This window comes from Chitinophaga sp. 22308, assembly GCF_052045305.1.
GTDB lineage: Bacteria > Bacteroidota > Bacteroidia > Chitinophagales > Chitinophagaceae > Chitinophaga > Chitinophaga varians_A.
On sequence record NZ_JBQEOP010000003.1, the window covers coordinates 811,873 to 868,598 of the forward strand.

Here is a 56,726-nt window from a genome sequence, read left to right on the forward strand (position 1 = left end):
GGAACCATTGGGGTTTCAGGCGGGTGATATGATTGGCGGCCACGCTGCTGCGGCTTGCGTTGAATACAGCTCTGTAGGGGTTGAACCAGGCGTGGAATTCCATACCCCGTTTATGTGTTTCTTCAATCATGAATTGAAGCGGGTCATAGTAAGGGTTGGGCGCCTGTCCCTGGATGCCGGTCAGGTATTCGGACCAAGGCTCGTACGGGGAGGCATAAAACGCGTCAGTTGCAGGACGTACCTGTGCTACTACTGTATTCATGCCATTGCGCTGCATCTGATTGAGCAGATCGATAAACTCCTGTTTTTGTTGTTCTGTCGGTAAACCGCGTTTGGAAGGCCAGTCAATATTTTCCACTGTAGCGATCCATACCCCGCGCATTTCCCTTTTGGGCGGCAACTGCGCCCATACCTGTTGTGTGAGGCCCGCACAAAGGGCCACACCGGCTAATAACTGCTTCAACATCTGCCTTACTTTAAACCGTAAGATGCGAAAATAGCAAAAAGGAAGCCTGTTTGCTTGCTTAATTATATGATTCTTATGGCTTATTGTCCACTTTTACTTTAAAGGCAGGAGGCTCATAATTTCCCGGCATATAGGAAGGGGGAATGGTAGAGGCGTTCCCGTCGCGGTGCGCATGGTATTGCGGCGACATGATCTCTACGCCGGCTTCATTGAAATGGTCCTGTATCTGCTGGTTTAGCCGGGAATAGATTTCATTCATCCGATGAGACTCCTCGGTATAGGCATTGATTTCATAGGCAACAGAAAAATCGTTGAGCGCGGTCTGTAATACAAAAGGTTCACGGTCTTTTTGAATACCATCTGTGGCCAGGGCTGCGCGGACAAGCAGCGCATGCACCTGCTTCCATGGAACGTCATATCCAATAGTGACAGTTGTGTGCAGGATCAGTCCAAGGTCTTTGCTGGAAGAGGTGAAATTAACAGTATGCCCGTTGAGGATACTGGCATTGGGCACAGTGATCTCTTCGTTTTTGGTGGTGCGTAAACGGGTCACCAGCAGGTTCTTTTCTATCACGTCGCCGGTAATCTCTCCAAGCCGGATACGGTCCCCTATTTTAAAAGGGCGCATGTAGGTGATCACGAAGCCCGCTACTACATTGGAAATGGCGGACGATGACCCCAGCGAGAAAAGGATGCCCAGGAATACTGACACGCCCTGGAACACCTTGGAATCGGACCCGGGCAGATAAGGGAAGATGACAACGAACATAAACGCATAGAGCAGGAATTTGATGCCGCTGGCCGTGGGCAAGGCCCAGTCAGTATAAAAGCCGTTTATTTTCAGGTTGCCGCAGGCTATTTCACTGGCGAGATAGTTGACCAGTTTAATGAGCAGCCGTGTTACCACATATATCACCAGGATGGTAAGCAGTTTGGGCAGATAATGGAAAACGCCCGACAGGATTGCTTTGACGGGCGACAAGGTCCAGTCTGTCAGCTTGTCTGCAATACCCCTGGTCCATGGAAAGATGCCGAAAATCAGCGGCAGGGTAAGGTATAAGACCAACAGGATAAGCACTACGCGTGCAATGCCGAGCGCGCTGTAAATGATGCCGAGCTGTTTCTGCTGATTCAGCAGGGCGTAGTTTTTTACTTTCACGCCTTTGAGGTACCGGTCTTTTTCGCGGACGAGTCTTCTGCGAAGCGCTCTGAACAAGCGGTTGATCCCGAAGATGATAACGCCCAGCACCACCAGTATCAGCACCAGCCAGCCAAGGCGTACCAGGATATACTGAACGCTGTGCTGGGCTTTTTGTTCCCTGATGGCTTTGCGGATGATCGCCGCATATCCGGCGGCCACCTGTGCCTTGTCCTGGTCCAGCCAGAGCGCATCGTCATCTGTGATGGTCTGGATGATCAGGTCGTTGTAGGCTACGTCGATATTGTTTTCGTTGGGCACTACGATGATGGAGTCCGGTGAATAGAACGGGTCTTTCTCTATCAGTTGCAGTTTACGGGAGATATTGGCGGCGCGGTCGCTGGGTTTGAACGGGCCCAGTTTATTATATACACGGAACAGGGTGTCGCCGAAGGGCGCTACGGGTATTCCCTGGGTGATGGCCTTCATCTGGAGTATGCGTTCCCGTTGCCGGGCTTTCTTCAGAGAGTCGGTCTGTTCGATATTGGCGAGTTGTTGTTCCAGTTCTTTTTTCCGTTGGTTGCTGCTGTTGCTCAGCTGGAGGATTTGCTCTTCCAGTGAGGCTTTGGCAGCGGCATCTGCTTTGATCAGGGAGTCGCTTTCCCGAAGCAGCCGGGTGGTGGCAATGAGTTGTGCGTTGGTGGTAGAGTCCTGTGATACTTTGCTGCTGTCTTGGGCCAGGCTCTGAAAGTGTATAGTGAGGATGGTTAATAAAATGGGAAAAAACGGTCTCATTCCGAAGCTTTCTATCAAAGTACGGAAATTTCCCGGCGCAGCATCGCTGCAGAGCATAAAAACGGGGAATTTAAAAGGAGGGACTACACTTTCCGTTTCAGGTACTGGCTATAGTCAGGCAGGATTACTTCATAGTCCTGGTGCATCAGCGGGGATGTCAGCAGGAAGTCGGCCGAAGCGCGGTTACAGGCCACCGGGATGTTCCATACCACGCCAAGCCGCAGCAGGGCTTTGATGTCCGGATCATGAGGCAGGGCTTCCATGGGGTCCCAGAAGAAGATGATCACGTCCAATGCGCCTTCCGCAACGAGGGCGCCAATCTGCTGGTCGCCGCCCAGCGGACCGCTCAGCAACTTTCTCACGGAAACGTCCAGTGCTTCCTCGATCAGTTTGCCGGTGGTGCCGGTAGCGTACAGTTCATGGCGGCTCAGTACCGTTTTGTTGTAGGTCGCCCATTCTATCAGTTCGGCCTTTTTGTGGTCGTGTGCAATCAGGGCGATCCTTTTGCGTGCTTTCAGCGTTTTGATTGTCTGCATATGCTGCAAAAGTACTAAGCCGCCTGAAAAAAATAAATGTAAAATTTAATAATATCAGTACTTGTCGGTTGTGTCCAGCGTCGCCAGATCACGGTCGAAGATGTAAAGACCGCCTTTGTCTTCACCGATGAGCTTCAGCTTATCAAGGATATGCCGGGCCATACGTTCCTCTTCAATCTGTTCAGTTACATACCATTGCATGAAATTGTGCGTGGCATAATCTTTTTCAAACAGGCAGAGGTCCACCAGGTTATTGATTTCTTTGGATACTGCCAGCTCGTGCTTAAATACGAGGTCAAAAACGGCCTGGATGTTTTTGAACTGGTGCTCGGGCTGCTTCAGTGCGGGCACCAGGCCGTGGGCGCCTCTCTCATTGATGTATTTCAGTAGTTTCAGCATGTGCGTCCGTTCTTCGTCGGAATGGCGGTAGAGGAACAGTGCGGTGCCGTTGTAGCCCTGTACTTCGGCCCAGGAGGCCATGGCGAGGTAATACTGGGAGGAGGCTGCCTCCATTTCCACCTGTTGGTTGAGCGCAGCCAGGATTTTGGGAGAAAGTTCTTTCAATAACATGACCTTAAATTTTAATTTGATTTAGGGGACGGCGTTAGGGGAAGGATATTGTTGCCGCTTATAACGTTATTGTAAAATTCGATGAGGTTTCCCTTTCTGCTGGCAAAAATTCTGCCCGGAAAGTGCTACCTTTGTCAGGTAAATTAGGATAAAATGATTAAAACAGGAAATCCGATCATCAGCATATATACGGAAATGACGCCCAACCCGGAAACAATGAAGTTTGTAGCCAACAAACTGTTGTATCCAGGCAAGAGCATCGATTTTCCGGATGAGGCCAGCGCTAAACCATCCCCATTGGCGATAGAACTGTTCAGCTTCCCTTTCATCAGGGGCGTGTTCATTATGGCCAATTTCATTACGCTTACCAAAACCAGTGAAACAGACTGGGACGATATAATCCCCACCGTAAAAGCCTTCCTGAAGGAATACCTGGAGGATAACCGACCTGTTATCAACGAAGACGAAGTGGTAGTGACCAAAGACACCGCCAGCAACGCCGTTAGCGCAGATGACAGCGACGTGGTAAAAAGAATCAAGGAACTGTTGGAAAACTACGTGAAACCTGCGGTAGAAATGGATGGCGGCGCCATTCAGTTCAAAAACTACGAAGCCGGTACGGTTACACTGATGTTACAGGGTTCCTGTTCAGGCTGCCCCTCTTCCATGATTACGCTCAAAGCCGGCATCGAAGGCATGATGAAGCGTATGATACCGGAAGTGAAGGAAGTAGTGGCAGAAGCTGAATAAGCCATAGTTGAGTGAATGATAGTGTTAAATGAAGCACAGTCTTAGTGGCTGTGCTTTTTTATTTTTTAAGACAGATATAGCGACAATGAAAGGATTACTGGTTTTGTTGACCGGCATGGCCATTGCAGCCCAGCCGGTACAGGCACAGAAGAAAAAAAGCACCGACAGCGCCGCCGCCGTTATTACCTACGGGATGCGCAGCAACGGAAAAGAGGTAGGCAACGGCCTGCAATTGTTCATCGACCACAACAGGGCACATATCGTTCCCGGTGGCCCATCAGCCAAAGAACAACAATACCTGGAACTGGGCGAAAAAGCCACCCTCCAGGTACTTGGCACTCCTAACGGGAATATCTATACGCTAAAAAAACCTTTCACGGAATATGTACAGCCGGAGCTGCTGCCTGGTACAGACACCATCCTCGGACTGGTATGCCGGAAAGCCAGGCTCTTTATCCGCTCCAACACCATTGAAGTATGGTATACTAATCAGCTCGCCCTCAAAGGCACGCCTAACCTGACGGTTGCCCCGGGACTCGGACTGGTGCTCAAAGTAGTCCGCAATGGCAACAGTGAAACGATCGCCAAAAAAATCGAATACCGCAAAATTACCCCGGCAGAACTGGCATGGCCGGCCCAACAGGGCCAGCAGGTAGATGATGCGGCCTATATGCGCGAAGTGATAGAAAGCCGTTATACCACCCTGCGGGTGTTTGACCAGGAACAAATCAGCTGGGGCAACAATATCGCAAACCCCGCAGATGACCAGGCTGGCGTGACTTACCGCTACGCCGGCGGTACCGTCATCTTAAAAAAAGTAAAACTCCCTGCTCCCAAAAAAGGGGAAAGCATGTTCGCTGAACTGGTACAGTATTCTAACGGTGACGCCTATGACCGCACCGGTTCCGTGTTTATGGTCCCTACAGATAAAGCCGGTTCTTTCCTGGACGGCCTTCGCAAAGGTGCTGCCGCACTACCGGCATTCACTGGCAAAAACGGCAAACAATACCAGGGCATGGTGGCTACAGACAACTATCTGCCGGCACTGGAAGTACTGCGCTTCTTCACTCCTTTTGGGGTCCACCACTTCAATGACCAGGTGAAGATCAAAGGGTATCACTGGGCGGATTCCGTGATGTACAAACAGGATATCACCGAACTGCAAAACCGCTTGCAGGGCGAAGTGTGGCTGGGCGTTTACATCGGTAACTACGATAAAGGCGGCCATAAGGTAAGCCTGCGCTTCAAATACTATCCCGGCGATGGTGAAGATGAAAACAGCAACAAGCCGGATTGGACCTACCCTGTTTTTAATACGACCAATCTGATGGAAATGGCCGGACAGGAATACCCTACCCTTTTCGATAAAGATTCACTGACAGTGACCGTCAACATTCCTGAAGGAGTGCATAACCTCCAGTTGCGTTATATCACTACCGGCCATGGTGGCTGGGGCGGCGGCGATGAGTTCAACCCTAAACAGAATGAAATATTCGTTGACGGAAAAAGGGTGTATCATTTTATTCCCTGGCGTACGGACTGTGGCACTTACCGCCTGTCTAACCCGGCATCCGGCAACTTCGGCAACGGATTGTCTTCCTCAGACCTGAGCCGCTCCAACTGGTGCCCCGGCACGCTCACTTCACCGGTATTTATTTCCCTGCCAGACCTTGGCCCGGGACAACATACCATTAAAGTGGCTATCCCGCAGGGCGCCCCGGCCGGTACCAGCCAGAGCTTCTGGGATGTATCAGGCACGTTAATGGGTACACGGAAAAAATAATCCATCAACTGCAATACTTACATTTGTTGTATGAATGAATTTATAACGGGACTGCAAAACGGCTTGCATGGAATGACATGGCTCGAAGCTATTGCAGTACTGTTTGCTGTATTGTCGGTCATCTTTCAGAAGAAAAACAATATACTGGTATATCCCACCGGTATTATCAGCACCGGCATCTATACCTACCTTCTTTCGAGGGAACATTTTAAACTTTATGCAGACGCTACGCTCAACGCCTATTATCTGGTAATGAGCGTTTACGGATGGTTATACTGGGCCCGTCAGGGTCCGGCCAAACCGGAAGTGAAGATCAGCCGTAGCAGCCCACGGGAGCTGGCTACGGCGATCTTCATCGCCCTGGCGGGATGGGCCGTTTTTTATGTGCTGCTGGTCAACTTCTCCGATTCCAATGTACCGGTGATGGACGCCTTCATTTCTGCCACGGCCTGTGGCGGCATGTGGCTGTTGGCCAAACGGAAAGTGGAAAACTGGATATTGCTGAACATCTCCAATTTTGTGGCGGTGCCACTGCTCTTCTACAAACACCTGTACCTGACTGCACTGTTGACCATCTTTTTGTTTATCATTGCTATCTTCGGATATTTCAGCTGGCGTAAGGCTGTGCTGCAACAGGAAACTTCCCATTCATGAAAAAAGTAGTCGTCATAGGGCCTGAGTCTACAGGCAAAAGCACGCTCAGCGCCACGCTGGCAGCGCATTTTAATACCACCTGGGCGCCGGAATATGCCCGGCAGTATCTGGAGGAGCTGGGACGGCCTTATGAACAGGAAGATCTGCTGAACATCACCTACGGACAGATGATAATGGAACAGAAAGCAGCGGCCAAAGCCAAAGACCTGTTTATATGTGATACCGATTTGTATGTGATCAAAGTATGGAGCGAACATAAATACCAGGACTGCGATCCACGTATCCTCAGCGCTATCGCAAACCAGCGGTGCGATCATTATCTGCTTACCTATATTGACCTGCCCTGGGAAGAAGATCCCCAGCGCGAATATCCTGACCCTGAGATGCGTCATTATTTCTACCAGGTGTACAGGGACATCGTGATGCAGTCCGGTGTAACCTGGACGGATATACGGGGTGGTTATGAACAGCGGGAAGCGCTGGCTATTGAGGCTGTGAATCGCCTGCTGGCGGAGTAGTATTCTTCTCGGTTTCCGTTTTCTTCACCCCGGAAACGAGTTCCATAATATCCGGATCGGGCGCGAGGTTGCGCATTTGTACCAGGATTTTGCGCTGTCTCCAGGCGGTGATCCTGGCCGGCGGATTCACCGTATATTTTACCGGATTAGGAAGGCAGGCCGCTATCATGGCGGCTTCTTCCCGGTTCAGACTGGCGGCGTTTTTATGATAATATGCCTGTGAGGCTGCTTCAACGCCAAAGATGCCATCGCCGGTCTGGGCCACATTCAGGTATACTTCCAGTATGCGCTGTTTGCCCCAGATTTTTTCGATCATAAAAGTGAAGTATACTTCCAGGCCCTTGCGTACCCAGCTACGGCCCTGCCAGAGGAAGACGTTTTTAGCCACCTGCTGGCTGATAGTACTGGCACCTCTTATTTTTTTGCTGGCTTCATTGTGTTTCATTGCCTTTTCGATCGACTTATAGTCGAAGCCGTCGTGGTCGGGGAACAGCTGGTCTTCGCTGGCGATGACGGCCAGTTTGGCGTGTTGGGATATTTCATCGTAACTGACCCAGGATTTTTGCAGGTGTTTATCGGTGCCCCAGAGGCTGAACCAGCTGGAGATCATAGTGATGGTGATAGGCGGATTGACCCATCGTAACAGGATGATATAAACAAATTGTGCGACAAACAGGACCAGCAATATCCGCTTCAATCTCCTCCACGTTCTGGGGACAATGCCTTTTAACTTCATTCCGCGTAGGTTTGGAAAAATCGGGCTGAAAGATAGGAAGTAATTGTGGAATTATGAATTACGAATTGCATATTAACTTACAGTGAGGATTTAATTTGGTAATTTTACACTAGCAGCACGGTTGTTGTGCATGTTGTCATCATTGTTACTTTCACTTAATTCATGATACTATGCTGTTAAATGTTCACCCGGACAATCCTAATCCCCGCCATATAAAAACGATCGTCGAATGCCTGAAGGATGGAGGGATTATTATCTACCCTACGGATACCGTTTACGGGTTGGGTTGTGATATTACCCAGCACAAGGCGATAGAGCGCATTGCCCGTATTAAACAGATCGATCCCAAAAAGGCGCAGTTTTCATTTATCTGTTATGACCTGAGCCATTTGTCGGACTATGCTAAAAGCGTGGACACGCCGGTATTCAGGATGTTGAAGAAAGCGCTGCCCGGCCCCTACACTTTTATCCTGCCTGCCAGCAAGATGGTGCCGAAGTTGCTGAAGACAAAAAAAGACACTGTTGGTATCAGGGTGCCGGACAATAATATTTGCCGGACGATCGTACATGAGCTGGATAATCCGCTGATGAGCACCACGTTGCCCGTGGACCATTACGTGGAAGAATATACGGACCCGGAGATCATCTATGAGAAGTTCGGTAAGGTAGTGGATATTGTGGTGGATGGCGGCCCTGGCGGGATGGGCTTTTCCACGGTGGTGGATTGTACCGGTCCGGAGCCTGAACTGGTACGTGAAGGCATTGGTAGTTATGATGCGATTAGCTGAACATATTTTATGAAGATGAAGTGGTGGATAATTGGCTGTCTGATGACAGGGCCTGTAAGCCTACAGGCCCAGGTGGTGTCTGAAAAAACACCGCCACTGCATCATCGTCTTTTTTCCGATACGGTAAAAACAGTGGGGTATGTGCCATTCGGCACTTTTGCGAAAGCAGGCCCCGCTCCTGGTCTGCCCCTCACCTCTATTAATTTTAATAACCGGAAGTCGTCCGGTGCCCCATCTTCCCTTCCTGCTTACCCGGTATATATGATGACCAGCCACGCGTATTATGACCAGCATTTTGGTTTCTTCTGTAAAAAAGAATGGAGCTGGCAGAAACAGACCGGCATTCCGGTGAAATTACGGCTGGGAAGTTATCAGTTAACACAGCAGCAGGAAGGGAAGCATTGATCTGTAAATTATTAATCAATATTTTATAAATATATATTTGACATAATCAAATATCTGTATTTGACTTAGTCAAATAAGTTGGGTTGATCTTGAAAGGTGATTTTGGGAGATATTTTGACCGATATAGGGACTGTTTTATAAGGGCGGGACAGGTGACCGTCCGGACATAAAAAGACCGTTTCTCTCAAGAGAAACGGTCTTTTTTATGTTATCGGCGGGTGGTATTTGCCCGGGAAATTAGATTTTTAATTTTTTCGCGATGTCGGCCGGCAATGCTTTTTTATTCACCATGAAGCTGGTGGTTTTATAAGCGAAGTACGGCATAGAGGCGTAGAAATAGCCTTGGCCGAAGTTTTCGGTGCCCCAGGAGTTTTTCACGCGGAAGTATTTATTACCGTTCTGGTCTTTTACGATACCAACGATGTGCATGCCGTGGTCGTCTTGTGTTTCGAAGTTATCGAAGGCGAGCTGGCGTACTTCCGGGGTAATGGTTTTTTCCTTTATTGGTTCGAGGAACATGTTTTTCTTTTCTTCGGCTGACATATCAGTCCAGTCTTTGTCTGGCACGATGGCGAGGCCTTCTTTGAAGTTGAAACCTTTTTCGCTTACGTCAGCGGCCCATGCGAGGGTATAACCGTTGGTAACAGCGGTTTCCGCGATGCGGGTAAAGTCCTCCAGGGTTACGTTGTATACTTTTTCCCAGTTCCAGTTGTCCGGTACTTCCAGTACAAACTGGCTGTTGTACGGATGGTGGGTGAAAGAAGAGATCAGGACATAATCATCTGCGTTGAGGCCCAGTTCTTTAGCGAAGGACTGCGGCGTATATGATTTACCGTTATACTGGAATTTTTCCGGTGCATCACCCATATAGGCGTTCAGTACGCCGTCAAATGCTTTCTGCCAGTTCGGGTTAACGGTACCGTTAGCCTCGCCGATGGTTTTTACCATGCCTTCCAGCAGGCCTTCCATTTCAGCGTGGTTGTACATTTTGCCTTTGTTGCCATCGTAAACGGACTGGGGCACCAGGCCGTATTCGCGCAGGCACAGCAGATCATCAGGGAAGCCGCCGCCTTCGCCGAAATTGGCTTTACCATGCATTCTTACATAGTTGGCAGCTTTCAGCGGGTACATTTTACGGACAACGAACATTTCGCTCAGGTTGAGGCCTTTGGCCTTACCGCCGCGGAGCAGTTCAGATTCAAAAAAGGACAGGCCGGAGAAAGACCAGCAGGTACCGGTGCGGCCCTGGTTTTGTACATCTCCTGCGTCCATATTTTTAATAACGGAAAACTGGTAACGACTACCTTCTACATTAGTGCTCGTTTGCGCAAATACAGCAGTGCTGCACAGCATGGCAGCGCTGATCATCCATTTCTTCATGTTGTTAAGACAGGTTTTAGACAAGGGTCAAAAATAAGGGAATCGGGGTATTCTTCCCTGAAAAAGATGGATGAACGGAGCTGAGCTACGGTTTTTGTACAGTTTTTTGTTGTTCCAGATATTGTTCTCTCGTGATCTCCCATTCCCAGAGATCTTCGTTCTCCCTGTTTTTGACAGCGCCCACGAATCGCATTCCGGATTTTTGTAATATTTTAACGGAGGCGTTATATTCTTCTTCTGTATGGGCGATTACTTTTTGCACGTAGGAGTGCCCGAAAGCGAAGCGTACGAGCGCCTGCGCCATTTCAGAGCCGAGGCCCTGCTCACGGTAATCTGCAGTGATTTCATAGCCCATTTCAACGATCCCCTGGTGATTGGGTTTGCCTTTGAATCCGCCGGCGCCTATCAGGCGTTTGTCTTCCCGGTGAATAACGAGGTAAAAAAACCATCCCAGCATGGAAGGGTCGTTGCGTAATTTATCATATGCTACCAGCACCATTTCGGGATATTCTGTCCATCCTTCCGGGACCGCAATCCCGAGGAGTTCGGCCAGTGTATCATTGCCCTGTAATAGCGACTCAAAATGCTGCAGTGTGCATGGCAACAATTGTAGTCGAGGAGTTTGGATCATGTTTTGAAACTAGTAAACTGTTTTGGGAAATACAACCATTTGGTATTTTTTCATTTTGATATTTAACTATTGGGAATGCCGGGGGTAAAAGGCTTCTTCCGAATGCAATAGTTAAATATCAAAATGAAAAAATGTGCAAATTAAATTAGTGCGCCTGCAGCCAGTTTTCACCGATTCCCATTTCAGCTTCAACGGGAACGTCCAGTGGCAGTGCATTACGCATACAATCCAATATCAGGGGTTTAATAATGTCTAATTCAGAGCGATGGGCGTCAAAAACCAACTCGTCATGCACCTGCAGGATCATTCTGGATTTCAGGTTCCTTTCCTTAAAGGCCTTGTGTATCGCGATCATGGCCAGTTTGATCATATCTGCGGCCGTGCCCTGGATAGGCATATTGATCGCGTTCCTTTCCGCATAACCACGTACTACCGCGTTGGAAGAGTTGATGTCTTTCAGCCATCTTTTACGTCCCAGTTTCGTTTGTACGTATCCGTTAGTCTGCGCAAATTTTACCTGGTCGTCCATGTATTTTTTGATGGACGTATACTGCGCGAAATAGTTATCGATCAGTGTTTTGGCTTCGCTTCTGGCGATGCCCAGGTTTTCAGACAAACCGAAGGCGCTCACGCCGTAGATAATACCGAAGTTCACGCTTTTCGCGTTCCGGCGCATATCTGCGGTCACGGCGTCCAGCGGAACATTGTACACTTTAGCCGCTGTGGCCGCGTGAATGTCTATTTTCTGACGGAAGGCGTCCATCATCTGTTCATCCTGGGCAATGGCCGCGATGATGCGCAGTTCTATCTGTGAATAGTCGGCAGACAGCAGCACAAACTCTTCATTGCGGGGCACAAAAGCCTTTCTCACTTCCCGTCCCCTGTCTGTCCGGATAGGGATATTCTGGAGGTTGGGGTTATTGGAGCTCAAACGGCCGGTTACTGCTACAGCCTGATTATAGGAGGTATGCACGCGGTTGGTCCGTTTGTTGATCATTAACGGCAACGCATCTACGTAAGTTGATTTCAACTTGCTCAGTTCGCGGAAAATCAGGATGTCGTCCACGATCTTGTGTTTGTTGGCCAGCTTCTGCAGCACGTCTTCACCGGTGGCATATTGACCTGTTCTGGTCTTTTTCGCTTTGGGGTCCAGCTGTAGTTTTTCAAACAGCACTTCGCCCAATTGTTTGGGGGAAGCCAGTTTGAACCGTACGCCGGCTTGTTCATATACGCTTTCTTCTGCGCGTTTTATTTCAGTTTCCAGCTCGCGGGAGTAATCGGCCAATGCCATGGTGTCAATACGCACGCCTTCAAACTCCATATCGGTCAGTACTTTCACCAGTGGGTTTTCCACGTCGTAAAATACTTTCTCCACTGCTTTTTCCGGCAGCATGGGCTGGAAGGTATGTTTCAGCTGCAGGGTGATGTCGGCGTCTTCTGCGGCATATTCCTTGATTTTTTCCACTTCCACGTCCCGCATATTGCCTTGCCCTTTTCCTTTTTTGCCGATCAGGGTTTCGATGGCCACCGGTTCGTATTGCAGGTATTGGGCGCTCAGCGCGTCCATGCTCCTGCGGCCTTCCGGCTCAATAAGGTAATGGGCCAGCATGGTGTCGAACAGCGGTGTCGTTACTTCCAGGCCGTACCATTTCAGCACCAGCATGTCGTATTTGATGTTCTGTCCTACCAGCGTGATAGATGGATGTTCAAAGAGGGATTTGAACTCGTGCAGGATGGCACGTGCTGCGTCATAATCGGCTGGCAGGGGAATGTAGTAGGCTTCGGCATTTTTATAGGCGAAGCTCATGCCCACAATATCGGCTTCATTGGCATCGGTACCGGTTGTTTCGGTATCGAAGGCGATCTCTTTTTGTTGCAGAAGGTCCGACAGCAGGGCAGCCCGTTTTTCCGGCGTATCTATCAGCACATAGTTGTGCGGCGTATTGTGAATATTTTTGTCGGGCGCGAGGAAGGCGGCAGCTTCGGCAGGTTCTTCTGCCACGGCCGTTTCCACGGCTTGTCCGAAAAGGTCGGTCTGTACCACTTTGCCTTTAGCAGGTTCGGGTGTGCCGCCAGCCATGGTAAAACTATCTCCCAGCACTCGTTTACCGAGGGTTTTAAATTCCAGTTCGGTAAAGATCTCGGTGAGTTTTTCTTTATGGATGCCTGTCAGGGAAAAATCTTCTTCGTGGAAAGTCACCGGCACGTTGGTGATGATAGTGGCGAGTTCTTTGGACAGCAGGGCGTTTTCGTGGCCTGCTTTGATCTTCTCTCCCATCTTGCCGCCGATGGCGTCTGCATTGGCCAGTACGTTTTCCAGTGTTTCATACTGGGCCAGCAGTTTCATGGCTGTTTTTTCACCTACGCCGGCGATACCGGGGATATTATCTACTGCATCGCCCATCAGGCCGAGGATATCTATTACCTGGTGTACGTCTTTGATCTGCCATTTTTCACATACCTCTTTAGGGCCCAGAATTTCTTCCTTGCTGCCCATGTATGGCGGTTTGTAGATGAATACGTTTTCTTTCACCAGTTGGCCATAGTCTTTATCGGGCGTTACCATGTATACGGTATAACCTGCGTCAGCGGCCTGCCAGGCGAGCGTGCCGATCACGTCGTCGGCTTCATAACCGTCCAGTTCCACTACCGGGATATTAAATCCCTCAATGATCCGTTTAATATCCGGGAGCGCGTCCAGCAGATCTTCCGGAGCGTCTTCACGATTGGCTTTATAGTCGGTGAAAGTGGTATGGCGTTCGGTAGGCGCATGCGTGTCAAACGCAACGGCCAGATGGGTAGGTTTTTCCTTATTGATAAGGTCCAGCAAGGTGGTGGTAAAACCAAATTGGGCATTGGTATTGCGACCGGTGCTGGTAAGCCTGGGATTTCTGATTAACGCGTAGTAAGCCCTGTAAATCAAGGCCATAGCGTCTAATAAAAATAATTTCTTTTGCATCACTAAACCTACAAGAATTAATTTGAATGCACAAAATTAAGATAGTACCACAATATACGTTCAGATTGTATTTTTAAACCGGAAATATAGTAGCATATGAATAAGATATATCATTTGTCGACCTGCAATACCTGCAAAAAAATTCTGGAGGAAATAAAAGCCAAAGAAAGAGGAATTGAATTGCAGGACATCAAAACGGAAAAAATCACGCCCGCGCAGTTGGACGAGATGCATGCCCTGTCTGGCAGCTATGAGGCCCTTTTCAGCCGCAGGTCACAGAAATACAGGCCTATGGGGCTTCATGAGAAAACCCTCACAGAGAAAGATTACCGCGGCCTGATACTGGAAGAGTATTCTTTCCTGAAAAGGCCGGTAGGCATTGCCGGAGACCGGATTTATATCGGGACCGAAGTGAAGAACATGTAACATCCTGGATGTACATGATTATTCCTGGTTCGCCTGATGGGCGAAGATGATGTGCTGAGATGGGAGTTGAACGGGAAAAATGCGGATGTTTCTTTTTTCCCGTTTGGCTTCTTTATGGTTGTTGAAGTTTTTGGACAAACTGTTTGACCACATCTTTGTAAAGCGACATGTCCTGCTCATGCTGGAAAGATTTGAACGGGAAGCGGGAAACCTCTTCCAGCGCTGTTTTCAGGTTGAATTTTTCCTGCGCGACAGAATAGAAATACCCCTTTTCCATGAGATATTCACCGAGATATACCTGTTCGGACTGGCCGGGCGTAGGTACCAGGATCGCTTTTTTGTTGAGTTTGACGAGGTCCATCAGGGTGGTGTAGCCGGAGCGGCTCAGCACCATGTCGGAAGCAAGCATGGCTTCGTTTAACGCTTTGGCGTCCAGATGGTTAACATGTATTACGCCGGGAGCCACTTCTTCGTGGTAGTGGGTGCCCGGTTTGCCGCTGACGATCAGGGCTTTCAGGGAGAGGTCCTTTACCTGGTCCAGCACCAGCTTTTCCAGGTTGGTGCGCTGGGGTTCCGGCCCTGAAATAAGCACCAGGAGATCGTATTTCCTTTGAACGTCCAGTTGCGGTTCAAAACGGCTGAGACAGCCTATGTACGTGGTGTTGGGCGGGAGTTTTGCCGGATGTGCCAGTTCTCCGGAGAGATTATTGTCGCCGGCGAAGTCCGGAATCCAGCAGGCGCTGTATTTACGGATGAAGTTATAGTTGATTTTCTGTAATGTACGCTCTATCCAGCCACCAAAGGGTGTTTTGATCAGGAGCTGATGGGTGATGAATACGCTGGGAATGTCTTTTTGGTACAGTCCGAAGCGGTTATCCGAGATAACGGCGTTGATCTGGTATTCTTTTACGATCTTTTTGAGCCACCGCTGCTCATATTTCACCGCCTTGTATATTTTGGGAATCTGTTGTATGATCTTCATTCCGAAGAACTTACCTTTTTGCGCGTACTGGATGCGGTATCCCGGCAGCGGTAAAATGGTGATTTCCGGGAATTCCTGTTTCAGCAGTGCGGCATGTTTGCCTTCGGCAGCAATAAAAACCTGAGCGCCTGCGTTTAGCATTTCATAGATGAGCGGAATGTCGCGGGTGGCGTGTCCCAGGCCCCAGTCCAGAGGCACTGTTAAAATTTTTACGGGAGGCTGGATTGTGGACAAATAAATTGAATTTTTTTGCGAATTTAGCTTAAATTACAAAGGGTGATTGTTAAGAAAAGGTAAACTAATTTGGGAAGGATTTATATTTAACCGGAAGTATATTAAATAGCATTATGAAAAGGCTTAAATGGATGGTGATCTTTTTTCTTTGTGGAAGTTTAACGATGACAGGTTGCAAAGTGTTTAAGAAGAATGATTGCGGTTGTCCCACTATGAACAAAAAACGAATGCACTAAAAGGCACATCTGGCACAACATTAAAACGATTTTTACCTTATCTTTTTTTGGATTATCCCATGAAAACCTGGCCAAACAATTATTCGGGGAACAGTCAAAATTTTTTTCATGAAACCGGTAGATAGAGATTTATTGATCCTGCTACATGAAGATAGGTACACAGAGCAGCAGATACAGTCTGCTGTAAGGCAAATCAGCGAGATGTTGTCTTTAATTGAAACCATGGATTATCTGTGCGCAGTAATGGAAGTAGTAGATTGCAACAAAAGCAGAATTACCAGCAAAAGATCGGTGCTGGAGAAGGCAATTTCACGTAAAGCTCATAAGCCTTTTGAGTTCATCATTCACCGCAACTAACAGTCGTACATTAGCATTTTCGGTACAGTAGCATAACCCGCTGCTTATCTGCTTCATGGATGTATTTTTTTTAAATTCTTGTTGTACGTTTGCCGTCAAACAAACCCAACTAAGTGATGGCAGATTTTTCGCACCTGCAGGATTTTTTGCAGCCTGTTTCCAAAGCTTTTCTGAACGATGATCAGGAGTATGACGCTTTCCAGATCGGAGGTGTAACAGATGTTTATGAGGAAGAGCATCATCCGGACCTGGATGCTGCTGATATTGTATTGCTGGGAGTGGGCGAAGAAAGGGGCAGCGCCAGCGGAAAAACAGGTACCAGTGGCCCTGATGCCATCCGGCGGGAGTTTTTTAAACTCTACAACTGGCACCGTGATATCAAAGTGGCGGACGTGGGCAACCTGCGTTCCGGCGCTTTTCTCGCCGATGCCTATGCGGCCATGAAAACAGTGGTGGGTGAACTGGTACAGGCTAATAAAACGGTGCTCATCCTGGGCGGCTCCCATGATCTTACCTATCCCCAGTACAAAGCATATGCGGCCCATCAACTGATCATCGAGGCCACTGTGGCCGATGCCCTGATCGACCTGCAGGAAGAGTCCTCCCTCCGCAGCGAAAGGTACCTGATGGACATCCTCACTGAACAGCCCAATTATCTCCGTCACTATAACCATCTTGGCTTCCAGAGTTATTTCGTGCATCCGCGCATGTTAGAGACGCTGGACAAACTGCGTTTTGATTGTTTTCGTTTAGGCCGTATCCGTGAGAATATGGAAGAAGCGGAACCGGTGCTGCGTCACTCTGATTTATTCAGTCTCGATATCAATATCATCCGGCACACAGATGCGCCGGCCAATAACCTCTCCCCTAACGGGTTCAGCGGCGAGGAAGCCTGTTCCCTTGCCCGTTATGCAGGTATGAGCAGCCGTCTGTCATCTTTCGGTATTTATGGCTACCGGCCGGAAAAAGACAAAGAACAGCTGACTGCCCGCCAGATCGCTCAGATGATGTGGTATTTTATGGACGGCCGCTCCGTCAAAAATAAAGAGGCGCTGCTGGACGACCGCGACGCCTTCTGGGAATTTCATATAGCCTTCTCCGATATAGAAACCGTTTTCCTGAAAAGCAAACGTACCGGCCGCTGGTGGATGCAACTCCCCGACCAGGAGTTTGTGCCCTGTGCGTATAACGACTACCTGCTGGCCAGCAATAATGAAATGCCGGAACGCTGGCTGCGTCACCAGGAACGATTGTAATATTTTTTCATTTGAGTATTTGATCATTTAGCAGGTTTCCTAAATGATCAAATACCCAAATAACTAAATATCTAAATCCAGAAGGGCGGTGACACGGTCTTTCACATAAGCGGCTTTGTTGTCTGTAGAGATCATGTCATCGTCCAATCCATCCATGGTGCTTTTATGCATCTTCTCCACCCGCTCGTCTATTTTACGGAAATACGCATCTTTCTTCTCTTCCCAGGCACCTTGTTCTGTCTGAAGGGTATGTAGCCTGTTGGGCTCAATCTGGCTGTAAAGGCGCTGTAATGTGCTGTACAGGAGGCTGTCGAGCTGCTTGTAATATACGAGTGCGCAGCCGTAGCTGTTGCTGGTAGAAAGGCAGCGTTGATAACGGTTTTCCAGTGTGTCCAGTGCCGCCTGGCGGGACTGGGAATAGGCATTACCACACAGGAATACTGCCAGGATCAGGATAGGGAGTCTCATAGGCGCTGTGGTTACGCCAAATATACAAAAAATAATATGTAATTTATATTATATAAATATTAAGCGTCCGGAATGGATCTACATCTCCATGGCAGACTGGCACTATTCAGTAGCGCCAACAGAGCCGGTGCAGGTTTCGCCCGGAGGCAGGCCATTAAGCCACACCCGGATAGCATCTGTACGCTGGTTGGTCAGCTCGGTGAGATAATTGGATTTACATACCGGGAACATGCTGCCATAGGTTTTGGCAGGTTCGGGGTACATCGCTTTCAGCTGGGCATCACGGAGTTGTACCCAAAGCCTTTGCGCTTCCTTGAAATTGGTGATGAACGTCTTATTGGCCGCGTATTTCTTCAGGATCTCCTGGTATACGGTATTCAGTTTCTTATCGGCCTCTTTGTACTCCTGCCCCGCCTGTTTGTTCATGTCCGATTGGGACTGGGCCATCCCGGTGAGGCTGCCAGCCACGATCAACAGGGTAATGACAATTGATTTCATATGTTAAGGTTTAAGGAATTTGAATGCATATACCATGGGTAGCTTTCCTTCCATGCCTTTGATCTGAAAATGTCCGTTTTCACCGGTGGTGTTCTGAAAACAATTGTACGGCGAATAATCAAACTCCTGAAATACCTGTAGCTGTAAGCCCTTTGCCAGCAAGGAGCTGAAGACTTCGCCCAGCGGATGGTTCCAGGAATAGGCAACGCCTTTTACATCTGCGTTGTCTTCCGCGTCTGTATAGGTGTCATTGTTGTTTTCCACAATCGTTTCCGTATTGAAATAATCGTACTGCACGCGGGTAAACTGTTCGTCGAACATCCATACCACAGGATGGAATTCGGCCATGACAAAGACTCCGCCCGGTTTCAGGAAATGCTGCACTACTCCGGCCCATTTGTCCATGTCGGGCAGCCAGCCGATAGTGCCGTAAGAAGTGAACACTATATCGAAGCTGTCCTGCAACTGTGCAGGGAGGCTGTATACATCGCAGCAGATAAATTTTGCCTGGTCCTGAAGGCCCAGTTGCGCGGTCAGGGTATTGGCCTGGGCAATGGCCGCGTCAGAGAGGTCCACGCCGGTCACATCGGCGCCCATGCGCGCCAGGGAAAGCGTGTCCTGCCCGAAATGGCATTGCAGGTGCAGGATGCGCTTTCCCCGGACATCGCCCAGCAACGCCAGCTCAATACTATTGAGTGAGCTGCGGCCCTCCAGAAAAGCCGGCACATCATAAAAAGAAGAAGTAACGTGTACGGCTGTACGCTTGTTCCAGAGTGCTTTATTGGCTGCCAGGTAATGTTGTTCGTCTTGCATGATTATCACGTCAAATTACCACCAGTTCATAGAAATCGCTGGGGGTGAGGTATTGTTTGGCGAGTTGCTGTAATTCTTCTGCTGTGATAGTCTTGATCGTCTGAATATTGTTGTAGAAATAGTTTTCGTCCAGATCGTTGAGGATCAGGTTTTTCCAGCGTTGTATCAGCTGGAAGGCGCCGTCCAGGTCGCCGAGGATAGAGCCGATCATGTAGTTGCGCACGAGGTCCAGTTCTTCTTGTGGCACCGGCTCGTTCTGCAGCCTGCGCAGCTCATTGTACACTTCTTCGATAGTGGCTTCGCACACATCCCTGCCGGCTTCGGTCTGGATGTTGAGCGCGCTCACCTGCCGGAAGTTGTACAGCTGGGAATAGATGCCATACGTATACCCTTTTTCTTCCCGGATATTGCTCATCAGCCTGGAGCCAAAGTAGCCGCCCAGGATGGTGTTGAGCACCAGCATTTTAGGGAAGTCCGGATGATAGCGGTTCGGAAATGGACGACCAATACGGATAGCGCCCTGCACGCCATTTTCATCATTGAAAATGCGGAATTTCTTTTCCTCTGCCGGTTGTACCGGCAGTTCCGGCCTGAGCAGGCTGGACTCGCCGTTCCAGCGGGTGCTGCCGAAGTATTGGTTCAGCAGTGCCAGCATGTTTCCTGGCATATTGCCCGCTACAAAAATGCGGCAGTTATTGTACGTATAATGCTTTTGATAGAAAGCACGCAGCGTTTCCGCCTGTAATGCATCATACGCCATCATGCTGCTCACACGGCCGTAAGGATGAAATTCACCAAACAGGTATTTATCGATAAAGCGGTTGGCCACAAAATCACATTTCTGGAGATTGACGGCCAGCTTCTGTTTCTGGTTTTGTTTGTAGAGCTGTAATTCTTCTTCCGGAAAAACAGGATCGAGGATAACGTCCTGCAACACCGGCAGCAGCACTTCCGTGTGTTTGGACAGGCAGTGCAGCGTGAAGGTGGCATTTTCATGATATGCATTCCGGTTAAGGTAGGCGCCATGATAATCGATGGCCTCGTTGATTTCGAGGGCGGTGCGTTTGCTGGTCCCGTTTTTCATGAGGAAGTTGGTAGCCAGGGCTTCCAGGCTTTCGCTTTCATACCATGAACCGGCGGGGAACACCAGTTCCAGCTGCAGGGTTTCCTGTTCTTCCGATTTAATCGCATAAACGGGAATACCATTGTCCAACGTGAATTTCTCGTAGGGCTTCAGCTTTATATCAAACTCCACAGCGTCTTTAATGGGAGGAGGAATTGTTCTGTTCATATAGTCTCATTTATACCGTGTGACTGAGATGTGGTTTATCCCTGATTTTCGGCGTAATAGTAAATGGTATTGGCATTTTTTTCATCGAAAAGCAGTTTGGCTTCCCGGTGAATATCTTCTGCTGTCACCACTTCATAGTTTTCAAACTCTTTATTCATCAAACCGGCATCACCGAGCAGCTCATAAAAGGCCAGGTTGTTGGCGCGATTGAGCAGGCTCATGTCTTCAAATGCCAGCAGGCTCTCCACACGGTTTTTCACCTTTTGCAGTTCGCGGTCGGCAATCACTTCCGCCTGTAGTTTTTCCAGTTCTGTCTGGATAGCTTTTTCGGCATCTTTCATTTTCACGCCTTTCACCAGTTTGCCTTCGATGGTAAGCAGGCCTGCGTCGAGGCTGCCGAAATGGTAACAGTCGATATTACTGAAGAGCTTTTTCTCCTTTACCAGCACCTGGTGCAAACGGGAAGAGCTGCCGCCACCGAGGATATCGGAGACGAGATCAGCAGCATAGTAACGTTTGTCTGAACGGGGGTACATATGATAACATTTGTACAGTGCGTCCAACGGCACATTGGCTTTTACTTCCAGTTTATGCGCAGCTGTCTGCGGCGGTTCAACGGGCAGGTTACGATGGTATTTTTCTCCGGAAGGAATATCGCCAAACCATTTCTCTGCCAGTGTTTTCACCTGTTCTGTAGTAATGTTGCCCGCCACGGAAAGGATGGCATTGACAGGCCGGTAAAACTTAAAGAAGAAGGCTTTTACATCTTCCAGCCTGGCATTTTCTATGTGTGACAGTTCTTTCCCGATGGTCATCCAGCGGTAAGGGTGGGTGGTGTAGGCCAGCTCCCTCATTTTGTGCCATACATCGCCATAGGGCTTGTTGATGTAGTGTTCCTTAAACTCTTCTGATACTACCTTGCGTTGTACATCGAGGCTTTTTTCACTGAAGGCCAGTGAAAGCATCCGGTCACTTTCCAGCCAGAAAGCAGTTTCAATGTTTTCTGCCGGCAGCTGTATGTAGTAGTTGGTAAGATCGCTGGTCGTATAGGCGTTGTTCTCCCCTCCTGCCATCTGTAAAGGCTCATCATACTCGGGAATGTTGACAGAGCCGCCAAACATCAGGTGTTCAAACAAGTGGGCAAAACCGGTCTGTTCCGGGTTCTCGTCCCTGGCGCCTACGTCGTACAGTACGTTTAATACAGCCATGGGCGTAGTATGGTCTTCATGTACCACAACCCGCAACCCATTAGCTAATGTAAATTTATTATAATGAATCATAATGTAATATTCGTATAGAAGTAAAAATAGGGTAAAAGGACTAATTACGTATTAGGAATTAAAATTAGGGTTTGGGTTTTCCATTGTCAGGATGGATTTTGAGGGACGTGTATAGCCTGTAATACCATGTCAGCGGTCATTCCAGGTATACTTCCTTCTTCCCGTAGTTTATCGTGATGGTGAATTGTTTCCAGATATCATAACCAATAGAGCCGGCAATCTCTGTGAACACGCCCACATCATTAATGTCTTTGCAATAGCTGACAGGCACATTGGCCATTGTTTTTCCACCCAGCTGCAATGACGGGATGTTGCTGTTGATATAGTACAGCACCCTCACCATGTCCTGTACCCTGTCTGTGTTCAGTGTAGGGAGACTGTTGATACGATTGGAGTCCACATAGGGCCAGTTGAACAGGATGCCGTAGTCGCCGCCGGTGGTGATGTGGTAATGGCCCGGAAGATAACGGCCGTCCGGCATGGTGATAGCGGCATCTATTACCGGTGTGGAATAGTTGAGCTGAAAATGGAGCAGTCTCCCTGTATTGCCTATGGGCGTTTTACCGTTACGGTACAGTACCAGTTGTTGTTGCCGGTAATCGATTTTCACGATATACAGTTTCAGCAGGGCCACACCGATCACTCCGTCGATACTGTCTCCGAGGTTATCAAGATTTTCGAGATAGGCTTCCACGTAAGGAAGTCGTAATTCCTTCAGGTACAAGGCGTTGAGTGTTACCACATTGGTCCTTACCATGGCATTATTGATACCGCTCATAAAAGCCTGATGCCCGCTGTTGATGCGCATTTTTTCAGAAACACGTTTATGCAGCACCGTTACTTCCGCCCCACTGTCAAAAACAAACTGCAGGGTATCGGTACCGCCGGAGAGCACCACCGGTATCACCACATGTTTGTCGATCATGCGGAAAGGAATTACAGCCACAGGTTTGCTGTTGTCTGCCGCTGCGGGGCCAGCATTTTTTCGTTGTGCGAAGGCAGGCAGGAATAAATTACAGCACCAGCATATTACTATCACCAGAGTACGCCACATGCTGCAAATAACGTTAAAGAATACTTTTTATTGGCAACTTTTTAATTAACAGCTCGTTATCTCTGGCGATCAACAGTGTGGCCTTGGTGCCTACGTTTTTGAGCATTTCGCGGAATATCTGCAGGTTGGCCCCCAGGTTGTTATTGACGGCCATGATGATATCTCCTTTGCGGATACCGGCTTTTTCGGCCGGAGACCCTTTGATGATGTCAGTCACTTCCACCCGGCCGTCTATCAGATAGATAATAAGGCCGGTATAGGAGTAGTCGAACATATCTTTGAAGTGCGTGTTGGGCATCAGGTAGATTTCTTTCCTGCCGTAATTAAGCGTGATATTAAACCGGCGCAGCAGGTCGTTGCCGATCATGCCGCCGAGGAAAGGATAAGCCGTGATGTTGGTCCTGTCCTCGAAGATGTAGGTAGGCACGTTACGAAAAGAATAATTGCCGACGCGGAACTCCTGGACAGTGGTGAGCGACATCTGCATTTTGCCCCCCAGGCCCTGGGCCTCTGTTTGTATGATTTTCCTGCTTTTCCGGCGATGGGTGATCAGCGCGCTGTCGTTGACGAACTGGGACGACAACAGCAGGCACATACCGGCGCCGGTATCAAAATAATAACGGTTAGTGACCGTTTTACGTTCATGGCGCAGCGGCGCCGTGATCAACGGTATCTGCGTGAGTGACGGGCGCAGCAGCTGTCCTCCCCTGGGGTAGGTATAACGGCCTTTGCTGTTGACGATAATTTCCTCCGTATCATAATCCACCGTTACAATATAGCGGGTCAGGAAACTGTACCCGATGATACCATCTACCTGGATACCATATACCTGGCTGATCAGCTCATAATCATTGACGTGGAAATCGAGGCTGTCAATGGTAAGTCCTGGCAGCTTCAGGGTATGGTCCATCGCGAAAGACACGGTTTTGGCGGCTCCCAGCCCTTTTACCACTTTGTCGGTCGGCGTGAGTTTGATGCCCAGCCGGACACAGGTGGCTGTGTCGAGAGAGATGCCGGCGCTGCCCGTGTCCAGGATAAACTGCAGGGTGTCCGGGATATTATCCAGTGTGGCTGAAATGACAACCACGCCGCCATAATATTGCTTGAATTTAAAACGGGTGATCAACACAGATTGCTGTGTGGTATCGTTCTCCAGGATGGCATTTCCGGCAGATACTGGTTGATAAAGACCGGTTAGTGCTGCCAAAGCGAGCAGCAAGGCGAGTAACAGATTTGGTTTAGGCATACAGATGATGCAAGGGGATCATTTTCCTAAATTTAATGTATATACCGCTACATATAAAATATTTTTATTACCCGCTGTTATTGTGCGATATACTACCTTTGTCGGGTTATTCAGTGAATAGAAAATAGCATATGGTACTTCAGGATTTATATCAAAAGGCACAGCAGTTTGAATTTCTGACAGCAGAAGAAGGGGTGTACTTGTTTGAAAATGCACCGCTGGCAGAACTGATGCACATTGCCAACGAGTTACGTAAGCAACAGGTGCCGCATGGAAAGGTGACCTGGCAGATAGACAGAAATGTGAACACGACCAACGTGTGCACGGCCAACTGTAAGTTTTGCAACTTTTACCGCATTCCCGGTCACGCCGAAGCCTATATTACCGATATTGAGGAATATAAACGCAAGATAGACGAGACCCTGAAATACGGTGGGGACCAGCTCCTGCTGCAGGGTGGGCATCACCCTGAACTGGGACTGAGCTTCTATACTAACCTGTTCAGGGAGTTGAAGAAGTTGTACCCTACTCTCCGTCTGCATACACTGGGCCCCCCGGAAGTGGCGCATATCACCAAACTGGAAAAGAGCACGCATATTGAAGTGTTGCGCGCATTAAAAGAAGCTGGCATGGACAGCCTTCCCGGCGCCGGTGCTGAAATTCTCAACGACCGTGTACGCAGGCTCATCTCCAAAGGCAAATGTGGCGCGCAGGAATGGCTGGACGTTATGCGGGCTGCACATAAACTGAACATCGCATCTTCCGCTACCATGATGTTTGGCCACGTGGAAACAGTAATGGAGCGCTTCGAACACCTGGTGGACATCCGTCAGGTGCAAAGCGAGAAGCCGGAAGGGCACTATGGTTTCACCGCTTTCATCCCCTGGACCTTCCAGGATGTGGACACGCTGCTGGCGAAGATCCGCGGGGTACACAATATGACCACCGCCGAAGAATATATCCGCATGATCGCCATGAGCCGTATCATGCTGCCAAATATCAAGAATATCCAGGCTTCCTGGCTTACTGTCGGCAAACAAGTGGCGCAACTGTGCCTGCACGCAGGAGCCAACGATTTCGGGTCTATTATGATTGAAGAAAACGTGGTAAGCGCTGCCGGTGCTCCCCACCGCTTCACCTACCGCACCATGCAGGATGCTATCCGTGAAGCTGGTTTCGAGCCGCAGCTGCGTACCCAGCTGTACGAATTCCGTGAGTTGCCTGCTGCAATCGAAGAACAGATAATCAACTATTAATCAGGAATCCCAGGGCTGAATCCCTGGGCTACGATATGTGGGCCCTTGAGGCCATGAAATTGAATGACCAGAAAGGATTTCCTTTTTGGTCATTTTTTTTAGTCTTAATCCGTTTTAATCTTTCCCGAAATCGAGCTAATCAACAGTGTTCATAGCCATCACCGTTATAGGAATGTTAAAACTATCTTGTGCCTGTTACATTTTCCTTCCTGCCACGTCTAACAGTTATAACACAAAAACAAGGAGGGAACCATGAAAAAGCTGGGTTTAATATTGTCAGGATTAGTGATAATGGCTTTGGCTGCGTGCAGTACGAAAGTTACTTCTTCCTGGCGAGCCAACAACGCGCAACAGTTACAAAAAGATCAGAAAATAATGGTGATGGCGCTGGTTCCTCAAAAGGACCGTGCCCTGAGAAGCCAGATGGAAAATTTCACCGCATCGGAACTGAAACGTAAAGGGTATAACGCTGTTTCTTCCTTACAGGAATTCGGTCCCGACGAGTTTATCAAAATGGGTGAAAAACAAGCTATCAGAAAGCTGCAGGGCAGTGATGTAAACCAGGTCCTGACCATTGTGATGGTGGATAAGGGAAGACAAAGAAGTTATACTCCGGGTTATGCCTATGCTCCTTATGGTTATTGGGGCTTCTGGCCTTACTACTCCCGTTGGTACAATACTTATTATTCACCGGGCTATGTCACCTATAGTACCAGGTATCAGTGGGAAGGTAATCTGTACGACTTGAAAAGCGGCCAGTTACTGTACTCTGTACAATCACAATCTTTTGACCCGCCTTCCACAGCAAGAATGGCGGTATTATATGCACAGCAGGTAGTGAAGGACATGACGAAGAGAAACCTGTTGGCCAACAACTAATGATTTTGGATAATGACAATTTTAAGTGTGATAGGTGAACGGCAGATCAATATTGATCTGCCTTTTTGTTTTATGAATAGTTCATAATCAATAAATTCGCAATTCATAATTTTATTCGTAGGTTTATCCCCCACTTTAATTCCGGTTATGTTAGATATACCTGTCAATCAAGATATACACCTGCGGCAACTCACCATGCAGGACGCCCCACTGGTATATAAACAGCTGGATGCCTCCAGGAAGAGCCTGCGCAAGTTCCTGCCGTGGGTGGATTACAATACCCATGAAGAGCACAGTGCCCGGTTTATTCAGATGATGCAGCGGAAAGCGGAAGAACAGGAAGCGATAGCGCTGGGAATCTGGTACCAGCATCATTTATGCGGTGTGATGGACCTGCACGGATGGGACCACCAGGTACAGAAAGCGGAGATTGGTTATTGGGTCGGAGAGGCATTTCAGGGCAAAGGTATCGCCACCGCGGCCTGCCGTGCGCTGATCTCCTATGCGTTCAAAAAATTGCGACTGAATAAGATTGAAATAAAGTTTGTTTTACAGAACGAACGAAGCGGGCAAATCCCTATTAAGCTGGGATTCGCCCGCGAAGGTATTCTGCGTCACAACGCCAAGCTGCATGGCCAGTTTGTGGACATGGTAGTGATGGGCGTGTTACGGCAGGACTGGAAACATTATTGACCGGCATTCAGCTCCCGCCTTACCTTGCTGTGTTTCCTGCCATAGAAGTAATAAATCACCATTCCTATTGCCATCCAGATAATAAGCCTTAACCAGGTGTCCAGCGGGAGGAATATCATCATGCCTACGCAGGTGAGGATGCCCATGATAGGCACAAAAGGCACCCATGGCGTTTTGAACGGCCGAGGAGCGTCCGGCATGGTGTAACGCAGTATCCATACGCCGGCGCATACGATCACGAATGCCAGCAGCGTACCGATGCTGGTCATTTCCCCTACCACCTTGATGGGCACCAGCGCGGCAAATAAGCTGATAAATGCGCAAAACAGGATATTGGACTTCCACGGTGTGCGGAAACGGGGATGTATGTCTGAGAAAATTTTAGGTAACAGCCCGTCTTTTGACATCGCGTAAAACACGCGTGACTGCCCCCAAAGATCTACCATGATCACGGACGTATAACCGATGATGATAGCCAGCACCACCAGTTGCCCCAGCCATTTAAAAGGCGTATGCGAGATGGCGATGGCCACCGGGGCGCCACTGTTCTTAAATTCGGTATATGGCGCCAGGCCGGTCATGACATGTGAGAACAGGATGAACAATACCGTACAGATGGCGAGTGAACCGAGGATACCGATAGGCATGTTGCGTTTCGGGTTTTTCGTTTCCTGTGCTGCCGTGCTGACGATATCAAAGCCCAGGAAAACAAAGAAGACCACACCTGCTCCCCGCAGGATGCCGGACCATCCAAAATGGCCTAATTCACCCGTGTTTTTGGGAATATAGGGCACCAGGTTGGACGGCTGTATATATTTCCATCCAAGGGCAATAAAAACCAATACAACACCTACTTTCAGGGATACTACCACCGCATTCCAGATAGCGGAGCCTTTGGTGCCGCGCATGAGTATGTAGGACATCAGGACCACTACCAGCGCAGCGGGAAGGTTAAACAGTCCGTGTACCACCTCTCCCCCCGGGAGTGTTATTGTTTCAAACGGAGAATGGACCAGCCGTGGCGGAAGATAAATACCATAGCCGGAGAGAAACTCCACCAGGTAGTTGGACCAGCTGATAGACACAGTAGCCGCGCCCACGGAGAATTCCAGCACAAGGTCCCAGCCGATGATCCAGGCAAACAGCTCTCCCATAGTGGTATAGGCATACGTATAGGCGCTGCCTGCAATAGGGATCATGGCGGCAAATTCTGCATAACACAAGCCTGCAAAAGCACAGCCGATGGCAGCTACCACAAAGGAGAGCGTGACCGCCGGACCGGCGTTGTTACCTGCTGCCAGGCCTGTCAGGGAAAAGAGGCCGGCGCCGATAATGACACCAAGGCCCAGCATGACCAGCTGAAAACCGCTCAATGTACGTTTCAGGCCCTGGCTCCCCTCCTCTCCGGACTCGCGTAATAGCCAGGCCAGTGGCTTTTTGTAGTATTGTTTCATTAATACCCTACTTGTTTGGTGGACTAATTGGGCGCAAAAGTAGGACAACATTTTGTGATTTGGACATTTGGCTATTTTTTATTTGAAGTATTTGTAGGTGCTGTATCAAACAAAAAATAGCCAAATGGCTGAATTACAAAATATTATGCGATATCGCAAATATGAACGGCATTATTCAGAGAGGCCAGTTTATCCGGGTGGGAAGGAATGAACTCCTGCGCCACATGTCCTTTAAAGCCTGTTTCATAGATGGCTTTCATGATGGCGGGATAATACAGTTCCTGTGTTTCATCGATTTCGTGACGTCCGGGAACGCCGCCGGTATGATAGTGAGCAATGTATTGATGATGATCACGGATGTTGCGGATCACATCACCTTCCATGATCTGCATGTGGTAGATATCATACAGCAGTTTGAAGTTCTCAGAACCCACTGATTTGCAGAGTGCCACACCCCAGGCAGTATGATCGCATTGATAATCATGGTGGTCTACCTTGCTGTTCAGCAGTTCCATCACCAGGGTTACTTTTTTCTTTTCTGCGTAACCGATAATGCGTTGCAGCCCTTTGGTGCAGTTTTCGATTCCCTGTTCATCGCTAAGGCCGTTACGGTTGCCGGAAAAACAGATGAGATTGGAGAAGCCTGCTTTGGCCGTTTCATCGATATAATGCCGGAAATAGGTTTCCAGTTTATCGTGATGGGCCGGGTTGTTAAACCCGCGGGTGATGCCCCACTCCGGACCGTTGCTGGCCACCATGGCGGAGATCATGTCATGTTTTTTCAGGATGGCAAAATCCTTCGGGTCTACCAGGTCAATCGACGGGATACCGATTTTTTTGGCTGCCACGCAAAGATCGGCCAGCGGAATATCATAACACCACGCACATACAGAGTGGTTGATTTTGCCTTTCAAAGGCTCTCCAACGGCTTTGTCGTGGGCCGCCACCCTTTCTGAAAGGGAAGATAATGCGGTAGATGCCAGTGCCATAGTCGCTACTTTTTTGATCATGTCGCGGCGGGAATTTTCCTCGTGCATAATTTCAGTGTGCTTTAAGTGGCATCAATTTAAATGAAAATAAGCGTATTTGCAACACTTGCTGCAACTCCGCGGCAGGAGCGGCCCCGACAGGATGTCAGACTGCTTGTTCAATATAAACACCCTGAAAATCTTACCTTTATATTAACAAGTTATTTTGGTAAGCATTTTGTTTATGTATTGAAAAGCGGAGGTTGAAAATGGAAAAAAAGTATACCCCAAGTTTATGGCTCTGTATTCTGATGGACCTGATTGGCTGTGCCAGTTACGCCGTACCGGTTTTAGGCGATGTCAGTGACCTGATCTGGGCCCCGATTTCAGCAATTATCTTCTACCGCATGTTTGGCGGCCCCATTGGTACTTTTGGTAGTGCCTTTAACTTTCTGGAAGAGCTGTTCCCCGGAACAGACTTTATTCCCACGTTCACCGTGGCATGGGTTGTAAAACGCATATGGGCGGGCAGAAGGACCGTCGCCATGAAGTAATCTTCAGATTTTCGATTTTTTGATTTGGATATTGAGGTTATTTATTTTAATACCAAATCAAAAAATCGAAAATCAAAAAAATTAGAACTGGTTATTTCTGAAGCCTCCTTGTCCGCTACGGGGCCCCATCATCATCCGCATACCTCTCTCCCCGTTATTGTTTCCTTTGTTATTACCGCCAAACTTATTCAGGAAATAGGTAAAGCTGATCATAAAGTATTGTTGCAACACATTGGAACGAACGTCTTCAATATAGTTATCGCTTACATCACGGGAAACGCTTACGTACTGCCTTAGCAGGTCGAAGCCCTGTATCCTGATCATGCCCTGTTTCTTGGCAAATACATACTTGGACACGTTGGCGTTCCACATGGTGGAGGTAAGGTTATAACCAGCAGTACGGCCTCTGCTAAGCGCGCAGGTCACATCTGAACCGATCATAAAACCCAGTGGCAGATTGAAGTTCACATCTGCGTTGATGTTATAGTCAAAGTACTGCGTATTGGGCGTGGACGGCAACGTATAGGAGGTGGCGTTATAATTCACGCTGGCTCCCATCGACGCGTCAAACAGCTCCTTGTACATGTAGCTCACATTCACGGACTGTGATAGCTGCAGGGTGTTTTTATAGTTCATGACGCCCTGGGTAATGTTCACATCACGGCTGTACCCAATGGAGGTACCGGTATTCAGGTTCTGGCCCGGTGTTTTTGACAGCGGGATAGAGTTATGCAACATACCGGAGACACTATAGTAGCCGTTTACGTTTACCGGTTTGCTGAAAGTCTTTCCGGTAGCAGTGTCCAGCCTGGTGGAGTTGATAATCTTGTTAGAGCCAAATGATCCTCTCAAAGAAGTGAACATGCCTCGGAACGTGGTATTATTGAACTGGTTGTAGCTAATACGCACGGTATTGTTGTAAGAAGGTTTCAGATTGGGATTACCTTCCTGTACATACAGCGCATTACTGTTGTCTGGTACTGGTTGCAGCTGTTGTACGGTTGGCTGTGTCGTGTTACCATTGTAGTTTATGCGTAACCGTTTGCTCTTGGCGAACGTGTAGTTAAAAGTGGCGTTAGGCGCAAAGTTGACGGTGCTCTGATGTATCAGGCTGTCTCTTTTGGTACGGAAAGAATAGGTGGTGTTGTCAAGATTATTGAACAATACATTTAATCCGATAGAGTAATCGTATTTCAGTTTAGACGTGCGGAACGCAAGTCCGGCCTGCTGATTGATGGTATTGTTGGTAAAAGCGTTGCTCAGCGAGTCGTTGAGCTGATCATACACGCCTTTGCTTTCATTGTAGTCGTAAGTATATTTTTTACTATCGCTTTTGTAGTTGGTGATGCCGTAGTTGGCCTCAAGGTATTTATCGCGGCCCAGGGGCTCTGTATAGGTAAGATTGGCGCCGGCATTTTTACTGATAGTGTTGATCTGGTTGCTCTGGTTAAACGTAGAGAGGCTGTCGTTGGCAAAATAATACACGCTGGACTTATTGAAGTTCTGCTGGTCATTAATGCTGTTGTTGTACGACAGGTTGAGGCTGAGTGTGCGGCCTGGAGTTTTAAACCGTTTTCTGAACAGGAGCGATCCGCCGATATTTTGATTATTGCCATGTCCATCGTTGGTGGTGGTGCCTTTGTTGATGGTATCCTTATTATTGTTCAGCGTCTGATAGTCACGGGAGCTGAAGCTGTTTCCATTGGTGAGGGAATAGGAAGGAGAAAACACGATGGAGTGCAGAGAATCTATCTGGTATTCTACGCGGGCATCGAGGCGGTTGTTGCTGTTATCTGTCTGCGAAGAAGAGTTTTCATTGTAAAAGGTGGTGCTGTTACCGGCAAAAGTCTGCCTGGACGTTTGTTGCGTCAGGTTGTTTTTGGTATCGTTAAAGAAGTAGCTGCCGCTGAACTGCACTTTTTTATTGAAGTCTTCGCTGAAGTTGAGGCCTGCGTTCCAGTTGCGGGTAATACCGGGATTGCTGTTGCTGCCGCCACCGCCGCCCTGGGAGATGATCATGCCTCCTCCCCCGCCACCACCACGGCCGCCTCTGCCACGGCCTCCGCCACCACCGCCTCCGGCAGGACTGAAGCTCATCTGGTCACGGATCGTATAGCCGGTACTGTTAATATTGTTGCCGCCGCCGACCAGGCTCATTTGCTGGTTGTCACGGAAACGGTTAAGGTTAAACGCCGTTGAAAACCGGTCGTCTGTGCCATAGCCTGCGGAAGCACGGCCAAACAGGCCTTTCTTTTTATCTTTTTTGATGGTGATGTTGATCGCTTTTTCTGTTTGCCCATCATCGATCTTAGTGAATTCGGCCTGATCGGATTTTTTATCGATGATCTGTACTTTGTCGATGATGTTTGCGGGGAGATTTTTGGTGGCCATCTTAGGGTCGGTGCCGAAGAAGGGTTTGCCGTCCACATATACTTTAGTGACGGTTTCGCCTTGTGCGGTAATGGCCCCGTCTTTATCCACGGTCACTCCCGGCAGTTTTTTGAGCAGGTCTTCCACCACGGCATTATCGCGGGTTTTGAAGGCATCGGCATTAAATTCGAGCGTATCTTTTTTGACAACGATCGGCGGCTTTTCGTCTTTTATTTCCACCGCGTTGAGGTTAACGCCTTTCAGCTCCATGCCCAGTGTGCCCAGTGTGAGTGATGGCGTTTGGTCCGTGATTTTGACGGGTTTGTTGATGGCCTTGTATCCCAGGAAGCTGATATAAAGCCGGTAGTCGCCGTTGACGATATTGGTGATCTCAAAATTCCCCTTGTTGTCTGTGATGGCCGTGCTGGCCACCGTAGAATCTTTAGCGTGCAGTAATACGACAGTTGCCGCAGGCATGGCTTCTTTAGTACTTTGGTCAGTCAGCTGCCCTTTAATCTTTCCTTGCTGCGCCTGGGCCTGAGAGCATATTGCTCCCAAACCCAGTACCAGCAAGAGCTGTATAATTTTCTTCATAATGGAGTTTCACGAGAAAAGGTAAGATAGGATGAATTTTTACATTTGGGGTTGCCGCTTACGTAATTTCTCCATCTCCTGTTGTCTGATATCTCTCATTTGCTCCTGGCTGATTTTTTCAGCACCGGCGGGGACGGTGAGATCGGTGTCTGTTACGGCCTGGAGGCTTACGCCGGTAGCGTTATAGGCACGTCTGCCGCCTTCGGCCACCAGTACCACGGCGTTGGCTTCTGGTAGCAGCCCGTTGATTGGCGAGAAGCTGAATGGCAGTTCGGTGGTGTACCATACGGTGTAGGTATCGTCTTTTAACTTGATGGTGGCTTTCTTACAGGTATAACCTGCTATTTTCCTTGTTTTGTCGCTGGCTTTGGCATCGGCGGCCACGATAAAATCTTCTTCGGCATAGTATGTTTTGCGGTCATCGCCGAAGGTGCTGAAAACGTGAAGTATCTTCTTATTGGCGAGGTCAAAGTATTGGGTATTGCCCCGGCCCATCATGCCCATACCCGGGCCCATTCTGCGTTGCCCCGGCCCCTGCCCTTGTCCGGGCGTCTGAGCATTGGCGGTGTCTCTGCGGGCTCTGCCGCCCCAGCCACCGCGGCCGCCGCCACCGTTGCCAAAATCGGGCCTTTCAGTGGCCAGTTTGGCATGACCGTTATTAAAAGTAAGGGTTTGTTTAAAAGTGATCACATCAGGGATTTGGGGAGCTTCATCGCCGTCGCCACCACCGCGCTGGAACCCACGCATCCGCTCGGGGTCTGTTTTAGCAGTCACCTCGTAAACAATAGTGCCTGACTGCTGCGCCAGCAGCGGCTGTGTAAAGGGCAGCACCAGGGCTGCGCTCATAATGATCCGGGATATACCTTTCATGGTTGCTGATTTTATCAACAAAAATCCTCCTTCCCCGTCTCTTTTTGCGTTAAAAACCTTTATTTACTGTTATTTACTGTTAAAGATTATCTGCCAGCGTTAAATAGGCTTATCTACTGTTAATTATTGTTAAGGATTTCGCCCCTTTAGCGCCGGAATGGATAGTTTTGTAACGATATAAATATGATTGATGCGGCAAAGAATCCGAAACATCCTTATCCTCATGTGCAGCTGTATTCTGGGAATCTTTCTTTTCCAGGGCTATTGGGTGTACAATTCCTATCGCATCCGGCAGGAACAGTTTAGCAAGGAAATCAATGACGCCTTGCGGACAGCGGTATTTAACAAACAGTTCTCCGACGTGCACCGGCAGTTCCCGGACATGCGCAGCTATCGTTATTATAACAGGTCCAAAGACAGCGCCCGGATGGTGATCATACGGAGAGACCAGCACGGATGGCATCGCGGGGCCAGACTACCAGGGCCTCCGCCCCCGCCGGACAGCATCAAAGGAGATGTTACCACCCGCATTTATGTAGACACGCTCGCCCGCCAGATCTCCGAATTCCTGATCGCCAATAACCATAACGACAGCGCCAATCTCAAAAAACTGGACTCCATCTTCCGCGCTGAACTTCATAACCGCCAGATAGCCACCCCGTACAAACTGGATACTTTCCATATGAGCTACAGTGGCTTTGAAAGGGAAAGCTTCCGCGACAGTATCCGGAAAAGAGAACCGCGACAAACATCGAAGATACCATTCAACCCTGCCAGCAACCTCTTTGTACAGGCCAGCTTTGAATCCCCGCTACAGTTTATCCTGCAGAAAATGCTCTGGACACTGATAAGCTCCGTCGCACTGCTGGTGCTGACCGTGTTGTGTTTTGTATATATGCTCCGGACCATCCTCAAACAGAAAAAACTGTCAGAGGTGAAGAACGACTTTATCAATAACATGACCCATGAACTAAAAACACCAATCGCTACAGTGTCTGCTGCGGTAGAGGCCCTACAGAACTTCAACGCGTTGAATGACCAGCGCAAAACACAGACCTACCTGGATATATCCAAGAATGAACTGCAACGGTTGTCTGACCTCGTCGAGAAAGTGCTGCATATCGCTGCGGAAGAAAAAGAAGACTTTGAGCTGTTCAGAGAGGAAACAGACCTGAACGAAGTGATCGACAACATCCTGACGAACCATCAGCTGAAAGCTGCCAAGATGCTACAGGTGCGGTATGACAACAAGTTGACCCGCCCCACTGTTTATGTAGATAAAACCCATCTGTCCAATGCCATTAATAACCTGGTGGACAACGCCATCAAATATTCCGGTGAGCAGGTACAGTTGTATATCAGCTGCAGCGAGGAACACGGCATGCTGAAGATCAAGGTGAGGGATAACGGTATTGGTATTCCACGGGCTTACCAGGAGAACATTTTTGACAAGTTCTTCCGGGTGCCTACAGGCGATTTGCATAACGTGAAAGGGTTTGGACTGGGGCTGAGCTACGTAAAAAAGATCGTGGAAATGCATGGCGGCACTATCCGGGTGCATAGTGAGCCTGACAAGGGAACAGAATTTACGATTAACATTCCCTTGTCCCAGGGCTGAAGCCCTGGGCTACGATTAGATTAAGCCTTTGCTATTGATTTTTTTATTGATGGCTTTAATCTTATGGGATGAACTGTTTCCAATAAACGCAAAATGTAGCCCAGGGCTTCAGCCCTGGGATCAAAAAAAAGATATGGCAAAAGTATTATTAATCGAAGACGAATGGCAGCTGGGCCAGATTGTGAAAGACAGTCTGGAAACCCGTGGATTTGAGATGTTGTATGCCGAAGATGGTAAGGAGGGCCTGCGGCTGTATCAGCAGGAGCGGCCCGATGTGGTGGTATTGGACATCATGATGCCGAATATGGACGGCTTTACGGTCACAGCAGAGATCAGGAAGCAGGATAAATTTACGCCGATCATCTTCCTGACGGCCAAATCCCAGACGGCGGACGTGGTCAAGGGATTTGAGCTGGGGGGCAACGACTATCTCAAGAAGCCGTTCAGCATGGATGAGCTGATCGTACGTATCAAGGCGTTGCTGAAGCGGTTCAGCGACCATCCGGCCGTAAAAGAGATGGAAGAGGGATCTGTGGTGATTGGCCAGTATATCTTCAACTATGCCAAGCAGACCCTTGCCCGTAACAATGTCACCGAGTTCCTCTCCCACCGGGAAGCGGAGATCCTGCGCCGGCTGTACGACAACAAAAATGAGGTGATGGAGCGTAAGGCCGTGCTGATGGACCTCTGGGGCGATGATAATTTCTTCAATGCCCGCAGTATGGACGTTTTTATCACCAAATTGAGGCGTTACCTGAAGGACGACAGCCGTGTCCAGATCGTTAATATCCGCGGGGTTGGTTATAAGCTGATATTTTAGCATTATCGCTTATCTTTGTTCTTTATGGAACAGTTAGTACAGCAAATAGCAGCCTATAAACAGGAAATAGCGGCTTTTACGCCTGCCAATGTGGCCGATCTGGAGCAGTACCGGATAAAATTTCTGGGCACCAAAGGCCTTGTGAAGGCCCTCTTCGGAGAAATGAAACAGGTCCCCAACGATCGCAAGAAAGAATTTGGACAGATCCTGAACGAATTTAAGCAGCTGGCGGAAGCCCGCTATGAAGAGTTTACAGCGCTGAAGGAAGCTGCCGGCGACAACCATCAGGATGTAGACTATACCCTGCCAGAGGCCCCTCACCGCCTGGGCACCCGTCATCCTATCAGCCTGGTGCGGAACAAAATCATCCGCATCTTCGAACGGCTGGGCTTCACCATTGCAGAAGGCCCGGAAATTGAAGATGACTGGCATAACTTCACTGCGCTGAATCTCCCGGAAAACCACCCTGCACGTGATATGCAGGACACTTTCTTTATCAGCAAAAATCCTGACTGGCTGCTGCGTACCCAAACTTCCTCCGCCCAGGTAAGGGTGATGGAAGAAGGCAAACTGCCTATCCGTATCATCAGCCCGGGAAGGGTATACCGCAACGAAACCATTTCCGCCCGTGCGCACTGCTTCTTCCATCAGGTAGAAGGGCTGTACATCGACGAGAACGTTTCTTTTGCCGATCTTAAACAGACCCTTTATCACTTCGTGAAGGAGTTCTTCGGTGAAAATACCGGTATCCGCTTCCGTCCCTCCTACTTTCCGTTCACAGAGCCCAGTGCTGAGATGGACATCTCCTGCTTTATCTGTGGCGGCACCGGATGTTCCGTATGTAAACATACCGGCTGGGTGGAAATCCTCGGTTGTGGCATGGTGCATCCCAAAGTACTGGCCAATTGCGGCATTGATCCGGAGAAATACACCGGTTTCGCTTTCGGTATGGGTATCGAACGTATCACCATGCTGAAATACCAGATCAAAGACCTGCGCCTGTTTTCTGAAAACGATACCCGCTTCCTGGAGCAATTTGAAGGAACGGTATAGATATTTGGCGATTTTTTGATGTAGGCGGCCGAGGCAGCCTGCATCAAAAAATCGTAAGTCAAAAACAGCCCCCGACAAATGATTTATTGTTGATTTTAGGTAGTCAGGCCGCCTTCAAATCAAAAAATCGTAAATCAAAAATTCCCACATCAAGATGATACACTCTATTGCTGTATGCGGCGCTGGCACCATGGGAGCCGGCATAGCCCAGGTAGCGGCTTCCAGTGGTTACAAGACGGTCCTGTTTGACATCCGCCCTGAAGGGCTGGAAAGAGCACAGGCACAGATCACCAAAAGCCTCTCCACAGCGGTGGAAAAAGGCCGCCTTAAAGCCGGGGAAAAGGATGCGGCCCTGGAAAGGCTTACTTTTACCAGCGACATACATCGCTGCGTAGCAGATGTGATCATCGAGGCCATTGTAGAGGACATGGCTGCTAAAACAGCCCTGTTCAGCCAACTGGCGCCCATCAACCGGGAAGACACCATTTTTGCTTCCAATACCTCTTCCCTGTCTGTTTCCGCTCTGGCGGCCACGCTTCCCCATCCTCAGCGGGTAGCCGGCATGCATTTCTTTAATCCTGCCCATCTGATGAAACTGGTGGAGGTCGTGAGCGGTGAACAAACATCACCTGAAACGGCCAGCCGTGTTTATGAGCTGGCAAAGTCCATGGGTAAAGTGCCGGTAAACGTAAAAGACGCCCCTGGTTTTATTGTGAATCGTGTGGCGCGGCATTACTACCTGGAAGCTATGTTGCTGGCCGAACAACAGGTGGCTGATTTCAGCACCATTGATCAGCTGCTGGAAAACGCCGGCTTCCGGATGGGACCTTTTGCCCTGATGGACCTCATCGGTAATGATATCAACCTGGCCGTCACCCGGTCGCTGTACGACGCCTTTCAACAGGCGCCCCGCTTCAAGCCTAATGCGCTACAGGAACAACGGGTGCAGGACGGTAGGCTGGGCCGTAAAACAGGGCTTGGTTTCTATCGCTACGAGCAATAAACTTTAACAGTTATAAATCCGGGGAATCGCTCAAATCACGGAAATCATTAGTTAATTTTGGGCCTCTATAAGTAAACGAATTAATCTTCATGATTTTAGTCACCGGCGGAACAGGTTTTTTAGGCAGTTATTTGATTCGGTCATTGGTCGCAGCAGGTAAGCCTGTGAGAGCCCTTTACCGCAAAGCCCCTTCTCCCCGGTTGCAGGACCTTTCCGGAAAGATTGAATGGGTACAGGGTGATATCCTGGATGTATGTACACTGGAAGATGCCATGCAGGGCATTAGCCAGGTGTATCACTGTGCCGCTGTGGTGTCGTTTCAACCCGGCAATGCCGCCAATCTCATGAAGATCAATGTAGAAGGCACCGCCAACGTAGTGAATTTAGCACTCGATGCCGGTGTGCAAAAGCTGGTGTATGTAAGCTCAGTTGCTGCCATTGGCCGGTCGAGGGAACAGGCGGCCATCGATGAAGATTGCGAATGGGAAGACAGCCCTAATAACTCCCGTTACAGTATCAGTAAATTTCAGGGTGAAATGGAAGTGTGGAGAGGCATCGCGGAAGGCCTCGATGCCGTGATCGTAAATCCTTCTATCATACTTGGCGCAGGCTTCTGGGACGAAGGCTCCGGCACCCTGCTCAAGAATGCCTGGAAAGAATTCCCTTATTATACCGAAGGCGTCAACGGTTTTGTAGATGTGCAGGACGTGGTAAAAGCGATGATGCTGCTGATGGACAGCTCTGTGAGCGGGGAACGTTTTATCCTGTCTGCCGACAACTGGGGATACCGCCAATTGTTTACCACTATGGCCCATGCATTGGGCAAAAAGCCACCCCATATAGCAGCTAAACCATGGATGGCTGAAGTGGTGTGGCGGCTTGAAAAAGTAAAGGGTATGCTGACCGGCAAACATCCGGTAGTGACCAAAGAAACGGCGCGTACGGCACAGCTGAAGGTGTACTACGACAACCAGAAAATCCGGACGGCCCTGCCGGCATTTAACTTCCGCCCGCTGGAAGAAACCATCCGGGAAATTGCGGCCGCTTTCCTGGCATCCCGCAACTGATATTTTATCTCAACATCAACGCGCCAATGGCAGCAGCCAGTGTTTTGGCTGTTTCTGCAGGGGCATCTTTGCTGACCCATACACGGGGCTTTTCGCCGGGGATGACTGCCGCTACCGGCTGCCCGCGGTACTGAAATTCATAACACACTTTTTCGTAGGAGTTGACCTTGCCGAAACGGTTATGTGCCGTAATGCGGATATCGGTGTCTGCGCACCGGAGTATACCGGCTTGTTTGTTATTGTTCAGCTCCAGGTACCCCGGGGATTTTAATATCATTTCCCAGCGTTTCAGCGGCTCATTTTTAGTCCCGTTGATCAGCGTGTAGGAAAGGGCCGCGCTGCCATCAAGGTCTTTTAAAACGGCCGGCAAATCGCGATTGCTGAAGGCGATCCGGGTGGTGTTCATGGTTTGTACCAGGATGTGTTCATCATTGCCGTTGACATAGAAGTTAAAAGGCGTCTTAGGGTCTTTGATGAAGCTGCCCATTGTTTCGGCCACGCCGTTTTTACGGGAGGAGGTAGTATACAGTCCGAAGGAAATGGTTTTGGCAGAAAGCCAGCCATCGTTCACCTTCACCGGCCATTCCTGTGCCTGGCTGTACAGGTTGTTCTGCGGGGTGGAGGTAGTGGGTTGTTTGGCAGTAGTGCAGGCGAGGAGAAAGAGAAAGGGAAACAATAATTTTTTCATGAATTACGAATTACGGATGACGGATGACGAATGACGCTTACAGGTGGGGTCCACCCCTATCGTCATTCGTCATCCGTCATGGGTTAAAGGGATTTTACTTTGTCCCAGATTTCAGGAATGCGTTTTACCCAGCCGAGTTCTCTTCTTTTTTCGCTGGCTACTTCTGCCGGATAACCGAAGTATACTTTACCGCCTTCGAGGCTGCTGGGCACACCGCTTTGTGCCAGTACCACCGCACCTTTGCCGATGGTCAGGTCTTTGTTGACGCCTACTTGTCCCCAGAGGATCACGTTATCTTCGATATGCGCTTTACCCGCGATACCAACCTGGGCGGCAATGAGGCAGTTTTTGCCGATTACGGTACCGTGGCCGACATGGATCATGTTGTCCAGCTTCGTGCCGCGGCCGATGATGGTATCACCGCTTACGCCTTTGTCGATGGTACAGCCGGCGCCTATCTCCACATCGTCTTCAATGATCACCCGGCCACAGCTTACCAGCTTGTCGTATATCACCTCTCTGTCGGCTCTTTTCTTAAAGTAAAATGCATCTGCTCCGAGTACGGTACCTGCATGAATGATCACATTGTCACCAATAACAGCATGGTCATAAATAGTTACGTTAGGATGTATCAGACAGTTGCGGCCAATGCGCACATGATTGCCAATGAATACGTTAGGTTGTATGATGGTCCCTTCTCCGATCACTGCGGAATCACTGATCGCTTTGGTTGCCGGTTCAAAAGGGCGGAAGCGGTTCACCAGTTTTACATATGCACTGAAAGGATCTTCCAGTACTAACAGCGCCTTGCCTTCAGGGCATTCCACTTTTTTGTTGATGATAATGATGGTCGCGGCAGATTGCAGACTGGCGTTATAATATTTTTCAAAGTCTACAAAAGATATATCCCCTGGTGTTACCTTATGTATTTCATTGAGGCCGGTAGCCATCAGCTGGCTGTTGCCTACCAGCTCTGCGCCTATGAATGCAGCGATTTCCGTTACTGCAACGGGTGCTTCAAACTTCATATGATCTGTGTTGTTGAATAATGTTAAGTGCAACAAAGGTAGTAAATCGGGGAAAGCAATAAACAAAATATGGAGGGGGTAATAATGATAACCAGGAAGTTTCAGACTGCTGTTATCCACAATTATTTTAGTAGTGTGAATAAAATTTTTTGCAATTTTTTTCTTTTGTCATGAAATTATTTTTAATATTGTGTAGGGAATTTTGTTTCCCTGTACTTACTAACCCATTCACATAATAAGAAAGTCTGATTGTTCCAACGGTCAGACTTTTTTTATTGCCGCTGAAACCCTTTGCCGGCAAGTGTTACAGCCGACGACTATTTTTTTCTTACTCGTCAGCGGTATATCGTTTCCTCCTTTTACGGGTCATTTTATCTCCTGCTCCCCCATCTCCGGAAAAAGACAAAAGGGAGCAAAAACACGATTAAGTATCCTTTGCTCCCCGTTTTTTTCCCGATGAAATTATATGGCTTTGCTGAACAACTGGCTTTCGGGCAGTTTTCTCCACAACCGGGCATCAAATGCCATACAAATATTGCGGATGAAAGGACGTCCTTTCGTGGTAACCACCACGCTGTTCTTCACTACTTCCACCAGTCCGTCCCGCTCCAGCTCCTGCAGGCGCTGAAGCCCTTCTGTCACTGCATCACATTGTGTGTCCGCCTTACGCCAGCTTGTTTCAAAAGTGCACATCAGATCGCGGATATGTCCTTTCAACAGTTGGTCTTCCTCATTGAGGATATGCCCGCGGACGATAGGGAATTCTCCGCTGCCGACCCGCTCCTGATAGGCCGCTACCTGCTTCTCATTTTGTACATAGCCATACCCGTTATCCCCGATGGAAGAAGCGCCTAAACCAACCAGCAAATCAGTATGGGAAACGGTGTACCCCATGAAGTTACGATGCAGTTCTCCTTTCTCTGCGGCCACAAACAGCTCGTCTCCCGGCAGTGCAAAATGGTCCATGCCGATCTCTGTATAACCATTCTTTGCAAAAAGGATTTTGCCCAGTTCATACAGTCGTCTTTTCTCTTCGTCTTTGGGTAAATCAGCTTCTGAATAACGGCGTTGCCCCACTCCTTTTATCCAGGGCACATGCGCGTAACTGTAAAAGGAGATCCTGTCGGGCCTTAACAACATCACCTTATCAATCGTGTCCTGCATACCACAGGCGGTCTGTAACGGAAGGCCGTATATCAGGTCGAAGTTGATAGCGGTGAAGCCGGTTTTTCTGGCGTGTTCCACCACTTTGGCCACCATTTCGAAAGGTTGTAACCGGTTGATGATCTCCTGCACCCTTGGATCAAAATCCTGTATGCCGAGGCTGACACGACGGAAGCCGAGGTCGTATAATGTTTGCAGATGTCCGGGGGTGGTATTACCGGGATGTCCTTCAAAGCCGAGGGAAGCATCCGGCAGTAATTCCGCATGCTGATAGATGCCCTGCAGCAGCATCGTCAGATTTTCCGGACTGAAGAAGGTAGGGGTGCCACCACCCAGGTGTATCTCACGGATACGGGGCCTGCCTTCAAACGCGGCCACATACAACGCCCATTCTTTCAGCACTGCCTGTATGTAGGGTTCCTCCACTGCATGATTGACTGTAATGTGTTTATTGCAGCCGCAGTATGTGCAGAGCTTTTCACAGAACGGCAGGTGAATGTAAATACTGATACCATCTTTGTTGTTGGTGGCATGGAATGCTTTTTTCAGCAACGTCTTCCATGTTTGCAGGTTAAATGTCTGCTCGTCCCAGTAAGGCACTGTCGGATAACTGGTGTACCGGGGAGCTGCGATATTGTATTTGCGGATAAGGTTCATGATGATTATGGTTTATGACAACAACGTTCTACCACTTTTTCACTGTGGGCAGACATCACAGGGCTGATATATGGTATGCCGAGGTTGAGGCCCCGCAGAATAAGCAGTACCCCCATAATGCCTACGGCAAAAGGAATGAGCGCGCGTATACGGTTACGAACTCCGATGCTCACAAGGTGGCTGAACCAGGTGACGGTCATCATCGCTGGCAATGTGCCTGCGCCAAAAGCAGCCATAAAAAGACTGCCTTTCCAGGTGGCACCGGTAGCTACTGCACCCGCAACAGCCAGGTATACCAGGCCGCAGGGAAGCAGGCCGTTCAGCACGCCGATGCCATAAAGGGTGCTAAACCGCTGCTGACGTAACAGCGCACCCAGCGCTGATTTTATTTTGGAGAGATAAATACCCGGGAGATGACCGCTTTTTGACCGGTATATGCCGGTATATTGCAGCGCCACGATCAGCAGCAGGAGGACACCGATGCTGATAGACAGCCACTGTTGCAGGCCGCCCAGGTACAGTTGCCGGCCTACCCAGCCGAAGATCATCCCCAGCATGGCATAGGTGGTAATACGGCCGGCATTGTACAGCAGGATGCCCGCCAGTTTCTTAACGCCCTCCAGGTGTTGCACCGGCAGCGTAAGCGCTATCGGGCCACACATGCCGATGCAGTGAAAGCTGCCCAGGAAACCGAGAATAAGTGCGCCTATCATGACTGACTAGTTAATGTGAAAGCTCTCTTCCTGATAAAATGGTTTACCACCGTTTTCCCACTGCACCTTTACGAGGTAGTTGCCTTTGTGGAACAACTGGCGATTGATCACCAGCATGCCATCGCTGCTAAGATGCAGCGGCATTTCTACGTCCATGCCGGCGTCAGAAGGACGGTAAAATTTTATTTTGCCGGTGATGCCGGTACCGTGCAATTCCTGTGGAAAGGTGACCGCAATACCTTCAGACTGCTGAGAGATCAGCACCGGGGAAGAAAGTGTACCGGCGTTCCTTTTCCCGTCCAGCACCTGCTGATATTTCAGCTCTTCCGCGTAATAATCCTTGGTGACCATGTCTGTTTTGGTGCGCATGCTTTTGGTGACCAGCGTCAGAATGCCGATCGCAAAAACTACAAACACGATGATGATTTTATGTCCCCAGTTCATGATGCTATGTTTTAAATGATATAATGTTTATTGTACAGGCCCAAGGAAGGTGGTACGCATACGGGTGATCCGTTTATCGCCTTCATAAAGACCGATATAAAGAGAGGATTTCCGGTTATGCAGCGCCTTTTTCGGAATGATGATAAAGAACGTGCCTTCCCCCTGTCCTTCTGCTTTTACGGTGATGGTGCTTTTACCAACTACTTCCACGTGTCCCGGTTCGTCTTCCAGTTTCAGCTGCAGGGGTATTCCCGCAGTGGTTTTATTGATCAGTTTAATACGGTAGAGATTAGAGATACTGTCGGTGCCCCGTTCCTGGTATAACATGCCGGCGGTGCGCATAATGGTGCCGCTGACTGGTTTGCGGCTGGCAAGCATAAAAACGATGGCGCCGAGCAACAGGGTAAGGATACCGGTGTAGATACGCAGGCGTGGCGTGAAACGCAGCGGCGCTTTCCGGGCGATGCCGTTTTCGGAAGCGTAGCGTATCAATCCGCGGGCGCGGCCGGTTTTGTCCATCATATGATCGCAGGCATCGATGCAGGCGGTGCAGTTCACACATTCCAGCTGGGTGCCGTTGCGGATATCAATGCCGGTGGGACAAACTTTCACGCACTGGGCGCAATCGATACAGTCACCGATGGCCCTGGAATCATCTTTACGGAATTTTCCGCGGGGTTCTCCCCTTTCGTAGTCATAGGCTACAAGGATGGAGTTTTTATCCAGCAATACGCCCTGTAAGCGGCCGTATGGGCAAACAATGGTGCATATCTGTTCGCGCATGAAGGCAAACACGCCGTAGAACACACCGGAAAATACCAGGATGGCGATAAAGCCGCCGGTATGTTCAGACAAAGGCGCTGTAATGATTTTACCGAGTGTTTTGGCGCTGATGATGTAAGCCAGGAATATGTTGGCGATCAGAAAGGACAACGCATAAAAAACGAGGTGTTTGGCGGTTTTACGGATGATTTTATTCGTGTTCCAGGGTTGTTTGGCGAGCAGGCGCTGGGCGGCGGCATCTCCTTCAATCCAGTATTCTATCCGGCGAAAGAGCATCTCCATAAAAATGGTCTGCGGGCACATCCATCCGCAGAAAAGCCGGCCAAAGGCCATGGTAAACAATACGATGAAGAGGATAAAGGCCAGCATGGCCAGACCGAAGATAAAGAAGTCCTGAGGCCAGAAGATAGCACCGAACAGGATGAATTTACCTTCTACTACATTGAGCAGAAATAAAGGCCTGCCATTTATGGATATAAACGGCAGGCTGAAAAAAACACTAAAATAAAAGATGCTGAGGAGGCTCCGGATATTATAGTAGCGGCCTTTCGGCTGCTGGGCGAATATCCAGTTGCGCTTTCCCTGCTTATCAACTGTGGCTATACTGTCTCTGAACGTATTGCTGTCGGCCATGATTTTATTCTTTTACACCTTGTGGTTCTTTTGGATTGGGAGGGTTGCTGCCGTGAATGGATTTCACGAAGCTGGCCAACTGGGCCAGTTGTTTCGGTGAAAAATCTTCCTGCCAGGCTTTCATCCCTTTGTCGGACACGCCGTACTTGATGGTTTTAAATACCTCATTGATTTTACCGCCATGCAGCCAGTAGTCGTCTGTAAGGTTGGGGCCTACCACGCCTTGTCCCTGCGGGCCGTGACAGGGAGCGCAGCTGGCGACAAATAATTTCCCTCCGGCAGCCAGGTCATCGGCATTGTCCAGCATTTTCACATTGTTTTCGTCGATATTGTTGGCGGCATTTTTCAGGTATTCGGCTTTGGCGATAGCCGCTTTTTCTTCAGCCATGGCCAGCTCCTGTATCTGATTGGGGGCGGAGTGGGATATTTCCGTGCGCCAGAAATATACTACGCCGAAACAGATGCTGAAGACAAAACCCCACTTCCACCAGGGAGGTGTGGGGTTATTCAGCTCATGGATGCCATCAAAATCATGGCCCATGTCTTCTTCTGTTTCGGACGTAGCATCCAGGGTCCTGGTTTTGTTAATTCTCTCCAGCCAGGAGATACGTGGTTTGGCAGGATCTGCTGCGTGAGCTGCTGCCCTGCGTTTGCTTTTACTTTTGATACCGGCCAGAAAGCGCAGTACAAAAAGCAGGGAGATGATCACGCCGATTTCCAGGACAACAATGGAAACTAACAGGTATAGGGAGGACTGGGATAGTGGCGTATAATAAGATGATGCTTCCGGTGCCACGCTGGTGGCGTTTGCCGGCAGACTGGCCGCCAGTGCCAGCGTTACCAGTATCAGGATGGCCGGAAGTTTGGCAGCCTCTCTTTTCATTCTTTCGCGATAAAGGTCCATGGCGCCCACCACCGCATTGCCCAGGATGGCGATCACCAGTACCAGCCCGATGATGACCGTCAGCAGCACCAGCGCTACCGGGTCTTTCAGTTCGGAAGGCGGCTTGGGACCGTTGGCCAGCGCGGACACGCTGCATAACAGGCTACCGCTGAGTGTATATAATAGCTTCCTTTTCATATGTATCGTTTATAGGCTTTGGGTTTCATCATTATCTAAAGGGATGCGGCTGATCTGGTCCACCATGTTGCGGTCTGCCCGGAACGCCCAGAAAGCGGCGAAGACAAAGAAGATGGAGAAGATCAGCAGGGAAGCCATCGGGTAGATGCTGACACCGGCAATTGATTCCAGATAATTAATGAACTTCATGGTCCTGTGTTTTTATGTTGACTAAAAATCGTTTTTGGTGGCGCTTTCGTTGCTGGCGTCCGCGGTGGCGGGCTTTTCTGCCGGGGCCATTTTAATGTCCCTGCCCATTCTTTGCAGGTAAGCGATCAGCGCTACAATTTCACGGTCTGCTTTGACGGGCAGTTTGTCTTTCTCCAGCGTGGCGGCGATGCTGTTGGCCTGCTTGTCGAGATCAGCGAGGGCCTGCTTTTCGTAACCATCCGCATAAGGCACGCCCAGTTTGCGCATCACATTGATCATAGCTGGCGTTTTGCTTCTGTCGATACGGTCTTCAAACAACCATGGGTACGGTGGCATGATAGAGCCGGGAGACATGGACGTTGGGTCCAGCATGTGGTTGTAATGCCAGCTGTCAGGGTATTTGCCGCCTATCCTGGCCAGGTCCGGACCGGTGCGTTTGGAGCCCCACTGGAACGGGTGGTCATAGATAAATTCACCTGCTTTGGAGTATTCACCATAACGGGCCACTTCATCACGGAAAGGACGGATCATCTGGGAGTGACAGGTATAACAGCCTTCACGGATATAGATGTCGCGGCCGTGCAGTTCCAGCGGCGTATATGGTTTCACGCTGCTGATGGTTGGAATATTGCTGCGTACCAGGAAGGTTGGCACCATTTCAAGGATACCGCCTACAGCTACTACTACCAGGCTGAATACCACCAGCTGAATAGGACGGCGTTCGATCCAGTTGTGCCAGTGTGCTTTACCATGGGTAGGTATTATTTTAGGCAGCGGCGCGGCTTCGGCTGCTTCGTTGGCCACGAAGGCGCCACGGCGGATTGTTTTGTACAGGTTCACCACCATCAGCACCATGCCGCTTACATACAGCAGGCCGCCAAAGGCGCGCAGGGCGTACATTGGAACGATGGTGGTCACGGTTTCGAGGAACTGGTATTTCAGCTGGCCTTCTTCGGTGAACTGTTTCCACATCATGCTCTGGGTAAAGGCGGCCCAATACAGTGGTATCACATAGAAGATAATGCCGAGGGTACCTATCCAGAAGTGGGTGTTGGCCCATTTGCGGGAATATAGCTGGGTAGAGAAGATGCGCGGGATCATCCAGTACAGGATACCAAAAGTCAGGAATCCGTTCCAGCCCAGTGCGCCAACATGCACGTGTGCGATGGTCCAGTCGGTATAGTGGCTGATGGCGTTCACATTTTTGAGAGACAGCATCGGTCCTTCGAAGGTGGCCATACCATAGCAGGTAAGCGCTACCACGAAGAATTTGAGGATGGCGTCTTCCCTTACGCGGTCCCATGCGCCACGCAGGGTCAGCAGGCCGTTGAGCATACCACCCCAGGACGGCGCGATCAGCATCACGCTGAATACTGTGCCCAGAGACTGCGCCCATTCAGGCAGCGCGGTATACAGCAGGTGGTGAGGGCCGGCCCATATATAGATAAATATCAGTGACCAGAAGTGGATAATAGACCAGCGGTAGGAATATACCGGCCTGTTGGCGGCTTTGGGCACAAAGTAGTACATCAGGCCGAGGTAAGGCGTGGTAAGGAAGAAAGCCACCGCGTTGTGGCCATACCACCATTGTACCAGTGCGTCCTGTACGCCGGCGTACCAGCTATAGCTTTTAAACAGCGACATCGGATACTCGAAAGAGTTGATAATGTGCAACATGGCAATGGCTACCCACGTACCGATATAAAACCAGATGGCCACATACAGATGGGATTCGCGCCGCCGAAGGATAGTGCCCAGCATGTTGGCGCCAAACACCACCCATATAACGGTGATGGCTATATCAAACGGCCATTCCAGCTCCGCGTATTCCTTGCCGGTAGTATATCCCAGGAAAAGCGTCAATGCTCCGCCGGCGATGATGGCCTGCCATCCCCAGAAGTGGATCTTGCTCAGCAGGTCGCTGAACATACGGGCTTTACATAACCGTTGCAGCGAGTAGTAAACACCCATGAAAATGCCATTACCTACAAAGGCGAAGATCACGGCATTGGTGTGTACGGGCCTGAGACGCCCGAAGGTAGTAGGGGCAAAGCCCAGGTTAAGCTCCGGCATTACCAGCGTAAGGGCTGCCCAGAGCCCTGCCAGCATACCGATCAGCCCCCAGAACATACAAGCGTAGGCAAACCATTTTACCGTGCGGTTGTCGTAATAAAATTTTTCGAGAGACATAGTGCTGTTTATTGTTGCTTAATAGATGGCTTGTTTGCGTTTATTCGTTGGTGTTATCCTTTTTGTCTTCAAAGAGAATACGGTGCGCGGGAGAGAAATCATCTTCAAACTGTCCGTTCTTTACTGACCAGATGAAGGCTGCCAGAAAGCCCGCTGCTACGGTAAGGCTGGCGCCAAGTAAAAGAATAATTACGCTCATAACAGTATCATTTTACCAGTAAAAGCCTGGTTGTTTCCAGAGCTTGCAAGGCATGTTTTTCGTTGGCACTGAATGTCAGCAGGTCGCCGGTTTCCAGTACCGTTACTTCGTCTTTCAGCATAAAAGCTACTTTGCCTTCCAGTATCAGCACCATGGCATCTACAGGTGAAACATGCGGCGGGATCTGGTGCCCCTGTTGCATGATGATGAGAGTGGCTTCCGCTCTTCTGCTTTTCAGCAACAACCGGCTGGTTACTTTTCCGGTTCCCTCTTCCTGTAATACGTTCATGGTCTTCATCAGCATAAAAATCATGGTGTGTGCAAATCCGGCAAAAGCATAGATCGCCCGTTATGCACAGGCAGCCTTGCTTTCAGGCTGCCCGTACATTCATTTCAATCGGGCTTTAATACTGGCGCTTTTAAGATTTCACGGTGTGTATGTTGTGTTGATAGCAAAGGTAGCGGCAACCACCAGGCACCGCAATGATATTGCTCAATCAGGAATATGATTTTTGTCAGACATTTCTCCTGATGCCTTACCAGCCAGCTTTTTGCCCTGCCACTCGCTGAGCAGGAAAGTCATCAGCACAATACTGATAGAACTGGCGGGCATTAATATGGCGGCTACCAGCGGAGATAAAAGCCCTTGTACGGCGAAGTAAAGGCCGGTGATATTATAAACGAGAGAGAGGATGAAACTGGCCAGGATAATACGTTTGTTGGCTTTGCACAGCTGCACGAACGATAACAATAAAGGCAGCTGTCTGGCTTCAAGGATGCCATCGCTGGCGGGTGTGAAATTGTTACTGTCTTCTGTAAGGGAGATGCCGATATCGCTCTGTTTCAGGGCGCCGGCATCATTCAGCCCGTCTCCTATCATCATCACCTTTTTTCCCTGTTGTTGCAGGGAGATGATATAAGCCAGTTTGTCCGCCGGTTTTTGCTCAAATAATAAAGTGGTCTCATGACCCATGAGCTTGCGCAGATTCATGGCTTCCTGGTCATTGTCCCCGGAGAGCACCGACATGGAATAGTGTTGCTGCAACTGCTTCAGCAACGGCCGGATACCGCTGCGGTAATTATTATGAATGGTGAACAGGCCGGTCAGTTTGTCGTTGATGGACAGGTATACGAGACTGCCGTCCACTTCATCCTTCAGGTGCGCACCGGTAAACTCTGCGTTGCCCAGCCGAATGAAATTACCTTCTACCCAACCAGACACGCCTTTGCCGGTAACATCACGGAAATCACCAACGGGCATCCTGGTGTTGGTGTTGCAGTAAGCGGCTACGGCTTTGCTCAGCGGGTGAGTGGACTGTGCAGCCAGGCTGGCGATGAGGCTCTCCTGAAAAGGAGTAAGCGTATCACCGTAATATTTGACATCGCTGCCGGTCTTGCCGGTGAGGGTACCGGTTTTGTCGAACACGATATGCGTGGTATTGGCAAGGTTCTCTATGGCCTGCGCATTGCGGAGATACAGCTGGTGCCTGCTCAGGATACGCAGGATATGGCCGTTGGTAAAAGAAGAGGCGAGCAGCAAAGCGCACGGACAGGCAATGATCAGGATGGCGGTAACGGCGGGCCATATACGGGACGGGTCATGCAATGCCCAGTAAGTGGCACTGAGCGCGGCTATCAGCAATACCACCCAGGTGAAATTGCGTCCCAGCAGGTGTACAAAGGACACGTGTTTTTCTTCTTTGTTCTTCAGCTCATCACGGTTCCAGAGACTGGTAAGATAACTTTGCGCTACTTCCTTGATGGTCAGAATTTCGATGTTTCCTTCCAGCTGCCGGCCGCCTGCGTAGATGATCTCGCCCATGGATTTATTGACAGGCGTGGCTTCCCCGGTCACAAAGCTGTAGTCGATCAGCGCTTTTCCCCGTACAATGATGCCGTCTGCCGGCACTAGTTCATTGTTGTGGATGAGTAAAGTGTCGCCTGTTTTGATATCGGGTAACGCCGTAGGGACTTCCTTTTCGTCGTGTATAACGTTGACGGCTATAGGGAAATAGGCGGTATAGTCCCGGTCGAAAGACAGGCCCTGGTAGGTTTTGTCCTGCAGGATACGGCCTATCAGCATAAAAAACACGATGCCGGACATGGAGTCGAAGTAGCCGGCCTGCCCTTGTGCGACGTCCGTCACGCTTCGGATAAAAGTCACTACAATGGCGAGCACAATAGGTACGTCGATATTAAGGAAGCCGTGTTTGAGGCCGCTCCACGCGGATTTAAAGAATACCTGCGCGCTGTAGAAGAACACCGGTAACGCCAGTACGAGGTTCATATACTGGAAGAGCCGGTTCATGCCTGCGTCGGTGTGGCCGCTGCCGGTAAAGTATTCCGGGAAACTGAGCAGCATGATATTGCCAAAGCAGAAGCCGGCTACGCCCAGTTGATAAATGAGGTTGCGTTTGATGCCGGGCTTCTTGTGCTGGAGGTCCTGAAGACTGATGTATGGCTCGTAACCGATGGCGGTCAATACTTCCGCAACGTGCCGCAGGGAGGTTTGCGCTTCGGAGAAAATGATCAGTGCTTCTTTCTTGCTAAAGTTAACGGTTACACGCTGTATGCCTTTGTCGAGCCGGTGGAGGTTCTCCAGCAGCCACAGGCAGGAGCTGCAATGTATATGCGGGATGTAGAAACTGACGTGGGTCTGGGTTTCGTCCCTGAACTGTATCAGCTGTTGTTGTATTTTTTCATCTTCCAGGAAGGCGAATTTATCTTTTCTGACAGTAATGCGTTGATTTACACCAGGTTTGTCATTCAGGTCATAATATTCACACAGGTCATACTGGTTTAATATTTCGTAGACCAGTTTACAGCCTTCGCAGCAGAAAGTTTTGTCCTGAATGGTGATGTCCTGGTGGTGGCAGTCTTCCCCGCAGTGGTAGCAGGTTACTTGTACGTCAGAATAGGTGGCCATGATTAGTCGATGCTTACGGTGTTAAGAATTTCATCCTGATGGATAACGATGGTGTTGGCAGGCAATACGGCCGGATACAGGATGTTTTGTGCGATATAGTGCCACTGTTGCAGCAGTTGCTCTACCGTGTACATATCACTGAGGCATATTTTATAAGCGGGGCTCCAGTGGCCTTGCAGCAGGTAGTTGCCGGTTACCTGGCGCAGCTTCTGAAGCAGCAGCATAATTTTATCGAACGATAGCCGGATGCTGTCGTAAGCCGTGGGTTTCAGGCTTTTGCGACCTTTTTTATGGATGGAAGCGTTGCGGATGACCGGAAAGATGAGGGCCGTTTCTTTGCGTATCAGTTGCAATATTTCGGTCTGCATTTTAGCGAAGAGCAGTTGTTCCAGGTCTGCGGTGGCCGGGGCAGTCGGGTCGTCCTGCCTTTCCAGGTTAAACCAGGCCATGACCTCTTCCGCGGTACGTTCTATGGGTATATGGAACTTGCTGACGATCACGTCGCAGAGCGCGGCGGGAGTCAGTTCGTGAAAGTTAATAATAGCATATGGATGCATGGATGGATGGTATTTTTGATGTTACAAAAGTACCAGTACCCCCATCCTTGTGGAATGATATGTATCAAGTCGGTGTATGATATTTGTCAGTACCTGGCCTGAACGGTTGCTAGTCCTGGAGATTGGCGGTCTTCACGATTTGCTGGAGGTCGAGGAGGCGTATTTTTTTACCTTCCAGTTCTATCATGCCATCTTTTTTGAATTCAGAGAGCAGGCGGATAGCTGATTCGGTGGCGGTGCCTACGAGGTTGGCTATTTCTTCGCGGGAGAGGCGGACGCTGAGGGTATGGCCGTCTTCTTCCACGCCGTAGGTTTCTTTGATGAAGAGGAGTGTTTCTGCGAGTCTTTCGCGCACCGGTTTCTGGGCGAGATGGGTGATTTTAAGCTCGGCTTTGCGCAGTTCGCTGGACAGGATGCGCATCATTTCAAAAGACAGGGAGGCGTCTTTCTGCAGGATGCTCATGAAAAGGTCTTTGGGCACAAAGCAGATGGAAGAATCTTCCAGTGCTGTGGCAGTGGCGGTATAACGTTCATTGCTGAGCAGTGCTTTATACCCCATGATGTCACCGGCTTTTACCAGGCGGATGATTTGTTCGCGGCCATCATCACCACTGTGGGAGAGCTTTATTTTCCCGTCGTTGATACAGTAGACGCCAAATGGATAGGCGCCTTCATGGAAGATCACCTGGCCTTTTTTGTACACAGAGCATACTTTGGCCTGGTCAATCTGTTCCAGATTGCACTGTTCCGCCTTGCAGAAAATGGAGGAAAAACGGTCCCTGCAATGTTGGCAAGCAGGATTTTGTATTGTGCTACCCATATCAATCTGCAAAAGTACTAATTTACAGCTCCTTAACCAAAGCAAATGCGGACGTGTCGTTAAATTATTATGTAATTTATAAGCCATATGAGGTGCTGTCCCGGTTTACCCCGGAAGGAAACAAATCCTGCCTGGCAGATTACTTTAAAGTGCCCCGGGATGTGTATCCGGTGGGGCGACTGGATTATGACAGTGAGGGATTGTTGTTGTTAACGAACGACAAGTCATTGAATAACAGGTTGCTACTGCCACAGTACGCACATGAAAGGGAGTACTGGGTGCAGGTTGACGGGGCAGTTACGGATATGGCCGTGCGCCAGTTACAGGAAGGTGTGGACATTACGGTAGACGGCAGGCTTTATCACACAAAGCCCTGTTTTGCCGAGATCTTTCCGGAAGAACCATTGCTGCCGCCGCGCAATCCTCCTATCCGTTTCCGCAAAAACATTCCGGCGCCCTGGTTGCGGATGATATTGCAGGAGGGAAAGAACAGGCAGGTGCGTAAGATGACGGCGGCCGCCGGCTTTCCTACGTTGAGGCTTGTCCGTTACAGAATGGAGGAAATCACCATAGAAGGCATGCAGCCGGGAGACATGGTGCAGTTGAGCCGCAATACCGTTTATAAAAAACTCCGCTTGCAGGTATCCTGATTTGACAGGATTTGATTACTTTAATGTTCCCGGGACTGAATCCATGGGCTAAGATGTTGAATGCGGATATCCTTTGGTCAAAGCCGGGGAAATATCAAATAACCACTTGTCAATATTAGCAAATCCACAAATTTTAACTAGGTTTGTTGCCTACAAATATCTATTATGCTGAAATCAATGACTGGCTTCGGAAGGGCAGAAAGCGCGAGAGGCGAAACAAGTATCGTGGTTGAAATCAAATCGCTGAATGGAAAGCAGTTTGAGGTGAACCTGAAAATATCGCCCCTGTTAAAGCCCTACGAGTTTGACATCCGTTCGCTGATGCAACAAACCCTGCAACGCGGGACACTGGATGTCAGCATCAACATTCGTCAGAATGGTGCAACGCGGCCGGTTGTGATCAACACAGACCTGGCTAAATACTATTACCAGTCTATTACGATGCTGGCCAACCAGCTGGAGCTGCCACAGGGCGATATGCTGAACGTGCTGATGAAACTGCCGGAAGTGGTAACGCCATCTACCGACCAGCTGACTGAAGAAGAGTGGAAAGATGTGGAAGACACCCTGAAGGAAGCGCTCACCGACCTGGACATTCACCGTCAGGATGAGGGCCTGATGCTGAAAGCAGACCTGCAAACACGCATTGATAATATTGAACAATATTCCGTTAAAGTCCGCGAACTGGACCCGCTCCGGAAAGACCGTATTCGTCAGCGACTCGAAGGGCTGCTTGCCGAACACGTGGGAAAAGACAATGTTGACGGCAACAGGCTGGAACAGGAACTGATCTTTTATCTGGAAAAACTGGATATCTCTGAAGAGCTGTCCCGCCTGGAAAACCACCTCCGCTACTTCCGTGAGATCCTGAAAGAAGAAGATCCTGCCAAAGGAAAGAAACTGGGCTTCGTGCTGCAGGAGATAGGCCGCGAAATCAATACCACCGGTTCCAAAGCCAACGACGCCGGTATCCAGCAATGGGTAGTACTGATGAAAGATGAACTGGAGAAAGCCAAAGAACAAGTATTAAACGTTTTATAGTAAGGCGTATACCGTATATGAAAAGACTATTTGGGGTAACCGCAGGTTTACTTTTACTGGCTGCAGCCTGCAAGCCGTTCAAAATGGATGCCTACGAAAAGAACCAGGAGATACCGGGACATGACTGGGCTTACGGCTATAAACCTGCTTTTGATGTGAACATTCTGCCGGAAGATACTGCTACCCTGTTTGATATTTACGTGAATGTACGCCATAGCGATGCCTACCCCTATAGCAATATGTGGCTGCTGATAGGCACCAAATATCCGGACGACAGTATTCCCAAAGAACAAAGGGTGGAACTGCCGCTGGCTGATATCAATGGCAAATGGCATGGCAACGGTATCGATGATATTTTTGAACACCGGGTCCTTATCCAGCAAAAAGCCCTCTTCAACAAACCAGGCACCTATCATTTTACATTTGAACAAAACATGCGGCAAAATCCGCTTCCCCATGTAATGAATATAGGTCTGCGGATAGAGAAAGCCGGCAAACGGCCATGATGAGAAAATTCTTTAATAAAATGCAGGAAGGACAGTCAGTTTCCTTCATTTACCTGCTGGTACTGGCTTATACTATCGTCGCTCTCATCTGGTGGGGCGTGCTGCTGTTCAGACAAAGCGAACAGATCAGTCAGTTCGAAAAACAAAACCTCTCCCTGCGTATTGATAGCCTCGCCCAGCCGGTAGAACACCAGCTGGAATTTCAACGGATAGAAAAAGACGCTCATATGCGGTCTTTTAAATATGTTGGAGAAGGTGCCATTTTTTTAGGGATCATTCTGCTCGGCGCGCTCTTTGTATATAGAGCGGTCTGGAAATACATGAAGCTCAGCCGGCAGCAGCAAAACTTTATGATGGCCGTGACACATGAGTTAAAATCACCCATCGCTGCCGCCAAACTGAACCTGGAAACCATCCGCAGACATAGGCTGGATGAGGAAAAGCAGGCCAAGCTGATAGATAATACCATCCGGGAAACCAACCGGCTCGACCAGCTCTGTAACAACATTTTGCTGGCAGCACAGCTGGAAACCCACAACTATCAACTGTTTAAGGAGCCGCTCGACTTCTCCGCCTTGCTGGAAGGGAATATCCGGGAACTGCGCAACCGCATCGCAACGCATGTCATAAATGCAGACATTCTGCCACATGTATGGCTGGAAGGTGACAAACTGATGTTGCAGATCATCCTCAGCAACCTGGTAGAAAATGCGGTGAAATATGCTCCCCGTAACTCCACGATCACGGTACGCCTCTTTGAATCCGGCCATCGCCTGAAATTGCAGGTGTCGGATGAAGGCCCCGGGGTGCCCGATGAGGAAAAGGAACGCATCTTCATGAAGTTCTACCGCCTTGGCAATGAAAACACCAGAAAAGCCAAAGGCTCGGGATTAGGACTGTTTCTCACCGCCAAGATCGTTGAACAGCACAATGGCCTGATATGGGTGAAAGACAACCAGCCTGCCGGCGCCTGCTTCGAGATAATGTGGCAGGAATATTCCGTGCAAA

Annotated in this window: 56 protein-coding genes (2 of these 56 only partly in view); 22 read left to right on the plus strand and 34 right to left on the minus strand. The window is 49.3% G+C overall.

The features are described 5' to 3' along the window. The 4 genes from ACTJJS_RS15095 to ACTJJS_RS15110 form a co-directional block, all read right to left on the minus strand. Positions 1-466: the 5' portion of a glycoside hydrolase family 10 protein gene (locus ACTJJS_RS15095; protein ID WP_440664315.1), read on the minus strand. 1,076 nt of this gene lie to the left of the window's left edge; only the first 466 of its 1,542 coding nucleotides appear in the window; the start codon lies at positions 464-466; its stop codon lies off the left edge, out of view. A 73-nt stretch (positions 467-539) separates the two neighbouring features. Further along, positions 540-2,399 (minus strand): mechanosensitive ion channel domain-containing protein, encoded by a 1,860-nt coding sequence (locus ACTJJS_RS15100; protein ID WP_440664316.1) that lies wholly within the window; start codon positions 2,397-2,399, stop codon positions 540-542. 83 nt (positions 2,400-2,482) lie between these two features. Then, positions 2,483-2,935 carry a methylglyoxal synthase gene (locus ACTJJS_RS15105; protein WP_168870853.1) on the minus strand — a complete coding sequence of 151 codons (453 nt, stop codon included), beginning with the start codon at positions 2,933-2,935 and terminating at the stop codon, positions 2,483-2,485. A 54-nt stretch (positions 2,936-2,989) separates the two neighbouring features. After that, the gene (locus tag ACTJJS_RS15110; protein ID WP_440664317.1) at positions 2,990-3,505 is read right to left on the minus strand and encodes a ferritin; all 516 of its coding nucleotides are present in this window, start codon (positions 3,503-3,505) and stop codon (positions 2,990-2,992) included. 153 nt (positions 3,506-3,658) lie between these two features. On the opposite strand from ACTJJS_RS15110, the gene ACTJJS_RS15115 reads away from it, so the two are divergent. The 4 genes from ACTJJS_RS15115 to ACTJJS_RS15130 all read left to right on the plus strand — a co-directional run bounded on the left by ACTJJS_RS15115 (position 3,659) and on the right by ACTJJS_RS15130 (position 7,210). Then, positions 3,659-4,255, plus strand: a complete 597-nt coding sequence (locus tag ACTJJS_RS15115) for a NifU family protein (protein WP_168870851.1) — start codon at positions 3,659-3,661, stop codon at positions 4,253-4,255. A gap of 85 nt (positions 4,256-4,340) precedes the next feature. Next, a complete protein-coding gene (locus ACTJJS_RS15120; protein WP_440664319.1) occupies positions 4,341-6,038 on the plus strand; it encodes a PNGase F N-terminal domain-containing protein in 1,698 nt (565 codons plus the stop codon). 30 nt (positions 6,039-6,068) lie between these two features. After that, the gene (gene pnuC / locus ACTJJS_RS15125; protein WP_168870849.1) at positions 6,069-6,692 is read left to right on the plus strand and encodes a nicotinamide riboside transporter PnuC; all 624 of its coding nucleotides are present in this window, start codon (positions 6,069-6,071) and stop codon (positions 6,690-6,692) included. After that, on the plus strand, positions 6,689-7,210 hold the full coding sequence (locus ACTJJS_RS15130; protein ID WP_343744611.1) for an ATP-binding protein: 522 nt from the start codon (positions 6,689-6,691) through the stop codon (positions 7,208-7,210). The genes pnuC and ACTJJS_RS15130 overlap by 4 nt, the downstream gene beginning before the upstream one ends. Here the strand turns inward: ACTJJS_RS15130 and mtgA are convergent. Continuing rightward, positions 7,176-7,946, minus strand: a complete 771-nt coding sequence (gene mtgA, locus ACTJJS_RS15135) for a monofunctional biosynthetic peptidoglycan transglycosylase (protein ID WP_168870847.1) — start codon at positions 7,944-7,946, stop codon at positions 7,176-7,178. The genes ACTJJS_RS15130 and mtgA overlap by 35 nt on opposite strands. 170 nt (positions 7,947-8,116) lie before the next feature. Here mtgA and ACTJJS_RS15140 point away from each other — a divergent pair, with 170 nt between their 5' ends. Continuing rightward, the gene (locus tag ACTJJS_RS15140) at positions 8,117-8,734 is read left to right on the plus strand and encodes an L-threonylcarbamoyladenylate synthase (RefSeq protein ID WP_440664320.1); all 618 of its coding nucleotides are present in this window, start codon (positions 8,117-8,119) and stop codon (positions 8,732-8,734) included. Between the two features lie 15 nt (positions 8,735-8,749). After that, the gene (locus ACTJJS_RS15145) at positions 8,750-9,139 is read left to right on the plus strand and encodes a hypothetical protein (protein WP_440664321.1); all 390 of its coding nucleotides are present in this window, start codon (positions 8,750-8,752) and stop codon (positions 9,137-9,139) included. 237 nt (positions 9,140-9,376) lie between these two features. Here the strand turns inward: ACTJJS_RS15145 and ACTJJS_RS15150 are convergent, their stop codons facing one another. The 3 genes from ACTJJS_RS15150 to polA all read right to left on the minus strand — a co-directional run bounded on the left by ACTJJS_RS15150 (position 9,377) and on the right by polA (position 14,079). Next, positions 9,377-10,519: an aminopeptidase C gene (locus ACTJJS_RS15150; RefSeq protein WP_168870844.1), complete on the minus strand. Its 1,143-nt coding sequence runs from the start codon at positions 10,517-10,519 to the stop codon at positions 9,377-9,379. Positions 10,520-10,604: 85 nt separating this feature from the next. Continuing rightward, the gene (locus tag ACTJJS_RS15155; protein WP_440664322.1) at positions 10,605-11,150 is read right to left on the minus strand and encodes a GNAT family N-acetyltransferase; all 546 of its coding nucleotides are present in this window, start codon (positions 11,148-11,150) and stop codon (positions 10,605-10,607) included. A gap of 145 nt (positions 11,151-11,295) precedes the next feature. Then, positions 11,296-14,079 (minus strand): DNA polymerase I, encoded by a 2,784-nt coding sequence (gene polA, locus ACTJJS_RS15160; protein ID WP_440664324.1) that lies wholly within the window; start codon positions 14,077-14,079, stop codon positions 11,296-11,298. 126 nt (positions 14,080-14,205) lie between these two features. Here polA and ACTJJS_RS15165 point away from each other — a divergent pair, with 126 nt between their 5' ends. After that, positions 14,206-14,535, plus strand: coding sequence for an arsenate reductase family protein (locus ACTJJS_RS15165; protein ID WP_440664325.1), 330 nt, complete (start codon positions 14,206-14,208; stop codon positions 14,533-14,535). 112 nt (positions 14,536-14,647) lie between these two features. Here the strand turns inward: ACTJJS_RS15165 and ACTJJS_RS15170 are convergent, their stop codons facing one another. Continuing rightward, complete coding sequence (locus ACTJJS_RS15170; protein ID WP_440664326.1) at positions 14,648-15,715, minus strand: glycosyltransferase; 1,068 nt, start codon at positions 15,713-15,715, stop codon at positions 14,648-14,650. 380 nt (positions 15,716-16,095) lie between these two features. Here ACTJJS_RS15170 and ACTJJS_RS15175 point away from each other — a divergent pair, with 380 nt between their 5' ends. Continuing rightward, positions 16,096-16,344, plus strand: a complete 249-nt coding sequence (locus ACTJJS_RS15175) for a hypothetical protein (RefSeq protein ID WP_078669652.1) — start codon at positions 16,096-16,098, stop codon at positions 16,342-16,344. 116 nt (positions 16,345-16,460) lie between these two features. Then, positions 16,461-17,600, plus strand: a complete 1,140-nt coding sequence (locus ACTJJS_RS15180; RefSeq protein ID WP_440664327.1) for a formimidoylglutamase — start codon at positions 16,461-16,463, stop codon at positions 17,598-17,600. Between the two features lie 63 nt (positions 17,601-17,663). Here the strand turns inward: ACTJJS_RS15180 and ACTJJS_RS15185 are convergent, their stop codons facing one another. From ACTJJS_RS15185 to ACTJJS_RS15215, 7 genes are all read right to left on the minus strand, one after another. Further along, positions 17,664-18,068, minus strand: a complete 405-nt coding sequence (locus ACTJJS_RS15185) for a hypothetical protein (RefSeq protein ID WP_440664328.1) — start codon at positions 18,066-18,068, stop codon at positions 17,664-17,666. A gap of 102 nt (positions 18,069-18,170) precedes the next feature. Then, the gene (locus ACTJJS_RS15190) at positions 18,171-18,566 is read right to left on the minus strand and encodes a lysozyme inhibitor LprI family protein (RefSeq protein WP_343744606.1); all 396 of its coding nucleotides are present in this window, start codon (positions 18,564-18,566) and stop codon (positions 18,171-18,173) included. A gap of 3 nt (positions 18,567-18,569) precedes the next feature. Continuing rightward, positions 18,570-19,379, minus strand: a complete 810-nt coding sequence (locus ACTJJS_RS15195) for a class I SAM-dependent methyltransferase (RefSeq protein ID WP_440664330.1) — start codon at positions 19,377-19,379, stop codon at positions 18,570-18,572. A gap of 10 nt (positions 19,380-19,389) precedes the next feature. Then, on the minus strand, positions 19,390-20,670 hold the full coding sequence (locus ACTJJS_RS15200; protein WP_440664331.1) for a M16 family metallopeptidase: 1,281 nt from the start codon (positions 20,668-20,670) through the stop codon (positions 19,390-19,392). 35 nt (positions 20,671-20,705) lie between these two features. Then, positions 20,706-21,950 carry a M16 family metallopeptidase gene (locus ACTJJS_RS15205; RefSeq protein WP_168870834.1) on the minus strand — a complete coding sequence of 415 codons (1,245 nt, stop codon included), beginning with the start codon at positions 21,948-21,950 and terminating at the stop codon, positions 20,706-20,708. A 136-nt stretch (positions 21,951-22,086) separates the two neighbouring features. After that, positions 22,087-23,004 (minus strand): retropepsin-like aspartic protease, encoded by a 918-nt coding sequence (locus ACTJJS_RS15210; RefSeq protein WP_440664332.1) that lies wholly within the window; start codon positions 23,002-23,004, stop codon positions 22,087-22,089. 13 nt (positions 23,005-23,017) lie between these two features. Continuing rightward, positions 23,018-24,250, minus strand: coding sequence for an aspartyl protease family protein (locus ACTJJS_RS15215; protein ID WP_440664333.1), 1,233 nt, complete (start codon positions 24,248-24,250; stop codon positions 23,018-23,020). A gap of 131 nt (positions 24,251-24,381) precedes the next feature. On the opposite strand from ACTJJS_RS15215, the gene mqnC reads away from it, so the two are divergent. The 3 genes from mqnC to ACTJJS_RS15230 all read left to right on the plus strand — a co-directional run bounded on the left by mqnC (position 24,382) and on the right by ACTJJS_RS15230 (position 27,078). Beyond that, positions 24,382-25,506 carry a cyclic dehypoxanthinyl futalosine synthase gene (gene mqnC / locus ACTJJS_RS15220; protein WP_168870831.1) on the plus strand — a complete coding sequence of 375 codons (1,125 nt, stop codon included), beginning with the start codon at positions 24,382-24,384 and terminating at the stop codon, positions 25,504-25,506. A 252-nt stretch (positions 25,507-25,758) separates the two neighbouring features. Further along, the gene (locus ACTJJS_RS15225; protein ID WP_168870830.1) at positions 25,759-26,385 is read left to right on the plus strand and encodes a hypothetical protein; all 627 of its coding nucleotides are present in this window, start codon (positions 25,759-25,761) and stop codon (positions 26,383-26,385) included. Positions 26,386-26,532: 147 nt separating this feature from the next. Continuing rightward, positions 26,533-27,078, plus strand: coding sequence for a GNAT family N-acetyltransferase (locus ACTJJS_RS15230; RefSeq protein WP_440664334.1), 546 nt, complete (start codon positions 26,533-26,535; stop codon positions 27,076-27,078). Here ACTJJS_RS15230 and ACTJJS_RS15235 read toward each other — a convergent pair. Together ACTJJS_RS15235 and ACTJJS_RS15240 are read right to left on the minus strand one after the other, a co-directional pair. Beyond that, entirely contained in the window at positions 27,072-28,532 is a 1,461-nt protein-coding gene (locus tag ACTJJS_RS15235) for an amino acid permease (protein WP_343744603.1), read from the minus strand. The two genes, ACTJJS_RS15230 and ACTJJS_RS15235, sit on opposite strands and share 7 nt — an antisense overlap. Positions 28,533-28,675: 143 nt before the next feature. Continuing rightward, on the minus strand, positions 28,676-29,569 hold the full coding sequence (locus ACTJJS_RS15240) for a hydroxypyruvate isomerase family protein (protein WP_440664335.1): 894 nt from the start codon (positions 29,567-29,569) through the stop codon (positions 28,676-28,678). Positions 29,570-29,769: 200 nt separating this feature from the next. Between ACTJJS_RS15240 and ACTJJS_RS15245 the strand changes: the two genes are divergently transcribed. Beyond that, entirely contained in the window at positions 29,770-30,054 is a 285-nt protein-coding gene (locus ACTJJS_RS15245; RefSeq protein ID WP_188088633.1) for a hypothetical protein, read from the plus strand. Positions 30,055-30,135: 81 nt separating this feature from the next. Here the strand turns inward: ACTJJS_RS15245 and ACTJJS_RS15250 are convergent, their stop codons facing one another. Together ACTJJS_RS15250 and ACTJJS_RS15255 are read right to left on the minus strand one after the other, a co-directional pair. Beyond that, the gene (locus ACTJJS_RS15250) at positions 30,136-33,018 is read right to left on the minus strand and encodes an outer membrane beta-barrel protein (RefSeq protein ID WP_440664336.1); all 2,883 of its coding nucleotides are present in this window, start codon (positions 33,016-33,018) and stop codon (positions 30,136-30,138) included. 39 nt (positions 33,019-33,057) lie between these two features. Beyond that, positions 33,058-33,888 carry a hypothetical protein gene (locus ACTJJS_RS15255; RefSeq protein WP_440664337.1) on the minus strand — a complete coding sequence of 277 codons (831 nt, stop codon included), beginning with the start codon at positions 33,886-33,888 and terminating at the stop codon, positions 33,058-33,060. 223 nt (positions 33,889-34,111) lie between these two features. Here ACTJJS_RS15255 and ACTJJS_RS15260 point away from each other — a divergent pair, with 223 nt between their 5' ends. From ACTJJS_RS15260 to ACTJJS_RS15280, 5 genes are all read left to right on the plus strand, one after another. Continuing rightward, positions 34,112-35,506, plus strand: a complete 1,395-nt coding sequence (locus ACTJJS_RS15260) for a sensor histidine kinase (protein WP_343744599.1) — start codon at positions 34,112-34,114, stop codon at positions 35,504-35,506. Positions 35,507-35,639: 133 nt separating this feature from the next. Beyond that, positions 35,640-36,326 (plus strand): response regulator transcription factor, encoded by a 687-nt coding sequence (locus ACTJJS_RS15265; protein ID WP_168870822.1) that lies wholly within the window; start codon positions 35,640-35,642, stop codon positions 36,324-36,326. Between the two features lie 24 nt (positions 36,327-36,350). Further along, complete coding sequence (gene pheS, locus ACTJJS_RS15270; RefSeq protein ID WP_440664338.1) at positions 36,351-37,379, plus strand: phenylalanine--tRNA ligase subunit alpha; 1,029 nt, start codon at positions 36,351-36,353, stop codon at positions 37,377-37,379. Positions 37,380-37,533: 154 nt separating this feature from the next. After that, entirely contained in the window at positions 37,534-38,382 is an 849-nt protein-coding gene (locus ACTJJS_RS15275; RefSeq protein WP_440664339.1) for a 3-hydroxyacyl-CoA dehydrogenase family protein, read from the plus strand. A gap of 89 nt (positions 38,383-38,471) precedes the next feature. Then, positions 38,472-39,449: an NAD-dependent epimerase/dehydratase family protein gene (locus tag ACTJJS_RS15280; protein WP_440664340.1), complete on the plus strand. Its 978-nt coding sequence runs from the start codon at positions 38,472-38,474 to the stop codon at positions 39,447-39,449. A 4-nt stretch (positions 39,450-39,453) separates the two neighbouring features. Here the strand turns inward: ACTJJS_RS15280 and ACTJJS_RS15285 are convergent, their stop codons facing one another. The 14 genes from ACTJJS_RS15285 to ACTJJS_RS15350 all read right to left on the minus strand — a co-directional run bounded on the left by ACTJJS_RS15285 (position 39,454) and on the right by ACTJJS_RS15350 (position 53,404). Continuing rightward, positions 39,454-40,137, minus strand: a complete 684-nt coding sequence (locus tag ACTJJS_RS15285) for a hypothetical protein (protein ID WP_440664341.1) — start codon at positions 40,135-40,137, stop codon at positions 39,454-39,456. Positions 40,138-40,220: 83 nt separating this feature from the next. Next, a complete protein-coding gene (locus ACTJJS_RS15290) occupies positions 40,221-41,165 on the minus strand; it encodes a UDP-3-O-(3-hydroxymyristoyl)glucosamine N-acyltransferase (RefSeq protein ID WP_168870817.1) in 945 nt (314 codons plus the stop codon). A gap of 462 nt (positions 41,166-41,627) precedes the next feature. After that, positions 41,628-42,986, minus strand: coding sequence for an oxygen-independent coproporphyrinogen III oxidase (gene hemN, locus ACTJJS_RS15295; RefSeq protein ID WP_440664342.1), 1,359 nt, complete (start codon positions 42,984-42,986; stop codon positions 41,628-41,630). A gap of 5 nt (positions 42,987-42,991) precedes the next feature. Next, on the minus strand, positions 42,992-43,699 hold the full coding sequence (locus ACTJJS_RS15300; RefSeq protein ID WP_440664343.1) for a sulfite exporter TauE/SafE family protein: 708 nt from the start codon (positions 43,697-43,699) through the stop codon (positions 42,992-42,994). A 6-nt stretch (positions 43,700-43,705) separates the two neighbouring features. After that, entirely contained in the window at positions 43,706-44,143 is a 438-nt protein-coding gene (locus ACTJJS_RS15305) for a FixH family protein (protein ID WP_440664344.1), read from the minus strand. A gap of 27 nt (positions 44,144-44,170) precedes the next feature. Continuing rightward, positions 44,171-45,559 (minus strand): cytochrome c oxidase accessory protein CcoG, encoded by a 1,389-nt coding sequence (ccoG, locus tag ACTJJS_RS15310; protein WP_440664345.1) that lies wholly within the window; start codon positions 45,557-45,559, stop codon positions 44,171-44,173. A 4-nt stretch (positions 45,560-45,563) separates the two neighbouring features. Then, positions 45,564-46,640: a cbb3-type cytochrome c oxidase N-terminal domain-containing protein gene (locus tag ACTJJS_RS15315; protein WP_168870813.1), complete on the minus strand. Its 1,077-nt coding sequence runs from the start codon at positions 46,638-46,640 to the stop codon at positions 45,564-45,566. A 9-nt stretch (positions 46,641-46,649) separates the two neighbouring features. Further along, entirely contained in the window at positions 46,650-46,829 is a 180-nt protein-coding gene (locus ACTJJS_RS15320) for a CcoQ/FixQ family Cbb3-type cytochrome c oxidase assembly chaperone (RefSeq protein WP_168808603.1), read from the minus strand. Between the two features lie 21 nt (positions 46,830-46,850). Further along, entirely contained in the window at positions 46,851-49,019 is a 2,169-nt protein-coding gene (ccoN, locus tag ACTJJS_RS15325; protein ID WP_440664346.1) for a cytochrome-c oxidase, cbb3-type subunit I, read from the minus strand. 40 nt (positions 49,020-49,059) lie between these two features. Continuing rightward, complete coding sequence (ccoS, locus tag ACTJJS_RS15330; RefSeq protein ID WP_168870811.1) at positions 49,060-49,218, minus strand: cbb3-type cytochrome oxidase assembly protein CcoS; 159 nt, start codon at positions 49,216-49,218, stop codon at positions 49,060-49,062. 7 nt (positions 49,219-49,225) lie between these two features. Further along, entirely contained in the window at positions 49,226-49,522 is a 297-nt protein-coding gene (locus ACTJJS_RS15335) for a cupin domain-containing protein (RefSeq protein ID WP_440664347.1), read from the minus strand. 189 nt (positions 49,523-49,711) lie between these two features. Then, positions 49,712-52,144, minus strand: a complete 2,433-nt coding sequence (locus tag ACTJJS_RS15340; RefSeq protein ID WP_440664348.1) for a heavy metal translocating P-type ATPase — start codon at positions 52,142-52,144, stop codon at positions 49,712-49,714. A 2-nt stretch (positions 52,145-52,146) separates the two neighbouring features. Beyond that, the gene (locus ACTJJS_RS15345; RefSeq protein ID WP_440664349.1) at positions 52,147-52,701 is read right to left on the minus strand and encodes a hypothetical protein; all 555 of its coding nucleotides are present in this window, start codon (positions 52,699-52,701) and stop codon (positions 52,147-52,149) included. 109 nt (positions 52,702-52,810) lie between these two features. Next, positions 52,811-53,404 carry a Crp/Fnr family transcriptional regulator gene (locus ACTJJS_RS15350; protein WP_317166388.1) on the minus strand — a complete coding sequence of 198 codons (594 nt, stop codon included), beginning with the start codon at positions 53,402-53,404 and terminating at the stop codon, positions 52,811-52,813. Between the two features lie 170 nt (positions 53,405-53,574). On the opposite strand from ACTJJS_RS15350, the gene ACTJJS_RS15355 reads away from it, so the two are divergent. The 4 genes from ACTJJS_RS15355 to ACTJJS_RS15370 all read left to right on the plus strand — a co-directional run. Further along, positions 53,575-54,171: a pseudouridine synthase gene (locus ACTJJS_RS15355; RefSeq protein ID WP_440664350.1), complete on the plus strand. Its 597-nt coding sequence runs from the start codon at positions 53,575-53,577 to the stop codon at positions 54,169-54,171. Between the two features lie 165 nt (positions 54,172-54,336). After that, positions 54,337-55,212 carry a YicC/YloC family endoribonuclease gene (locus tag ACTJJS_RS15360; RefSeq protein WP_168870806.1) on the plus strand — a complete coding sequence of 292 codons (876 nt, stop codon included), beginning with the start codon at positions 54,337-54,339 and terminating at the stop codon, positions 55,210-55,212. 17 nt (positions 55,213-55,229) lie between these two features. After that, complete coding sequence (locus tag ACTJJS_RS15365) at positions 55,230-55,718, plus strand: gliding motility lipoprotein GldH (RefSeq protein ID WP_440664351.1); 489 nt, start codon at positions 55,230-55,232, stop codon at positions 55,716-55,718. Then, positions 55,715-56,726: the 5' portion of a sensor histidine kinase gene (locus ACTJJS_RS15370; protein WP_168870804.1), read on the plus strand. It continues 8 nt past the right edge of the window; the window shows 1,012 of its 1,020 coding nt (coding positions 1-1,012); it begins with the start codon at positions 55,715-55,717; the stop codon falls past the right edge of the window. Before ACTJJS_RS15365 ends, ACTJJS_RS15370 begins: the two co-directional genes overlap by 4 nt.

What these genes read in the sequence shown, in the direction of transcription:
- ACTJJS_RS15100 (WP_440664316.1), bottom strand. Translation starts at nt 2,399, where the DNA reads ATGAGACCGTTTTTTCCCATTTTATTAACCATCCTCACTATACACTTT.
- ACTJJS_RS15105 (WP_168870853.1), bottom strand. Translation starts at nt 2,935, where the DNA reads ATGCAGACAATCAAAACGCTGAAAGCACGCAAAAGGATCGCCCTGATT.
- ACTJJS_RS15110 (WP_440664317.1), bottom strand. Translation starts at nt 3,505, where the DNA reads ATGTTATTGAAAGAACTTTCTCCCAAAATCCTGGCTGCGCTCAACCAA.
- ACTJJS_RS15115 (WP_168870851.1), top strand. Translation starts at nt 3,659, where the DNA reads ATGATTAAAACAGGAAATCCGATCATCAGCATATATACGGAAATGACG.
- ACTJJS_RS15120 (WP_440664319.1), top strand. Translation starts at nt 4,341, where the DNA reads ATGAAAGGATTACTGGTTTTGTTGACCGGCATGGCCATTGCAGCCCAG.
- pnuC (WP_168870849.1), top strand. Translation starts at nt 6,069, where the DNA reads ATGAATGAATTTATAACGGGACTGCAAAACGGCTTGCATGGAATGACA.
- ACTJJS_RS15130 (WP_343744611.1), top strand. Translation starts at nt 6,689, where the DNA reads ATGAAAAAAGTAGTCGTCATAGGGCCTGAGTCTACAGGCAAAAGCACG.
- mtgA (WP_168870847.1), bottom strand. Translation starts at nt 7,946, where the DNA reads ATGAAGTTAAAAGGCATTGTCCCCAGAACGTGGAGGAGATTGAAGCGG.
- ACTJJS_RS15140 (WP_440664320.1), top strand. Translation starts at nt 8,117, where the DNA reads ATGCTGTTAAATGTTCACCCGGACAATCCTAATCCCCGCCATATAAAA.
- ACTJJS_RS15145 (WP_440664321.1), top strand. Translation starts at nt 8,750, where the DNA reads ATGAAGTGGTGGATAATTGGCTGTCTGATGACAGGGCCTGTAAGCCTA.
- ACTJJS_RS15150 (WP_168870844.1), bottom strand. Translation starts at nt 10,519, where the DNA reads ATGAAGAAATGGATGATCAGCGCTGCCATGCTGTGCAGCACTGCTGTA.
- ACTJJS_RS15155 (WP_440664322.1), bottom strand. Translation starts at nt 11,150, where the DNA reads ATGATCCAAACTCCTCGACTACAATTGTTGCCATGCACACTGCAGCAT.
- polA (WP_440664324.1), bottom strand. Translation starts at nt 14,079, where the DNA reads ATGGCCTTGATTTACAGGGCTTACTACGCGTTAATCAGAAATCCCAGG.
- ACTJJS_RS15165 (WP_440664325.1), top strand. Translation starts at nt 14,206, where the DNA reads ATGAATAAGATATATCATTTGTCGACCTGCAATACCTGCAAAAAAATT.
- ACTJJS_RS15175 (WP_078669652.1), top strand. Translation starts at nt 16,096, where the DNA reads ATGAAACCGGTAGATAGAGATTTATTGATCCTGCTACATGAAGATAGG.
- ACTJJS_RS15180 (WP_440664327.1), top strand. Translation starts at nt 16,461, where the DNA reads ATGGCAGATTTTTCGCACCTGCAGGATTTTTTGCAGCCTGTTTCCAAA.
- ACTJJS_RS15185 (WP_440664328.1), bottom strand. Translation starts at nt 18,068, where the DNA reads ATGAGACTCCCTATCCTGATCCTGGCAGTATTCCTGTGTGGTAATGCC.
- ACTJJS_RS15190 (WP_343744606.1), bottom strand. Translation starts at nt 18,566, where the DNA reads ATGAAATCAATTGTCATTACCCTGTTGATCGTGGCTGGCAGCCTCACC.
- ACTJJS_RS15195 (WP_440664330.1), bottom strand. Translation starts at nt 19,379, where the DNA reads ATGCAAGACGAACAACATTACCTGGCAGCCAATAAAGCACTCTGGAAC.
- ACTJJS_RS15200 (WP_440664331.1), bottom strand. Translation starts at nt 20,670, where the DNA reads ATGAACAGAACAATTCCTCCTCCCATTAAAGACGCTGTGGAGTTTGAT.
- ACTJJS_RS15205 (WP_168870834.1), bottom strand. Translation starts at nt 21,950, where the DNA reads ATGATTCATTATAATAAATTTACATTAGCTAATGGGTTGCGGGTTGTG.
- ACTJJS_RS15210 (WP_440664332.1), bottom strand. Translation starts at nt 23,004, where the DNA reads ATGTGGCGTACTCTGGTGATAGTAATATGCTGGTGCTGTAATTTATTC.
- ACTJJS_RS15215 (WP_440664333.1), bottom strand. Translation starts at nt 24,250, where the DNA reads ATGCCTAAACCAAATCTGTTACTCGCCTTGCTGCTCGCTTTGGCAGCA.
- mqnC (WP_168870831.1), top strand. Translation starts at nt 24,382, where the DNA reads ATGGTACTTCAGGATTTATATCAAAAGGCACAGCAGTTTGAATTTCTG.
- ACTJJS_RS15225 (WP_168870830.1), top strand. Translation starts at nt 25,759, where the DNA reads ATGAAAAAGCTGGGTTTAATATTGTCAGGATTAGTGATAATGGCTTTG.
- ACTJJS_RS15230 (WP_440664334.1), top strand. Translation starts at nt 26,533, where the DNA reads ATGTTAGATATACCTGTCAATCAAGATATACACCTGCGGCAACTCACC.
- ACTJJS_RS15235 (WP_343744603.1), bottom strand. Translation starts at nt 28,532, where the DNA reads ATGAAACAATACTACAAAAAGCCACTGGCCTGGCTATTACGCGAGTCC.
- ACTJJS_RS15240 (WP_440664335.1), bottom strand. Translation starts at nt 29,569, where the DNA reads ATGCACGAGGAAAATTCCCGCCGCGACATGATCAAAAAAGTAGCGACT.
- ACTJJS_RS15245 (WP_188088633.1), top strand. Translation starts at nt 29,770, where the DNA reads ATGGAAAAAAAGTATACCCCAAGTTTATGGCTCTGTATTCTGATGGAC.
- ACTJJS_RS15250 (WP_440664336.1), bottom strand. Translation starts at nt 33,018, where the DNA reads ATGAAGAAAATTATACAGCTCTTGCTGGTACTGGGTTTGGGAGCAATA.
- ACTJJS_RS15255 (WP_440664337.1), bottom strand. Translation starts at nt 33,888, where the DNA reads ATGAAAGGTATATCCCGGATCATTATGAGCGCAGCCCTGGTGCTGCCC.
- ACTJJS_RS15260 (WP_343744599.1), top strand. Translation starts at nt 34,112, where the DNA reads ATGTGCAGCTGTATTCTGGGAATCTTTCTTTTCCAGGGCTATTGGGTG.
- ACTJJS_RS15265 (WP_168870822.1), top strand. Translation starts at nt 35,640, where the DNA reads ATGGCAAAAGTATTATTAATCGAAGACGAATGGCAGCTGGGCCAGATT.
- pheS (WP_440664338.1), top strand. Translation starts at nt 36,351, where the DNA reads ATGGAACAGTTAGTACAGCAAATAGCAGCCTATAAACAGGAAATAGCG.
- ACTJJS_RS15275 (WP_440664339.1), top strand. Translation starts at nt 37,534, where the DNA reads ATGATACACTCTATTGCTGTATGCGGCGCTGGCACCATGGGAGCCGGC.
- ACTJJS_RS15280 (WP_440664340.1), top strand. Translation starts at nt 38,472, where the DNA reads ATGATTTTAGTCACCGGCGGAACAGGTTTTTTAGGCAGTTATTTGATT.
- ACTJJS_RS15285 (WP_440664341.1), bottom strand. Translation starts at nt 40,137, where the DNA reads ATGAAAAAATTATTGTTTCCCTTTCTCTTTCTCCTCGCCTGCACTACT.
- ACTJJS_RS15290 (WP_168870817.1), bottom strand. Translation starts at nt 41,165, where the DNA reads ATGAAGTTTGAAGCACCCGTTGCAGTAACGGAAATCGCTGCATTCATA.
- hemN (WP_440664342.1), bottom strand. Translation starts at nt 42,986, where the DNA reads ATGAACCTTATCCGCAAATACAATATCGCAGCTCCCCGGTACACCAGT.
- ACTJJS_RS15300 (WP_440664343.1), bottom strand. Translation starts at nt 43,699, where the DNA reads ATGATAGGCGCACTTATTCTCGGTTTCCTGGGCAGCTTTCACTGCATC.
- ACTJJS_RS15305 (WP_440664344.1), bottom strand. Translation starts at nt 44,143, where the DNA reads ATGAACTGGGGACATAAAATCATCATCGTGTTTGTAGTTTTTGCGATC.
- ccoG (WP_440664345.1), bottom strand. Translation starts at nt 45,559, where the DNA reads ATGGCCGACAGCAATACGTTCAGAGACAGTATAGCCACAGTTGATAAG.
- ACTJJS_RS15315 (WP_168870813.1), bottom strand. Translation starts at nt 46,640, where the DNA reads ATGAAAAGGAAGCTATTATATACACTCAGCGGTAGCCTGTTATGCAGC.
- ACTJJS_RS15320 (WP_168808603.1), bottom strand. Translation starts at nt 46,829, where the DNA reads ATGAAGTTCATTAATTATCTGGAATCAATTGCCGGTGTCAGCATCTAC.
- ccoN (WP_440664346.1), bottom strand. Translation starts at nt 49,019, where the DNA reads ATGTCTCTCGAAAAATTTTATTACGACAACCGCACGGTAAAATGGTTT.
- ccoS (WP_168870811.1), bottom strand. Translation starts at nt 49,218, where the DNA reads ATGAGCGTAATTATTCTTTTACTTGGCGCCAGCCTTACCGTAGCAGCG.
- ACTJJS_RS15335 (WP_440664347.1), bottom strand. Translation starts at nt 49,522, where the DNA reads ATGCTGATGAAGACCATGAACGTATTACAGGAAGAGGGAACCGGAAAA.
- ACTJJS_RS15340 (WP_440664348.1), bottom strand. Translation starts at nt 52,144, where the DNA reads ATGGCCACCTATTCTGACGTACAAGTAACCTGCTACCACTGCGGGGAA.
- ACTJJS_RS15345 (WP_440664349.1), bottom strand. Translation starts at nt 52,701, where the DNA reads ATGCATCCATATGCTATTATTAACTTTCACGAACTGACTCCCGCCGCG.
- ACTJJS_RS15360 (WP_168870806.1), top strand. Translation starts at nt 54,337, where the DNA reads ATGCTGAAATCAATGACTGGCTTCGGAAGGGCAGAAAGCGCGAGAGGC.
- ACTJJS_RS15365 (WP_440664351.1), top strand. Translation starts at nt 55,230, where the DNA reads ATGAAAAGACTATTTGGGGTAACCGCAGGTTTACTTTTACTGGCTGCA.